The organism is Deminuibacter soli (assembly GCF_003412455.1).
GTDB classification, from domain to species: Bacteria; Bacteroidota; Bacteroidia; order Chitinophagales; family Chitinophagaceae; genus Deminuibacter; species Deminuibacter soli.
This window is the reverse complement of record NZ_QTJU01000008.1, coordinates 57672-115342: the sequence shown is the minus strand read 5'-3', so window position 1 is coordinate 115342 and position 57671 is coordinate 57672. Positions and strand designations below refer to the sequence as shown.

The following is a 57671-nucleotide window of genomic DNA, read 5'->3' as shown; positions in this document are numbered from 1 at the left end:
AAAAGTTACTATCGGGAAAAGAATATTAACCAGCGAAAGGATAAGATTATAAATATAATTCTTCTTGACAGGGTCAGCCATAATAGGTTTACTAGTTGTTCAAAACAGAAATCACCAAGTTATCAATCGACCAGCTTTTATCGCAGAGGCTGCCTTGCAGGGCATCGTTGCAACTAAGGGTGAAAGTAGCAGCAGAATGTGTAATGGTATACTGCATTTTATATAAGGTGGTGCCATTGGGTAATGTCTGGGAAGCGCAAACGCCCGGGAACAGCGTATCCTGCGAACCGCCACGTGCAGGGCTAACTCCACTGCCAAAATAGTACGGGAAAGCCTGGTTCAGGTGGTCAACATTGGAAAAAGTGGTGCTTATTATATAATTACCTTCTCCCTTGAGATTCCAGATATCAGAACCTGCACTATTGGGTACAGTATTGCCTTCCCACCGGTCGTGTATGTACAGGTCGAACATAATTCGCAGGTAAGTATGTTCCGGCAGCTGCTTTAGATTTAATGTTAATGCAGTATTATTCATCCGGCCAAGCACTTTCGATCCGTTAAACGTAAATACTTTGTCTTCTGTTCTGAACATGCTGCCATCATAATTCTGGAGCTCTATACCAATTCCTTTACCCTGTTCAAAGTCGTTTTGGTATACTATGGTGTTTTTAGTTAGTCCTCCGGTGCAGGAGAAGATTAACAGCAGGCAGCAATAGAAGGTAAAGATCCTCATATTCATAGTGACGGTTGTTACTAGCGAAAATACTTTAAATCCTTGCAATTAAATAGCTATAAAAAAATGAATGAAACTTATCATGCAAATATGAAACCTAGTTTTGCTTCAAACAATTTGTTTAACTAACTGTTGCTTAGGTATGAACGCTTTTACCATAAAGGATCTGGAAAACCTGTCTGGTATACGGGCCCACACCATCCGTATATGGGAGCAGCGTTATTCTTTTCTGAAACCTAAACGAACCGACACTAACATACGTTATTATAGTAATGACGAATTAAAAACCATTCTCAATATCGCGCTATTGAATAAATATGGGTATAAAATTTCCCATATTGACAAGATGGGGCCTGACGAAATAAGGGAAAAAATTCTCTCTCTTTCCCATGGCCAGGCCCAGCAGGAAAGAATTATCAATGAATTAATCCAGGGAATGGTAGACCTGGATATTGAAAAATTCGAATTTATCATCGACCATTATATCATGGCGCGCGGGATAGAAAAGGCCATCATTCACATCATTTTCCCCTTTCTCGAGCGTATTGGCATTCTGTGGCTCACCAACCATATTAACCCCGCACAGGAGCACCTGGTGACCAATTTAATACGGCAAAAGCTCATCGTTGGCATTGAAAGCACGGTAAGTCACATGCAAACCAACAAAACAGCCCTGCTGTTCCTGCCCGAAAACGAGCATCACGAATTGGGCATTTTATTCATGTATTATTTAATGAAAAGCAGGGGGATTAAGGTAATTTATATCGGTGCCAACGTCCCCATGCCCGATGTGGAATACGTAGTTAAACTGAAGCAGCCCGACTTTATATACAGCCATCTCACCTCTACCTCGCTCAGTTTTAATTTTGAGCGTTTTTTACATCAAATCAGCACCCGGCTGCCCGACACACAGATTTTTATATCCGGGCAAATTACCCACCTCTACAAAAAACAGATACCCGCCCATGTGCATTTCAAAAAAACATTGAGCGAGGTAATGGAGTACATAGCAACGCTTTAGACGGCATATGCGTACATACATAGGTCTGACATTTGCAGTGATTTTAAGCACCCCGCAGGCCGGTGCTGCCTGTTTTATTGTTCCTGATGTACAATTGAATACAGCACTTGACTTTGGCAATGATTTTGTTTAAATTTGGTATACGCACACTTAAACGCAAAAACATGTCCGCTACGCTTGAATTTAACCAGATGCTGATGAGCAATGCCGAATTCCTGAAACCATTCGCCATTACACTTACCAGAGATACGGAATCGGCTAAAGACCTGTTCCAGGAAACCCTCTTCAGAGCCCTTGCCAATAAAGACAAGTACAATGTGGGTACCAATATCAAAGCCTGGTTATACACCATCATGCGTAACATCTTTATCAATAATTACAGGCGCAAATCCAAGCAGAACGTGATTTTTGATAACTCTCCCAACGATTTTCTGCTTAATTACCGCCAGCCCACAACCACCAATGCAGCGGTAAGCAACCTGAACATGAAAGAAGTGCAGCAGGCTATTTTTCACCTGCCGGAAATTTTTAAGAATCCATTCCTTTTATACTTCGACGGTTATAAATACCACGAAATTGCCGACATGCTGCAGGAGCCGCTGGGCACTATCAAGAGCAGGATACACTTTGCGCGTAAACTGCTTAAAAGTTATATACAGCGCTATTAGTATTACCATTGCATAAAAAACTCATCGTAACCGGCAGCGGTTTTGCCGGTTTGTCTGCCGCCTGCTTTATGGCCAAAGCAGGGTGGGATGTGACTGTTCTGGAAAAGAATGCGATGCCCGGGGGCCGTGCCAGGCAACTGGTTGCTGATGGTTTTACATTTGATATGGGCCCCAGCTGGTACTGGATGCCCGATGTATTTGACCGCTTTTTTGCACAGTTTGGCAAAACAACTGCTGACTATTATACCCTTCAACGGCTCGATCCCTCTTACCGCGTTTACCGTTCTCATCATTACACCGATATTCCTGCTGATTATACCGCTTTGGAAACCCTTTTTGAAGAAACAGAGCCAGGCAGTGCCGCGAGGTTACAACAGTTTTTAAAAGAAGCTGCCTACAAATACCGGAAAGGCATGCAGCAGCTGGTGTACAAGCCCGGGCTTTCTGTAACTGAATTTGCTGACCCTGCGCTGCTCATCGATTTGTTTAAGCTCGATATACTGGGTTCCATGAAAAAACACGTAGCCCGTTTTTTTAAAACTGAGGCGCTGCAGCAACTCATGGAATTCCCGGTATTATTTCTAGGCGCCTTGCCCGAAAAAATTCCTGCATTGTACAGTCTCATGAACTATGCTGATATTAAAGGGGGCACCTGGTACCCGCAGGGTGGTATGTACCAGGTAGTGCAGGCCATGTACAGCCTGGCACTTGAACTGGGCGTACAATTCCGTTTTAATGAAGCGGTGCAGCAATTACAAACAACAGGCAACAAGGTTACCGGTGTGGTTACAGCACAAAACATATATACTGCAGATGCGGTAATAGGCGCAGCTGATTATCATCATATGGAAACAGCATTGTTGCCGCCACACCAGCGCAGTTACAGCGATGCATACTGGAATAGCCGTGTAATGGCGCCCGGTTGTTTATTGTATTACATTGGTTTGAATAAAAAATTAAACAATGTATTGCACCATTCACTTTTTTTTGATACTTCGTTTGAAATTCATGGAAAGGAGATTTATACCAACCCGCAATGGCCCAGTAACCCGTTGTTTTATGTAAGCACAACATCGGTTACAGATGCCGGTGTTGCACCCGGTGGATGTGAAAACCTGTTCTTCCTGGTGCCGGTAGCGGCAGGGCTGCAGGGCGATACAACAGCATTGCGCGACAGGTATTTTGATAAAATTGCAGCGCGTTTTGAACAGCATACCGGGCAAAGCATACGCGGCAACATTATTTACAAGCGTTCTTTTGCATACACCGATTTTGTGGAAGCGTATCATGCTTTTAAAGGAAACGCTTACGGTTTGGCCAATACCCTGCTGCAAACCGCGATATTGAAACCGCGTTGCCGCAGTAAAAAAATCTCCAACCTTTTTTATACAGGTCAGCTAACAGTGCCCGGTCCGGGAGTGCCGCCCAGCTTAATCAGCGGGGAAGTGGTAGCCAAAGAAGTGCTAAAAGTGTATGGGCGCTGATCAAACGAAAACGAATCATTGTTATCATCATACAGAACCTGCTAAAGCTTCATGATACAGCTGTTTCATACTGTTAGCCGTGCCTGCAGCCGCATTACCACCGAAAACTACAGCACATCTTTCGCATCGGCCATACGGCTGCTGCACAAAGACCTGCGTGGGGCTATTTATGACATTTACGGTTTGGTGCGGTTTGCCGATGAAATAGTTGACACCTTTCACCAGTACGATAAAGCCGCGCTGCTTGCAGAATTTAAACATGAAACCTTTACTGCCATTGAACGGGGCATTAGCTTAAACCCCATTTTGCACAGCTTCCAGTTAACGGTTCATAAATACCATATCAGCAGGCAACTGGTTACCGCTTTTTTTACCAGCATGGAGCAGGATCTCACCAATAACGTTTACAACCGGCAGGGATACGAAGAATATATTTACGGCAGTGCCGAAGTTGTAGGGTTAATGTGCCTGCAGGTGTTCTGCGAAGGCAATGCTGTGTTGTTTAACCAGCTTAAGCCATATGCACAAAGTCTGGGTGCCGCCTTTCAGAAAGTCAATTTCCTGCGCGATATAAAGGCAGATTACCAGCAGCTGAACAGAACCTATTTTCCCGGTTGTGATTTCAATGCATTTTCAGCAACAGACAAGCAGGCTATTGAAGCCGATATACAGCATAATTTTGATGAAGCATACAAAGGCATACTGAAATTGCCTATGAAAGCGCGTTTTGGCGTGTATGTTGCTTACAAGTACTACCTGTCGTTATTCAGGAAAATAAAAAGACTTCATCCGCAGCACATTATGGAACAGCGTGTACGTATTCCGGCCTATGGAAAAGCTTTTATTCTGGCCAAAGCAGGTGTTCGCAGCCAACTGAAATTGTTATAAAAATACGGCCCGAATACGTTATATTTATTATATGGAAGAAGTGATACTTGTAAACGAAAATGACGAGCCCGTTGGTGTGATGGAAAAAATGGCCGCACACCAGCAAGCCTTGCTGCACAGGGCCTTCAGCGTTTTTGTATTTAATGATAAAGGAGAAATGCTGTTACAGCAAAGAGCGCTGAACAAGTACCACAGCGGCGGGTTATGGACCAATGCCTGCTGCAGTCATCCCAGGCCGGGCGAAGATACCCTTGCAGGCGCACAACGCAGGCTGCGCGAAGAACTGGGATTTGAAACGCCGCTTGGCAAAATTTTCGAATTTACCTACAAGGCAGGTTTCGACAACGGGCTAACCGAATACGAATTTGATCATGTATTTGCAGGTTATCACAATGGCAGCATCTCCCCAGAGCGCACCGAGGTAAGTGATTACTGCTTCAAGAATATATACGATATACAGGCTTCACTTGAAAGCCATCCGCACAAATACACTGTGTGGTTTCATATCGCCTTTCCCAAAGTACTGGCCTGGTGCGAAGCCAGGCAAAATGCAGTAGCCTGACTGAAGTGATGACAGCACCTATGCAGCAGAATGCCATTGTTATAGGTGCAGGTGTTGCCGGTATGGCTTGTGCCATTCGCCTTGCCGTGGCCGGTTACGCAGTAACAGTTTTTGAGAAAAATGCGGCACCCGGTGGTAAACTGTCACAGCTGCAATTGGGTAACTACAGCTTCGATACAGGGCCAAGCCTGTTTACCGAACCCGGCAACATCGCTGCATTGTTTGCATTGGCCGGTGAACCGATGCAGGATTATTTTTCTTACGAACCGCTGGCTATCGCCTGCCGGTATTTTTATGAAGACGGCACAGTGCTGGATGGTTTTACCAATGCTCAATTATTGGCTGAAGAGATCGCACAAAAAACAGGTGAACCTGCAACAGCGGTTACACAATACCTGCATACTGCTGCCGGGTTATACAACAGCACCGGCAAAATATTTCTGCAGCATTCGCTGCATAGCCGTAAAACCTGGCTGCATGCGCCCATACGCGAAGCCTTACGGCATGCCAGGCCGGCTTATTTGTTGAAGAGTTTACACCGGTTAAACAGCCAATGCTTTAACGATGCACGCGTGGTGCAGTTGTTTAACCGTTTTGCCACCTACAATGGCAGTAATCCCTACAAAGCGCCGGCTATGCTGCGTATGATACCCCATCTGGAACACAATGAAGGCGTGTTTTATCCAAAGGGAGGAATGATCAGCATTGCCAATGCGCTGTACAGGCTGGCCTGCGTCAAAGGCGTTGTTTTTCATTTTAACACACCGGTGCAGCATATTCTACAGCAGCAAAACAGGGTGCAAGGTGTAACGGCGGGCAACAGGCATTATTACGCTCCTGTTGTCATCAGTAATATAGATGCCTATTTCACCTATAAATACCTGCTGGGCAATGAAGTTGCCGCGCAACGCCTGTTGAAACAGGAACGCAGCAGCAGTGCGCTTATTTTTTACTGGGGCATTGGTAAAAGTTTTCCTGCATTGCAACTGCACAACATTTTTTTCAGCAATAGCTACCGGGAAGAGTTTGAAGCGATTTTCAAGCACAGGCAATTACATAGCGACCCCACCGTGTATGTCAACATCACGGCCAAATGTGAGCCGGGCTTGCATGCACCGGCAGGTAAGGAAAACTGGTTTGTAATGGTGAATGCGCCGGCCGGTGATTACGCAGGCCATGAACAGGTGAAACAGCAATGCCGCGCAAACGTTATTCAGAAGCTGAACCGGTTGCTGCAAACCGATATTGAGCCATTGATAGAAGAAGAACAGGTAATGGATCCCACAGGCATCGAAGCACAAACAGCATCGTACATGGGATCGTTGTATGGTACCAGCTCCAATTCACCCATGGCAGCATTTCTGCGGCATCCGAATTTTTCGCGCAGCATAAAAGGGTTGTACTTTGCAGGCGGCAGCGTGCACCCGGGCGGCGGTATCCCACTTTGCCTGCGCAGCGCAGCCATTGTAGCAGGTAAAATACTGGATACATAATAACATGGCTAAACCCATATCCTTGAACCGCAATCACCAACGTAACAACAATATCGCTCTTGGCATTGCACTGCTGTTTCATATAAGCGGGCTTATTGGGCTGTTTACCAGCGCCAGGCCATGGTTTATACGGCACACACCGCTGAATTTGTGGCTGATGGCCATATTACTGCTGTTTACGCATCACAGGCGCCATGCAGGTTTCTGGTTGTTTGCAGCACTGGCTTTTGTAACAGGTATGGTAACCGAGATAGTGGGTATTAACACCGGGCTGCTTTTCGGGCAGTATGTTTATACACCCGTGCTGGGTTTGCAATACAAAGGCGTGCCGCTGCTGATAGGGGTAAACTGGCTGGTAATTGTATATTGCTGCGGCACAGCCATGGAAATATTGCAACACAGGCTGGCGCGGTATTATGCCGCAAGCGGGCTCGTTTTGCCGAAGCGTATTCAAACCCTGTCTGTGATTGCAGACGGCGCGTTGCTTGCTGTGTTGTTCGACTGGGTGATGGAGCCCGCAGCGGTAAAATTAGGCTTCTGGACTTGGGCAGCTGATGGGGAGATACCCATGTTAAATTACGGCAGCTGGCTGGTGGTAAGCCTGCTGTTACTGGTTTTGTTCAGGCGGCTGCGGGTCAATTGCAACAACTATTTCGCTATACATTTGTTGATAATTGAAGCCTTGTTTTTTCTCGTGATACGAACTTTTTTATGAATATGCTGCTATACATCGCAATTGCACTGGTCACCTTCTGTGTTATGGAAGGTATAACCTGGCTCACGCATAAATACGTGATGCATGGCTTTTTGTGGCACCTGCATGAAGATCATCATAAGAAAGGCCCCGGCTTTGTAGAAAAGAACGATGCCTTTTTTGTAATTTTTGCCATACCCAGCTGGCTCAGTATTATGCTGGGTTCTATTTACCAGGTGTGGTGGGTGGTAAGCATCGGGGCAGGGGTGGCCATGTATGGACTGGCTTATTTCATTGTGCACGAAGTAATCATTCACCAGCGCATCAAATGGTTCAGCAGAAGTAACAGTCGTTACATACGCGCCATCCGCTGGGCGCATAAAATGCACCACAAACACCTCGATAAAGAAGAAGGCGAAAGTTTCGGCATGCTCATCGTTGCACGCAAATACTGGAACAAAGTAAAACGTGACGAGCAGATTGCCGCACAAAAAACATAATACCCGTTTGTTTCATTGCAACAACACTACGATTATATTATTGCAGGTGCCGGTTGTGCAGGGTTAAGCCTGCTGCAGCGCATGATGCAAAATCCATTCTTCAGCAAGGCCAGCATCCTGCTGGTTGATCAGCAAAATAAAAACACAAACGACCGTACCTGGTGTTTCTGGGAGCAGGAAGCAGGTTTGTTTGATAGTATCGTGGCGCATTCCTGGCCTGCTATTGCTGTGCATACCGGCGCGTTTTCAAAACACTGCCAGCTGCATCCTTACCGCTACAAAATGATCCGGGGCATTGACTTTTACAACTATGTGCTGGGTAATGTGCGTGCACAAAACAACATCACACATATTCAGGGAACTGTTACCGCCATGGGAAACGGGCAGCAGTACGCATGGATAGAGGTAGAAGGGATAAGCTATACGGCCGGGTATATTTTCAGCAGTATACTGCCCGGCACTTCGTTGCAGCAACAGGCAAAAGAGGCGGGTGCACATTACCTGTTGCAGCATTTTAAAGGCTGGGTGGTGGAAACCGATAAGCCTGTGTTTGATGCGGCATCCGCCACTTTCATGGATTTCAGGGTAAGCCAGGCAACCGGAACAGCCTTTGTTTACGTACTTCCTTTCAGCGCCAACAAGGCATTGGTTGAATACACGCAATTCAGCAGCAGTTTACTTGCCGATGCAGATTACAACGCAGCATTGCAGCAATATTTCACCGCGTTTTTGCCGGGGTGTGGCTACCATGTGGTGGAAGAAGAAAAGGGTGTAATACCCATGACAGATTTTGTGCCGCAGCCGCCCGGTAAAAGAGTGGTTTTGATAGGCACAGCCGGTGGCGATACCAAGGCCAGCAGCGGTTATACTTTCCGGTTTATACAAAAACATACTGCGGCTATTGTTCAGCGTTTGCAGCAGGGGAAACAGCCGCAGGTGCCGCACAGCTTCTGGTACAGGCGTTTCAGGATGTACGATGCTACACTGCTGCACATACTGGTTAAACAGCAAATGCAGGGCAGCGCTATCTTTGGTACATTGTTTCAGCAGAATCCCGTGCAGGTGATCTTGCGGTTTTTAGACAATGAATCATCGCTGCGGGATGAATGGCAGGTAATGCGGAGTTTACCTGCATTTGTGTTTATGCGTGCTGCCTTGCAACAGTTATTGAGGCTGCCCGGTAAAAAGGCTGGCAAAAAAAGCCTCAGCGAACCTGCACTGAATAGCTAAATTTGATATTTATACAGTGAAAATATGAAGCAGTTTATAGGGACTTTACTATTGCTCCTGGCTTTAAATGGTGTTTATGCACAGGCTTTAAAGCCGGCTGATGAAAAGGAGGCAATTGACTTTACGATAAAAAACTTCGCCATCAATACCCATGGTTCGCTGGGTGGTTTAAAAGGCAGTATTGTATGGGCACCAGCCAGCCTCAGCACTGCTTCATTCAATATCACGGTAGATGTGAACACGATCAATACCGGTGTGGAAGCCCGCGACAACCACCTGCGCAAGGAAGAATACTTCGACGTGGCTAAATTCCCGGTAATCAGTTTTACCAGTGTGGAAATAACAGCAGCCGACAATGCTTACAAGGTGTCGGGGAACCTTACGGTTAAAGGTGTTACCAAGGTCATCAGCTTCCCGTTCACTGCCAAACAAGAGGGCGCAGGTTACTTGTTTGAAGGCAATTTTACTATCAACCGCCGCGACTTTGGCATTGGTGGCAGCAGTCTTGTACTGTCTGATGATGTGAAAATAGCGCTGAAAGTACATGCCAATCCCTAATCAATGTCGTTTAGTTAATGCCTCCTTTGTGAACTTGGTGGGTTTTTCCGCTGCGTTCTTTGGGGTAAAAAATATCAACCATGCTTAACTAAACGACATTGCATCCCTAATGGCGGTTTATAAAGGTTCTGTAGTACAATGGATAGTATAAGGGTCTCCGAAGCCTTTGATTCAGGTTCGATTCCTGACAGAACCACAAAAAAGGTTGTAGCTAAAGCAACCAGGCCTTCACAGCTATTCTGCCGGCATTGAGCGTGAGCAGCAGAAACAACAATTGTTCATCACTTACTTTGTGGCGAAGAATGGCAAATGCCTTGCTGATATGATTTTCCACCGTTTTTACAGAAATACCCAGTTCGCTGGAAATTTGTTTGTAGCTGAGGTTCTTGTAGTATTTCAGTTCAAATACCTTCCTGCATTTTTCAGGCAGATAGGCAATATTGTTTTCGAGCTGCTCCAGCTGCACATGTGCTGCAGGTATCGCCGGTTCCGGCTGCTCATCTCTTTCAGGTATTGCCTGTTGCAGCGCCTGCATCCGCGTTTTTTCACGCAGCTGGCTGCGCAGGGCGTTAAGTGACCGGTATTTAACCATGTTGTGCAGGTAACCGGCAATGTTAATATCTGCTGCAACTTTTTCTTTGCCCAGAAAAAGGTCTACAAATACATCCTGCAATATATCCCTTGCGGTTTCCCCGTCTTTCACAATCTTAAAGGCAACATTGTGCAGGGGTATCACCATATGGTCATACAGCTGCTCAAATGCAAATTCATCCCCGTTAAGGATGTTTGCCCATAATACAGTAAAATCAGTATTGTTCAATGCGGGGATTTTTCTAACCGGCCAAAGGTAGAAGCCCGGAAATATTTTGCAGTATTAAGGAATAGTTAAGTGATTGGTGGCAATATTACCTAAATGTTAAGCCTCGTAAAATTCAGGAAATGCAATAGGGGATTTTTTGTGCCGCGGTGATAATATAGCGGAAGCAACGCGATATATGAGCAATAAAGAGTTACTGCATTTACTGGATCAATTTCTGGCGGGTAAATTATCACCCGAAGAACAGGTGCTGTTTGATGATTGGTACGCCAAACACACCGCAGGGCCCGGTGCATTAAGTGAGGCTGGTAATGATGCCGGAACGGCTGCTTTCAAATCTTCTTTGTTACAGGCTATCCTCAAAAAAATACATGGCAGGCGCAAGGCGAAACTGTTTCGTTTATACGCAGTGCGTGTGGCTGCCTGTGTTTGCGTAGCTGCAGGCATTTATCTTTTTGTACGGAATAATGATAAACAGGCCGGGGCAGAAAATGCTGTTGCAGGTAATGCGGTTGGGCAGACTGCCGTTTTACAGCGCGTGTATAATAATGGGATAAAAGCAAAAGAATACATACTGGCAGACGGATCGGTAGTTCAGTTATCTGCAAAAAGTGAAATGGTGTACAGCAGTGACTTTAATAAAACCGGCAGAACCGTTTTGCTGAAAGGAAAAGCACATTTTAAAGTAGCGCAGAACAGCAGTCATTTATTTACTGTATTCAGCGGCAGTATTTCTACCACGGCACTGGGTACTGTGTTTTCAGTGAATGCATTCGATTCCGCCAAAAATATCCGGGTAGCATTATATGCCGGTAAGGTGGTAATTAAACATACTACGCCGGGTAAAGGCTTTGCCGATGTTTATCTTAAACCGGGGCAGTCGTTTAATTTAAACAATACAGCCGGTGTGGTGCGTGTAACACAAACAGCCGATGAGGAAACTGCGCTGCCCGGTATTGAAGAGAATAAAGCTTATTTCGCTACCGGCTATGAGCATGTATTTGAGCAAACGCCATTGGATAGTGTGCTGCATGCACTGGAATCCGGTTATCATACTGTAATACGATTCAGAAAAAAAGATATACAGGACATTCATTTTTCGGGTGTAATTGTAAAATCAGATTCGCTGAGCCAGGTGATGAAGCGGATTGCTGTATTGCACAACGTACATTTTATCAATACTGCAGGCAATGAATTTATGATGCAGAAAAATCCTTAAACAAGCACAATACAATATATGAAAACTCGCGTAAACCGGGAGCCGGGCGGAGCTTTGCCCGGGAAGATCCCTTATTGCAATTCTTTTACTGTTTTCAGCAAAAGAAAACTGCAGCAATCTCTTTTACTGTTGCTGTGTATACTTACGGGCACAGGCAGTTTGTTTGCACAGAATCATGTTTTTACCGTACGCGGATTAATTGAAAATGCCCGTCACCAGGCAGTAGAAGGGGCCGATGTGATGCTTAAATATGGCAGCCTGCGCAAAACCATGCATGCGGTAACAGATGCATCAGGCGTATTTACGTTTAGCAATGTGACTGGTGCTGCACCCTGTACGTTTGATATTTCACATGTAGGGTACGCACCGCAAAGCATCACAAAAGATTATAGTCATGCCGCGAAAGAAGAATCTTTATATATAGCGCTGAAAGACCGTGATCAAAACCTTGAAGAAGTGATTGTATCATATGGTCGCCAGCAAAAGCGCAATATCACCGGTTCGGTGGTGCAGCTGGATGCTGCTTCCATGCAGGATATGCCTGTAGGCCAGTTTGCACAGCAGCTGCAGGGCAAGGCTGCGGGTGTTGAAATTATGCAGAACAGCGGACAGCCGGGCAGGGGCATGGATTTCCGCATTCGCGGTGCGGCTTCTTTGCATCAGGCCACTCACCCCTGTTTGTAATAGACGGTATGCCCATTACCGGTAGTATCAATAATATTAACCCGGCTGAAATTGAATCATTCACCATACTCAAAGATGCATCTGCCAGTTCTCTGTATGGTTCACGTGCGGCCAATGGTGTAATATTGATCACTACCAAACATGCCAGGAAAGGCGACCCTACGTTAACCGTAAATGCCTATTATGGCACACAGTCCATTCCCCGGAAAGGCCGCCCGAAAATGATGACTGCACGTGAGTTTGCTACTTTTCAGAATGAATATTATGAAGACAGGGTAAAGTATGAAAACTATACCGGTAAACTCGATACCACCTATGCCAATCCTGAAAGATATGGCAATGGCACCAACTGGTTTAACACGCTTACCCGTTCTGCCCCTATCCAGAACTATGACCTTACTTACTCCGCTGCAACAGAAAATGCTTCTACCACAGTTGTTGGCAGTTACCTGAACCAGCAGGGAGTAGTTATTAACTCAGGTACGCAGCTGTTTGCACTGCGTTTTAACCAGGAGTTTTCTTTTATCGATAAAAAACTGAAAACCGGTTTAAACTTCGCACCCAGCTACAGGCTCGATCACAACAACAGGCTGGGTACCGAAGGTGTGGGCGGCTTAATTGAAAAAGCATCAGAAGCCAGTCCGCTGGTGGCGCCGGTTGATGCAAAAGGCAACACGCCTTTATATGTGCAGTCACCCGGTATGGTAAACAACATTAACCCGTATGCACAGTACATGAAAACGAAAGATGACTATGCAACCACACGCTTGCTGGGTAATACCTATGCGAACTATGAAATTATCAATGGCCTTCGGTTGAATACCAGCATAGGATTAGACATGGGTATGGAAACGCGCGATAACTTTTCTCCTACTTCCATCAGTTCCAATAACCTGGCCACCGGTGTAAGCAGTTATGTAAGCAATTATTCATGGACAGCAGAAGCCAACCTGAATTACAAAAAAACAATTGCATCGGTACATCATATTGAATTACTGGCCGGCTACTCCGCCCAGCAGTTTAAACAGAAAAGCAATTCCGTTTCCGGAACCTCTTTTACCAGTGATGATATTCCCTGGTTAAATGCTGCCACTTCCATTACTGCAGGTTCAAGCAATACCACGCAGTATTCTTTGCTGTCAATGATTGGTCGCGCCAACTACGATTACAAAGGCAAATACCTGTTTTCAGGTGCAATCAGGCGCGATGGTTCATCAAGGTTTGGTTCTGCCAAAAAGTATGGCGCCTTCCCTTCAGTATCTGCAGGCTGGGTAATCAGCAATGAAAACTTTATGCGTGATATTAAACCGGTGAGCTTCCTGAAAGTGCGCGCCAGCTATGGATTAACAGGCAATAACAATATCGGTAACTTTACGTTTATCCCTGCCATCAGCAATTCCAACTACGTACTCAATGGCCAGCTGGTATCAGGTGCAACAGTAACTTCACTGGGTAATAACGACCTGGCATGGGAGCGCAACAAACAAACCGATATTGGTGTGGATGTGTCTTTCTTCAACAGCCGTCTTTCTTTTACCTATGATTATTACCACAGGATTACCGATGGTTTAATACAGGACAGGCCTGTGCCACAGGCTTCCGGTTTTGCAAGCATTACATCCAATGTAGGGGTGCTCGAATTTTGGGGTCATGAATTTGCAGTGAACAGTGTAAACCTGAATGGTGCACTGAAATGGACAACTTCTTTCAATATGTCGTTCGACAGAAACAGGATCAAAGCACTGGTTAGCCCGGGCTTCCTGAGAAGAAACAACACGGTTACTTCAGATTATTTCCGCAACCAGGTTGGTCACCCGTTGGGAACCTTTTATGGTTTCGTATTCCAGGGATTGTATAAAGATGATGCAGACCTTGCCAATTCACCCAAGTATGGCGCCAACGGCAGCGCTTCTGCTGTAGGCACCATCAAAATGAAAGATGTGAATGGTGATAAAGTAATCGATGATAACGACCGTACATTCATCGGTGATCCCAACCCCAACTTTGTATTTGGCATGACCAACACGCTGCAGTACAAACAATTTGATTTCAGCGTAAGCATGGCGGGTTCACAGGGCGGACAAATTCTTGCAGCTTCCAAATGGGCATATCTCACCAACCTCGATGGTGCAAGGGCCTTGCTGTCTGCCGTGAAAGACCGCTGGCGTTCACCGGAGCAACCAGGTTCAGGTATTTACCCGCGTACATTATCGGGCACAACCGCACTGGGCAGGTCGGTAAACAGCCAGTGGCTCGAAGATGGTTCTTACCTCACCGTAAAGAATATTGCACTGGGTTATACCATTCCCTTCCGCAGCAACAAATCTGGTTTTCAGCGCCTGCGCGTGTATGGCTCGGTACAGCAGGCATTTATATTAACAAAATACTCAGGCATCAATCCTGAAATCAGTCTGAACGGCCTGGATGGTACCAGCCTGGGCATCGACGAAAACGCATACCCGGTACCCAGAACATTTGCTTTTGGTATTACAGCAACATTGAAATAGCATCAACAAACTTAAATACACATAAAGTGGTAAAACATATTTTTATAACAGCAGCTGTTGCCTGTGCGTTTGCTTCCTGTAAAAAGGATTTTATCAGCCTTACGCCGCAGGATCAGCCTTCCAGTGCTACATTTTTTCAAACAGAAGCCCAGTTCAGGCAGGGCATTATTGCTGCCTATACACCGCTGCGCGATTTAATGAACAACGATTTCTTTACGGCTGAAATGCGTTCAGACAATACGCATTACGAATACTACAGCATTAACCGCGGTACCGCTTACCAATACAAAGAGAACATTGCCGATTTTGTAGACGAAGCGATTGATGATGTAAGCAATGCTGTGTACTTCGCGCCTTACAAAGGCATTGTAAAAACCAATATCGTAATTGGCCGTATCGGTGCTGCAAATATTTCAGATACCGCAAGAAAAAGCATTGAAGGCCAGGCCCGGTTTTTACGCGCCTTCTACTATTTTAAACTGGTACGTTATTTCGGCGGTGTTCCGTTGTACCTGAAAGAATCTACCAATGCAGATGATGCCTTCATTGGCCGCTCTACTGCCGACCAGGTGTACGATCAGATTATCACGGATGCCAAAACAGCGATTGACCTGCTGCAGCCGCCCGCGAAATTTCCACAATCAGGAGAGGCTACCAAAGGCGCTGCTACCATGCTGCTGGCCGATGTGTACATGACACTGAAAAAATATCCTGAAGCAGAAGCATTGCTGAAAACCCTGCCTGGCATGGGGTATACCTTGCTGCCTGATTATGCATCGGTGTTTTCTACCAGCAATAAAAACAGCAGGGAATCTATTTTTGAAGTGCAATACCTGCAGGGCTTACAGGGCGGACAGCAGAGTAACTTCATTTACCTGTTTTTACCTCGCTGCAAAAGCACTGCCTTGATTACTTATGGTGTTGCTACCAATAACACAGGCACCGGCGGCTGGAACACGCCTACAACAGACATGATTAATGCCTATGAGCCCAATGACAAACGCAAAGATGTTTCTATCGGTGTTGCGGAAGGCGTGTATGATGCAAGCTGTGTATTCACCTTGTCTGCTTACAAAAGCATCCTGAATTACAAACCTGCTACCGGCAAAACAGGTGTTCCCTTCATAAAAAAATACCTGAACCCGCACACCAATGTGAACAATACAGATGATAACTGGCCTGTTTACCGCTATGCAGATGCATTGTTGCTGCTGGCCGAAGCACAGAATGCACAGGGCCGCCCTGCCGATGCATTGGCAAACCTGAATATGGTAAGAACGAGGGCCGGCTTGCCTGCAGCAACAGAAATGGATCAAACCAACCTGGCTGATATCATTGCACATGAAAGAAGAGTTGAACTGGCATTTGAAAACAAGCGCTGGCACGACCTGGTGCGTACAGGCAAAGCTATTGAAGTAATGAATGCAGATGGCGTTCGCTTAAAACAGCAATACAGTTACCTGTCACCGGCTTCTTATAATGTTACCACCAGCAAGTTGCTGTATCCTATTCCAAAGTCGGAAATACTCACCAATCCCAAACTTACACAGAACCCTGATTATAACTAAGCAGTATGGCATTGTTTAAAAAATACGCATTTATTGGTTTATACATGGCCGGTGCACTGGGCTGCACCAGCAAACTGCATACGGCAGAGAGTGCCGCTGCAACAGCAGACAGCAGCGGGGAGTTCTCGATCGCTATTTTACCCGACACACAATATTATACGGAAGAAAGCCAGGGCGGCAACATCGGTTATTTCAAGGCGCAGACCGATTGGATTATGAAGAACAAAGAGAAAGAGCACATCGCTTATGTAATACAGGTGGGCGATATTGTTGACAAAGGCGATTTGTATCCCAGGCAATGGGAGAACGCATGGGCAGCCATGTCAACGCTCGAAACACCGTATGCCGGTCATCCCTATGACATGCCTTATGGTATGGCAGTAGGCAATCATGACCAATCGCCCAGCCAGTTTGCGGTAAGCGGCAAAACCATGAACTACAACAAATATTATGGCGTGTCGCATTTTGCAGGCAGGCCATACTATGGTGGGCATTACGGCAATGATAACGACAGTCACTACGACCTGTTTTCTGCCGGCGGTGTTGATATGCTGGTTATCTATATGGAGTTTGACGCGTTTGATGAAATGCAGGACAAACTGAACGATTGGGCCTGCAGCATACTGGATAAATATGCCGACCGCAAGGCCATTATTGTAAGCCACTATATCATCGGTTTTAACAAAGTGCCTGGTGTAAACAATGGTGGTCCTGCTTCATTCGGCAAACAGGGTGAGCGCATGTACGACCGCCTGAAAACCAGGCGCAACCTGTGTTTGATGATTTGCGGGCATGTAGGCGACAATGGCGAAGGTTACCGCAAAGATGCTTATGCAGGCAATACCGTTAAAACCTTCCTGTCAGATTATCAAAGCCGCCCGCATGGCGGTAACGGCCTGATGCGCCTGATGACTTTCTCTAAAAAGAACGACCAGATACGTGTGCGCACCTTATCGCCTTACCTGGGCATAGAGGAAGAAGATGCAGACAGCAAATTTGTAAAACCATGGTTTAAAGAATCCGGCGCTTCGCGTGTATTTGATTTTAACAACGACAGTAAATCGGAACCGGCTGTTTTCAGCGAAGCCGTATGGACAGTGAATGGTAAAGCTGCAGGTAATTTCGGCAAAAAAGGAGACATCGCAGTGCCTGCAGATTTTAGCGGAACAGGCCAGGCAACACTGGCTGTGTATGATACCGTGCAGGCTGTTTTTCACATACAGGGGCAACCGGATATTGCTTTGGGGCAACCCGGCGATGTGCCATTACCGGCCGATTATGATGGTGACGGCGTGGCCGATGCTGCTGTATGGCGCCCGGCAAATGCCACCTGGTATATCAAGGGCCGCGAGCCATTGAAACACGGCTGGAAAGATGCGATCCCGGTGCCGGCAGATTATGATGGCGATGGCAGAACAGAGCCGGCAGTATGGCGCAGGCAAAACAATACCTGGTATATAGCCGAAGTAGGCAATGTTCCTTTTGGCATTACCGGTGATATACCCGTGCCGGGTGATTACAATGGCGATGGTAAAGCAGAGATGGCAGTATTCCGCCCGTCGAACGGCGCATGGTACGTGTACGGCAGCAAAGACAGTGTGCTGTTGGGACAGCCCGGTGATATTCCTGTACCCGGCGATTACCTGGGCGAGGGAAAAATCCACCCGGCAGTATACCGGCCGCAAACCGGTGCACTGTACCTGCACAATGGCCAAACCTTACCGGTAGCGGCAACCAGGGAAACAATTGTGAACCTGCCCTACCATATTAAACGTAGTGTTTTCTAAGCAAAAGGATAACAAATACAGTTTTCAGCAAGCCCTGGCATGTTTTTGCCGGGGCTTTTTTGTTAAGTAAAGGGAAACCGGTACGGTAACAAAACAGGAATGTTTGTGCCGCATTGGTGAATCCGTTATTTTTGCGGCCATTGGTCCTGTAGTACAATGGATAGTATAAGGGTCTCCGAAGCCTTTGATTCAGGTTCGATTCCTGACAGGACCACATAGCCAGCCTGGTATAACATCGTGCTGGCTTTTCTTTTTGCAGTAATTGGTTCCGCTTTCACCGGCTAAATAAATATCCTCGTGCCCGCAAAATTCTCCCTGAATTCTTTGGGTGTACAGTTCTTTTTCTTCTTAAAAATGCGGTTGAAATTGGAGATATTGTTAAAGCCGCAATGATAGGCCACTTCTGCAATGCCATGCGTGGTATCTATCAACATGCGTGTGGCATGGCCCAGGCGTATTTCATTCAGCGTATCGATAAATGTATTGCCTGTACGTTTTTTCATAAAACGGCTGAACGATGCTTCGGGCATGTTTACCATTTTTGATACTTCACCCAGCGATATCTGCCTGCTGTAATGTTTGTTCATATAATCAAACACCTTCTCTATACGGCGACTGTAAAAATTGGGGTTACTGTTGTTGAACGAAATATCGGCCAGTACCTTGTTGTTGCGGGAAATAGACAAATCATGCAGGATGGAAAACAGCTCCAGCACTGAATCAAACCCTGTTTTCTGCGCCAGGCTCAATATGCGCGGCTTTAAACGTTCAATGGTTTCGGCAGAAAAGGCAATGCCTTTTTGCGAATGCTCAAACATATTGCGGATAAAACTCAGCTGGTTTTTCTGCAGAAATTTATCTTCCAGCAAATCTTTATGAAACTGGATGGTCACTTCCATAATCTCTTCACTGGTACATTGGTGCGTAAACCAGGCATGGTATAAATTAGGGCCAACCAACACCAGTTCCTGGTTGCCAATTACTTCAATATGATCGCCCACAATACGTTTGGCACCGGGTGCATTCAGTATCAGGTTCAGTTCAAACTCATCGTGGTAATGCAGCGGGAAATCAAATTTGTTCTTCACTCTGGAGAACAACGTAAAACAGTCATTGGGCGTAAGCGGGGTTATTTCCCGCATAATATTGGCATTCATAAGGCAAAGTGTACAATTGATTTTGCAAGGCGAATGTACGAATCTATACAGGTTTTAGTTAAAAAAGTATCTGTTTTTGAATACTGGCCCTATTTGCAGATCCTTATAATCAATGGATTTAGCAACAACGGAATTTGAAAATATTTATTGTGCATGTTTTTTGATATAAAATTTGTTAAAAAAGTATTAGTTCTGAGTGGTTACTGGTCGTTAGCTTTGGCCGACTAAAAAAATCTGACTTATGCAACGATTGTGTGTTCTTGCCCGTTTGCTTGTATGCGTACTGTTTTTTCTACCGCTCTCGCTGATGGCCCAGGACAGAACTGTTAAAGGAACTGTACTGGATGAAAAGGGGCAGCCGCTTTCCGGGGCTGCGATTCTCGTAAAAGGTTCTTCCCGCGGCGCAACAACAGACAGCGCCGGTAATTTTACCATATCGGTTCATGGTTCGCCTGTGCTGGTTATTTCTTATGTAGGTATGGCCAACAAAGAAGTAACCGTTGGCGGCGACAACCGCATCAATGTAACCATGGGTGCTGAAAAAGCCAGTCTTGATGAAGTGGTGGTGGTAGGTTATGGCACCTCACGCAAAAAAGATTTAACCGGTGCGGTTGCATCTGTTAAGTCTCAGCAATTAACACAGGTGGCAACACCAGACGCTGTGCAGGCTATACAAGGCCGTGTGTCAGGTGTGCAGGTAGTTGCCAACAGTGGCGAACCTGGTTCCGGCTCACGTATACGCATCCGCGGTATCGGTTCTGTAAACGGCAGCAATCCCATTTATGTGGTAGATGGCTATCAAACCAATGATATCAGCTACCTCGCTCCCGGTGATATTGAAAACATGGACATCCTGAAAGATGCCTCTGCTTCTGCTATCTATGGTGCAAGGGGTGCCAATGGTGTAGTGGTAGTAACTACAAAAAAAGGACGCTCCGGCCCGGTAAAATTCTCTTTTGATGGTTATACCGGTTTGCAAACACCCAGGCGTAAACTTAAAATGACGAATGCTTCGCAATACGCTACACTGGTAGAGGAAGCCTACAGCAATGATGGTGTGCCTGTGCCAACTTCTTTCAAACAGGAACTGGATGACGCGCTTGCCGGCAAATATGGTAATGGTACCAACTGGCAGGATGAAGTATTCCAGAATGGGCTGATGCAGAACTATTCACTGGGTTTAGCCGGTGGTAATGATATCAACCGTTTCCGTTTAAGCGGTACGTATTTTTCACAGGATGGCATTATCAAAAATACCGGTCTTAAAAAATACTTCTTCAACTTCAATGATGATATTACGGTAAACAAATGGCTGCGCGGTGGTTTTAACGTAGCATTCAGTCATGCAGATAAAACTTATTACAATGGTGATCTGTACGCAGGTATTCTGCCCAACGCATTAAGTGCAGAGCCGCTGGCTCCTGTGCGTGACCCGCTTACCGGCAACTGGGGAAGGGCTACTTTATCGTATGCCAATAACCCTGCACGTGTGGTGGATGAAATTAAGGGCAACAGGGGATACAATTCTGCGCTGGTAGCCAATGTATGGGCTGAAGCAAAGATCCTGAAAGGCTTATCGTTCCGTACACAGTTTGGTGCAACCTACAACAATACCCACAACACCACTTATTTACCGCAATTTAAAATCGACAACGTAGAACAGCGCTCACAAAGCTCGCTGTACGATTACCGCGGTGAAGAAACCAGCTGGCTGTGGAGCAACTATTTTACCTACAACCAAACATTTGGTGCGCACAACCTGTCTGTGCTGGCTGGTGCCGAGTTGCAGAACCTGAATCACGAAGAGCTGGCTATTATCGCTTACAATGTACCGGCAGATACCAAGCTGCAGTACATTACCAATGCCCAGTCTAATACATATACCATTAACCCCAATGGTGTTACCTTCCCGTATTTCTCCAACGGTTTACAGTCATTCTTCGGCAGGTTAAACTACAGCTATGCCAGCAAATACCTGTTTACTGCAACAGTGAGAAGGGATGCTTCTTCCAAATTCCTGGGTAACAACCGGTCGGGTGTATTTCCCTCTTTTGCAGGTTCATGGGTAGTAAGCGAAGAAGGTTTTATGAAACACAACCGCGTTATCAGCTTATTGAAGCTGCGCGCAGGCTGGGGTGAAGTAGGTAACGAACAATCATCCAACGCCTATCCGTACATTACCGGTATTGGCGGTAATAACAATTACACGTTCAACAACACTTCGGTTCCCGGTTTTGCTCCCATTACCTATGGCAACAGCAACCTGAAATGGGAAACAAGCGAACAGTCAAATGCCGGTGTTGATATCGGTTTCCTGAACAACAAACTCACTGTGTCTGCCGATTATTTCAACCGCACCACCAACGATATGATTCTGCCTGTGCCTACACCGGTTTACTCAGGTGCACCTGCTGCCCCGTTAATGAATACCGGCACCATGCAGAACAAAGGTGTTGAGTTTGCCATCAGCTATTCAGGTGGTAAAGCATTCAAATATACGGTGGGCGCCAACTTTACGTACGTGAGCAACAAAATCACGAGCCTGGGTAAAGGCAGCGTGATCAATGGTGCCAGCACTGGCAAACTGGGTAACCTGAGCGAACAGCAGGATGGGCTGCCCTTCCCTTCTTACCTGGGTTTAAAAACAGATGGCATTTTCCATACACAGGCTGAGCTGGATGCGTATAAAAACAAAGAAGGCAACGCTATTCAGCCCAACGCGCAGGTGGGTGATGTGAAATTTGTAGATGCCAATGGCGACGGTACCATCAGTGCAGATGACCGCGTAGTGCTGGGCAATCCCAATCCCAAATACCAGTTTGGTTTCAACGCAGATTTCTCTTACAAGAATTTCGATCTGCACATGTTCTTCCAGGGTGTGCAGGGCAATAAGTTAGTCAATGCATTAATCTATAATACCCGTGCTGTTAGCAATGGCTCCAGCAGCTGGAACAATTTTGAAACAGTTCGCCTCGACCGCTGGACACCCACTAACACCAATACCAACGAACCACGCATGACGGTGAAAGATCCGAACGCCAGCCTGCAGCAGTTCTCTGACAGGTACGTGGAAAACGGCAGCTACCTGCGTATGAAAAATATACAGCTGGGGTATACGCTTCCTAAAAAAGTAATCAGCAACTGGGGCCTCAACAGCCTGCGTTTCTACCTGTCTGTTGATAACCTGTTTACCATTACCAAATACCAGGGCTTTGATCCGGAAGTTACCGGTTACTACAGCGATCCGATGTTTACCGGTATTGATGTAGGCGGTTATCCCCAGGCCCGTACTTATCGCGTAGGTGTTAATCTTGGTTTCTAATTCTAATTCTTTACAATAACTTATTCAGCTATATGAAATCTATCAGTTATTTATCCGGAGCAATAGGAGCGGCGCTGGCCCTGGCTGCCTGTAACAAACAGGTGCTGGACAAAAATCCACTGGGCACGCAAACGCCCGACGTTTATTATAGTGATTCGGCACAGGCTATTTTAGGTATTAATGGGATATACGATGCTACTTCATGGGAAGAAGGTCCCAATGCAGGCAGCAATGTGGAGTGGATGTTTGGTGATATCCTCAGTAACGATGCAGAGAAAGGCAGCACACAGGGCGATTTTAACCAGATACAGCTGATGAAGGAATGGCGCGCCAACCCGGCCGATAACCCGGGCAGGGATGCTTACAACAATATGTACCAGGCTATTTTCAGGGCCAATACAGCAATCGCCAACCTGCAGGGTGCAACCTGGAATTCACCTTTAAAAACACGACTGATTGGTGAATCAAGATTCCTGCGCGGATATGCTTACTTCTACCTGTTGCGCATGTTTGGTGGCGTAACGGTGGTAACAACGCCATTGGCTACCGACCAGTTTGGTCAGCTGCAGCGCAGCAGCTTTGCGGCAACCTGCCAGCAGATTGAGCAGGACTTGAAATATGCTGATAGCGTGCTGCCCGTTAAAAGTGCCTATGCTGCAGAAGATATGGGCCGTGCTACCAAAGGTGCAGCCGAATCTTTCCTGGCAAGGGTTTATATGTACCAGCTGGGTACCGACAATACCAACGCTCACACCTGGCAGCAGGTGTACGATATTACCAATACCGTTATGCAATCTGGCCAGTACAACCTGTTGCAGAACTATGCACAGATACAGGAACTGGAAGGAGAGAACGGTGTGGAATCTATTTACGAACTGCAGTATTCAGAATCACAGAACGAATGGGGACCCGGTAAAGTGGGCACTACCAGCAACGTATTCCAGAATACGCGTTCTACCTGGGGCTGGGGCTTCAATAACCCTACACAAAGCCTGGTGGATGAATTTGAACCAAATGATCCGCGTAAAGCCTGTACCGTGTATGGCAATGGTGATATCGCCTGCGGCATCAAACAAATCATCAACAAAGGTGATGACAACTTTACCGGTTATATGAACCGCAAAGCTGCCATCGTAAAACCGGCTGCTACCAAGGCTTCTGGCCAGAACATCCGTAAAATGCGCTATGCAGATATTCTGCTGATGCATGCAGAAGCTGCTGCGCATATCGGCAGGGAACAGGAAGCGCGTGATTATGTAAACCAGGTTCGCGCAAGAGCCCGCTTGTCAACTTTGCCAAAAGGTTCTTTGCTGAACGATGCAAGTACCTATGCAAATGCCAATACACCCGCAGGCACATTGCCCGATATTGACGGGTCTGTTGCCGGCACCGATTTGCTGAAAGCCATCTGGCACGAGCGCCGTGTAGAACTGGGTATGGAAGCATTACATTTCTGGGATATGATACGCACGGGTACGTACATCAGCTCTTTGCCTGACGACATTAAAGCTGCCTGTAACAAACACCTGCTGCCAGGTAATACAGTGAACCCTATCCCGGTACTGCCTATCCCGCTTACGGAAGTGCAGGCCTGGAAGCTCGCTCAAAATCCCGGCTATTAATATATTATTACTGGCACCTGCCCTTTTCTTCGCCGGAAAGGGCAGGTGTCTTATTTTTCGTATATTATCACACCATGTCGTTTAGTTAAGCAGCTTCTTTGCGCTCTTTGCGGGTTTTCTCTTTGCGAACTTTGCGTTAAAAAATGATCAACGCTTAACTGAACGACATTGTATTATCACACACTAATTATTTGCCAGATGCGCCACGTGAAAAAAGCTGTTCTGTGTGCCCTGTTGCTCGGCACTACCTGTGTAGGTATAGCGCAGCAGGATAAAAAGGCCACGAAAGAAACTGTTCATTTATACCATAATCTTTTTAAGCTCGAAAAGAAGGGCGTTATGTTCGGCCACCAGGATGCACTGGCTTATGGTGCTACCTGGAAATACCAGCCGGGCCGTAGTGACGTGAAAGATATAACGGGCGATTATCCCGCCGTGTATGGTTGGGAACTGGGTCACCTCGAACAAGGCGCCAACGTAAACCTCGATACGGTTCCGTTTGATAAAATGCGCGGCTTCATCCACGATGGCTACGAACGCGGCGGTGTAATTACCATTAGCTGGCATGGCAACAATCCCATCAACAACAAATCTGCATGGGATGTTACGCCCGGCGGCGTGAAGGCTGTATTACCTGGCGGTGCAAAACACGATATGTTCATCGGCTGGCTCAATCATATTGCTGATTTCCTGCTGAGCCTGAAGGGCGATAAGGGAGAAGCGATTCCTGTATTGTTTCGCCCGTACCACGAACTAACCGGCAACTGGTTCTGGTGGGGTAAAAATATTTGCACACCGGAAGAATACAAAGCCCTGTTCCGTTTTACCGTGCATTACCTGCGCGATGTAAGAAATGTGCACAACCTGTTGTATGTATACAATACCAGCCAGTTTAAAACAGCATCCGATTTTCTCGAAAGATATCCCGGTGATGATGTGGTAGATGTGCTGAGCTTTGATGCCTACCAGTCTAAAAATCCTGCTGTAGACAGCAGCTTCACCAAAGACGTGCATGATAACCTCGTTATACTTACCAGCCTGGCGGCACAGAAACACAAACTCACAGCATTGGCAGAAGTGGGTTACGAAAACATTCCTTATGCCGGCTGGTGGACGGGCGTATTACTGAAAGCCATTGACAAGCTGCCTGTTTCTTACCTGCTGGCATGGCGAAATGCCGGTTATATCGGCAACTCCACCACACTGTCTCATTTTGTTCCATACGATAAGACACAGGTGTCCGGGGCAGACTTCATCCGTTTTTACGAAGCCCCGAATACACTGTTTGAAAAAGAGGTAGCAAAGGAAAAACTGTACGCTAAATAGCCTTACTGATGAAATTACAATTGATTGATGTTGCCATTATTGTGCTGTACCTGGTATCCATGCTGGTAATTGGGTGGACGTTGCGCAAGAAGGCCCGTGCAAACAAGGAGAATTACCTGCTTGGCGGCAAATCCCTGCCCTGGTATATGCTCGGTTTAAGTGATGCCTCTGATATGTTTGATATTTCAGGCACCATGTGGATGGTAAGCCTGTGTTTTGTATACGGCATGAAAAGCATCTGGATTCCCTGGCTATGGCCGGTGTTTAACCAGGTGTTTATGATGATGTACCTCTCCCGCTGGCTCAGGCGATCCAATGCCACTACCGGCGCTGAATGGCTGGCCACGCGTTTTGGCACTTCAGGCAAAGGAGTTAAGGCTTCACACAATGTAGTGGTGGCTTTTGCCTTACTAAGTTGCCTTGGTTTTATGGCCTATGGTTTTGTGGGCCTCGGTAAGTTTGTGGAGATATTTATTCCATGGGATGTAGTGCAGCCGTATATCCCCTTTCATGTAAAACCGGAATATGTGCCGCATTTTTACGGCATCATCTTTACGCTGTTCGCTACATTCTACTCTGTACTTGGCGGTATGCACAGTATTGTACTGGGCGATGTGATCAAGTATGTGATTATGTCTGTAGCCTGTATCAGCATCGGTGTTATTGCCATGATCCATTTAAAAGGCCGCCCGCTGGATGTGCCTGCAGGCTGGACCAATCCATTCTTCGGCTGGAAACTGGATCTGCACTGGAATGGTATAGCCGAAGCGGCAAATAAAAAGATCAAAGACGATGGGTTCTCCCTGTTCGGCATCTTTTTTATGATGATGCTGTTCAAAGGCATCTTCGCAAGCCTTGCAGGTCCTGCACCCAACTACGATATGCAGAAAGTGCTGAGTACACGCTCACCGCAGGAAGCCAGTAAAATGAGTGGTTTTGTATCCATTATCCTGCTGCCTATCCGTTATGCCATGGTAATTGGTTTAACCGTGCTGGCCTTGCTGTATTTCCGCGATATACAGGGCGATCTCTCAACAACCGGGGGTACCGATTTTGAAAAAATACTCCCTGCCACTATTAACCGTTTTCTGCCGGTAGGGTTGGTAGGGCTTGTACTCACCGGTTTGCTCGGTGCCTTCATGGGTACATTCTCCGGAACGCTGAATGCAGCACAGGCTTACCTCGTAAATGATATTTACCTCAAGTATGTAAACCCCGCCGCTTCTACCAAAAAAATTATCTCCATGAACTACCTCGCCGGGTTGGTGGTGGTAGTGGTAGGCATTGTGCTGGGTTTGTTTGTGAAAGATGTAAACACCGTGCTGCAGTGGATTGTATCTGGCCTGTACGGCGGCTATGTTGCCAGCAACATGCTTAAATGGCATTGGTGGCGCTTTAATGCAAATGGTTTTTTCTGGGGCATGCTGGCAGGCATTATCCCGGCTATTGCACTTGCTGTGCTGAAATCGTTTGGCATATTGCAGGGGCTTGATCTGTATTACTGGCCTGTGTTGTTTGTGCTTTCATTGGGTGCTTCAATTATCGGCAGTTACGCCACACCGCCTACCGAAGAGTACACACTGAAGCAGTTCTATAAAACCGTACGCCCCTGGGGCTTCTGGAAACCGGTACATGCTATGGTAGTTGCTGAAGATCCTTCCTTTGTGGGTAACAAGAACTTCAGGGTAAACATGCTCAACATTGCACTGGGCATTATCGGTCAGCTGTGCTTAACCATTCTGCCCATGTACCTGGTGCTGTGGCTGCAAACCCCTTTAATTATTACCGTTATTATTCTCGTTATTATCATCGCTATTCTCAAACGTACCTGGTGGAACAGGTTAAACGAATATTAATCATCACAACACTAAAAAATACCAGCCATGTCTCACATATTTGATGCACGTTTACAATTGCTGAAGAAGGAGCACGAAACATTGCTCAGCCGCGCTAACCTGCCAGAAACCAACGGCAATGGCATTTTCAGCAGGTATCAATATCCTGTACTCACTGCCGCCCATACGCCGCTGTTCTGGCGGTACGACCTGAACCGCCAAACCAATCCTTTTCTCATGGAGCGTTTTGGCATCAATGCAACGTTTAATGCCGGCGCTATTAAATGGCAGGGCAAATACCTGCTGGCAGTGCGTGTAGAGGGTATGGACAGAAAATCATTCTTTGCCATTGCGGAAAGTCCCAACGGGGTTGATAATTTCCGTTTCTGGGATTATCCCATCGATATGCCCGGCACTGCCGAAAATGATGTAAACATCTATGATATGCGCTTAACCGCACATGAAGACGGATGGGTGTATGGCGTGTTCTGCACAGAACGCAAAGATCCTGCGGCCCCTGCAGGCGACCAGTCTGCTGCGATTGCACAATGCGGTATTGCCCGCACCAAAGACCTGGTGAAATGGGAACGCCTGGCTGATTTAACAACCAACTCTCCCCAGCAACGCAACGTAGTACTGCACCCCGAATTTGTAGAAGGTAAATACGCATTTTATACACGCCCGCAGGATAGCTTCATTGAAGCAGGCAAAGGCGGTGGCATTGGTTTTGGCTTAAGCGAATCTATTACCCATGCCGTGGTAAATGAAGAAATAGTGATTGATCCCAAACGTTACCATACCGTGTATGAAGCCAAAAATGGCCAGGGCCCCGCACCCATTAAAACCCCCAAAGGCTGGCTGCACCTGGCACATGGCGTACGCAATACCGCAGCAGGATTGCGTTATACGTTGTATATGTTTATGACGGATTTAAATGATTTGACCAAAGTAACACACAAGCCCGCCGGTTATTTTATTGCCCCTGAGGGCGAAGAAAGAGTGGGCGATGTGTCGAATGTGGCTTTTGCCAATGGCTGGATTGCTGATGAAGATGGCAAGGTATTTATTTATTATGCCTCTTCAGATACACGCATGCATGTGGCAGTAAGCACCATTGAACAGCTGACAGATTATGTTACCAATACAGCGCCGGATGCCTTTTATTCAGGTGGATCTGTGAAAACACTGAACGCAATTATCAGCAAAAACAAATCATTGCAATAGCAGCATGAAAGTAGCAGATTATAGCCTGGAAACGGCAAAGGAACTGGAAGCCATACTGGGTTACTGGATGCAGTATACGGTAGATGAAACCAATGGTGGTTTCTATGGTAAAGTGAACAACGACAATGTGCCCGCCCCCCGGGCCCCCAAGGGTTCGGTGTTGAACAGCCGCATACTGTGGTCGTTCAGCGCAGGGTACAACAAAACCCGCGACAGCCGTTACCTCGATATGGCACACCGTGCTTTCCGTTATATTGTTGAGCATTTTATTGACAGGGAATACGGCGGCGTTTACTGGAGTGTGGATTATACCGGCGCGCCGCTGAGCGACAGGAAGCAGGTGTATGGCCTCGCATTTTGCATTTACGGCTTAACTGAATATTACAAAGCCTGTAACAGTGACGAAGCGCTGCAACTGGCCATTGCGCTGTATCGCACCATTGAGGCGCATAGCTACGATCCGGAGCGCAGGGGTTATTACGAAGCATTTGCACGCAACTGGCAGCCGCTTGATGACTTGCGTTTGAGCGATAAAGATGCCAACGAGCAAAAAACCATGAATACCCACCTGCATGTGATTGAAGCCTATGCCAATTTGTTCCTGGTATGGCCTGATAGCCTGCTGCAGCAGCAGCTCATTAAACTGCTGGAGGTGTTTGATGAATATATGATCGATGCAAAGAATGGCCACCTGGTGTTGTTCTTTGATGAGCACTGGCAACGCCGTTCCGGTATGTTCTCTTATGGTCATGATATTGAAGCCGCCTGGCTGCTGCAATGGGTAGCTGAAGTGCTGGCCGATAAAAATTGGATAGCCCGGATGAAAGAAAATGCACTGCGCATCACCAATGCAGCGATGGAAGGGCTGGATAAAGACGGTGGTTTATGGTATGAATATGAAAACGGCCATCTTATCCAGCAGAAACATTCCTGGCCGCAGGCAGAAGCCATGATCGGCTTTCTGAATGCCTGGCAGGTAAGCGGTGAGCAGCGGTACTTTGATTTGTCGGTACAAAGCTGGCGCTTTATTCAGCAGCATATTAAAGACAATGCAAAAGGAGAATGGTTCTGGGGCGTAAACGCAGATTATACGGTAATGCAAGGTCAGGATAAAGCCGGCTTCTGGAAATGTCCTTACCACAGCAGCCGTGCCATGCTGGAAGTGATGCACCGGCTGGATAATGTTGCAACTGGCTAACTGTTGATCCAGGCTGCCTGGGCGTTGTAAACACATTGCAGGTTGCTGCAAAATAAAAGGGCGTAAGTACCCGGTTACTTACGCCCTTCTTTATAATGATGATATTTATTTTCCGAATGCAGCGATATTACTTCCGAAGATTTTTACAGCTATGGCCAGCAGTATTACACCGAAAAACTTACGCACTGCAGTAAGTCCGCCCGCACCCAGCGCACGTTCTATCGTGGTGAGCGATTTAAGCGTAATGTATACAATCACGAGGTTAATCAGTATGCCCAGTATAATGTTCAGTTCATCATAGTTTGCCTTGAGCGACATAATGGTGGTTAAACTGCCGCTGCCTGCAATAATGGGAAATGCAATGGGTACCAGGGTTCCGGCTTTATTGTCTGCCTCGCCCTTGAATATTTCGTGCCCCAGCACCATCTCCAACCCCAGTAAAAAGATAACGATAGAACCACCTACCGCGAAAGAGCGTACATCCAGCCCCAGTATATTCAGGAACTGCTGTCCTAAAAACAGGAAACCGATCATCAGTGCGCCGGAAATTAAAGTCGCGTTCAATGCGCTGATATCGCCCATTTTCTTTTTGAGAGAAAGCAGTAACGGCACAGAGCCTACGATGTCAATAATCGCAAATAGGGTAAAGGTAACAGTCAGGAAATGGCTGAAATTAAAATGCATGGGTGTGCCTGTTTACACAAAGATACCGAACGTATGCAGATTTTCATACTTGGTAACAATGCCGTTTAGTTAAGCAACCTCTTTGCGTGTTTTCTCTTTGTGACCTTCGGTTAAAAATGGATGAATGCTACTAAACGGCATTGACCTGGTAATCACGAACCATACACCGCTAAAAGCCCGATGGTTTATGTGTTTCCCGGTGTTCAGGCGCAATATTGTGCAGTATTTCCCAATTGAATTGGCCATCATTTTCTGTGATACGTACAACACAACCATAGTGGATGGAAAAAGCGCCGAACGAATCTTTCAACGGCGTTTGGGTAATATGTGCAAGTATGCTGCGCAAAACACCGCCATGGGTAACCAGTGCAGCTGGTTTGCCAGCAGCCGCTACAGCACTGAAAAGTCGCACCACCCGGTTATACAACTGCACATAGTTTTCGCCACCGGGTATGCAGTGGTTTACAAAATCATCCATCCAGGGTTGCAGTACAGCACGCGGAATGGCATCCCATTGCTGCAGTTCCCATTCGCCGCAGTTGATTTCCTTAAGCTCGTCGGTATAAGCAATTGCTTTTTCCGGGAACAAGGCACCGGCCAGTTTGCTGCAGCGTTGCAGCGGGCTGCTGTACACAGTTTCAATGACTGCAGGAATATGAGGCTGCATGGCAGCAGCTTCTTCAGCAAACGATGCAGTCACGTCAATATCCGCCTGCCCGTAACAAATGCCGCGGGCTACATCAGGGGTAGTGTGTCTTATCAAATATATTTCCATACCAGAATGCAACTTAAGTAAAATACCACTTCAGCTACCTGTTGCGTGGCGCCGAGGCAGTCGCCGGTATAACCGCCTATCCATTTATTAAAATACCTGCCCAGCCACATGCGCGCAATAATCACAGGTACTACTGCCACAAGCATTTTCAGTGGCAGCAATGCCAGCGGCAATAAGCCGGTCACCAGGGCAATCACCAGCTCATGTGCATGCAAACGCCTGTCCGCAAGGGGCTTTGATTTGCTTTGGTCTGCATCCGTAACATAAGTGTATTGCTGCATAATGCTTACCGCACTCAGCCTGCTGCCTGCATGGGCTGCAATCAGCAGCAACGGGAAGCTGAACTTGGGCAGCATGCCGGCCAGTGTGATCAATGCGGCAAACTTAACGGCGAGTATGGAGAGTAGCCCGGTAACACCATAAGTGCCCAGGCGACTGTCTTTCATAATCAGCAGTATCTTTTCTTTTGTCCATCCCCCGCCAAATGCATCGCATACATCGGCAAAACCATCTTCATGAAAAGCACCGGTGGTAAGTATGCCGGCCACCATCATTAATAATAAACTGATGGTAGGCGGAAATACATAACTCGCACCCAGCCATACAATAGCATTAATACTGCCTACTACCCAACCAACCAGCGGGAAATAGCGGGCAGACTTCTGCAGCATATCACTGCCGTGGCCAATATTGCGCGGCACAGGAATACGCGTAAAAAACATCAGTGCCGTAAAAAAAATATCGAGTTGCTTTTTCATGATGTGGCGGTAGATACCCGGGCTGATTCAAAACTGGCCATTTCGTTTACAAAAGCTACAGCTGCCCGCAGCAAAGGTACGGCCAATGCGGCACCTGTGCCCTCGCCCAGCCGTAATCCCAGCTGCAGCAGCGGCGTGGCTTTTAGCCATTGCAGCAATTGTGCATGGCCCTTTTCGCCGCTGGTATGGGCAAATACACAGTATTGTTGTACTTCGGGTTGCATTTGCAGGGCGGCAAGCAGGGCCGTGGTGGCAATAAAGCCATCTACCACAATCACCATTTTTTGTGCAGCAGCTTCCAGGTAGGCACCTGTCATCATGGCTATTTCAAAACCGCCGAATGCCTGCAATACCTGCTGCGGTGTTTGCAGGTTGTTTTGGTGTATCGTATAAGCCTGTTGCAGGGTGGCCAGTTTTTGCTGCAGTTGGGCATCGCTGGCGCCTGTTCCGCGGCCTGTGCAGGCTTCAAGCGGCAGTTGGGTAAATGCATGCATCAGCAATGCTGCCGACGAAGTGTTGCTGATACCCATTTCACCAAAGCCAATACAGTTACAGCCTGTGGCTGCAATGCCGGCAACAATCGCTTTGCCTTTTTCCAGTGCCTGTTGCAGTTCAGCTGCAGTCATGGCCGGTTGCTGCAGGTAATTGGCAGTGCCCTTGTTTATTTTGGCCTGTATAAAATCAGGATGTTGTATGTTATCGAAATCAGCGTTTACACCGGCATCCACCACTTTTAATGCTACCTGGTTAAGTTTGCAGAACACATTAATCGCCGCCCCGCCATTTAGATAGTTCAGCACCATCTGCGCCGTAACAGCTTGTGGGTAGGGATTTACAAGTCCTGTCAGGGCAATGCCATGGTCACCGGCAAACACTACAATATGCGGCTGCGTAATGGCCGGCTGCAGCGTTTGCTGTATGGTGCCTATTTGCAGGGCAATGGACTCCAGCTGGCCCAATGAGCCAAGCGGTTTGGTGGTATGGTCAATTTTGTGTTGCAGCTGTTGTTGCAGTGTTTGCATAAAATGTTGTGTTAAGCGGGTAACAGATCGGTAAAGTAAAAGCCATAAGCTGAAGCCTGGTTCATTTGGCTATTGCCGGTATCAGTTGTTTTCGGTGCTTCATAAGTGCGGTGAATGGTTTCACCTAACGTAAAAGCAATGGGATTTTTATACATAGGCGCTTCGTATACGAATGAGTGAAATTCACCGTTTTCGCCGCAGGGGTCTACGTTTGCAGGCAAGTCGTTTAAAAAGGCTTCGTCTATCACACGGCCGCAGAAACTGCGGTCAAGGTATTGTTCATTTACACAAACAATCACCGATTTAAAGCCGAGTGCAATAAACTCCTTAGCCAGTTCCGCCGTAGATTGTTTCCATAGGGGGAATACACATTGAATGCCTGCCTGCTTTAATTTGTTTTCGCGGTATACACGCAGGTCTTCCAGAAAAATGTCGCCAAACAATGCATGTGTGCAGCCTGCATTTTTTAGCATGGTCACTTTTTCCAGCATGGCGGTTTCGTATTCAGCCATACCCGGTTGCTCCGGCAGTTCAATGGTGTGCAACGGCAAGCCCAATGCTGCTGCCTGTTGCAGCAGCAGGCTTCTGCGTACGCCATGCATTGAAATGCGGTCGTGCACACTGTTTACGCTGGTAAGCAGGTGGCTAACGTTATACTGCCCGCTTTGCAGGGCCTTGTACAGGCAAAGCGCAGAATCTTTGCCACCACTCCAGTTCATATAGGTTTGTAACTGCATAGAATGCCTGCAAGATAAGTTGCCCGCGTGAATCGTCAGTCGGGAGTTGAAACATTGGGACTATTTCAGCGGGCCTGGTGAACGGCCCAAACAACTCCTTCGAAGCATATGATAAAGCTTGCCAAACGCAATTTGTTTAGCCATTAGGCAATCAAACCAATCGTGCCATCCCGGCCATCTGCCTTTACTTCTTTTTCTTTTTGCGCTTGGCCTTGTCTGCTTCGGCTTTTTCCTGTTCAAGGAGGAGACGCCAGTTATCGTTGGGAACATCTTCTGAAAAGCTGATGGTTTCGCGGTATTCGCTTTTGTCAATCTTCATTTCCTCGATGGGTTTGCCGAGGTATTTTTGTATCTCTTCCAGTATGGGTTTCTCTTCCGTGGCGCAAAACGATACGGCCTGTCCCTTCTGTACCCCGCGGCCCGTACGGCCTACACGGTGCACATAGTTTTCCGGCTCTTCGGGTAAATCGTAGTTAATTACATAATCCACGTTGGGAATATCAATACCGCGGGCATTAACATCGGTAGTAATCAGCACTTTGGCGGCCCCGTTCCTGAACTCGTCCATTACCTGTAAACGGTCGCCCTGCTCTTTGCCGCCGTGCATGGTTAACGTAGCAATACCCACGCGTTGCATGGCTGCCATCACACGTTCTGCACGCACTTTGGTGCGTACAAACACCAGCATTTTGCTGTCAGGGAATTCTTTGATCATGCGCTCCAGGAAGAACCGTTTATCATCCATCTCAATATAGGCAACGGCATGACTGATATTTTTCGATACCGGGTCTTGCGGGGATATCTGTATGCGAATGGCATTGCGCACCAGGGAATAAGCCAGTTCCTTGATCTCGGCATTAATGGTGGCAGAAAAGAACAGGGTCTGGTGTTCACGCGGCAGGTGTTTCATTACATCGCGGATGTCGCGGATAAAACCCAGATCCAGCATATGGTCGGCCTCGTCAAGCACCAGTGTTTTCAGCTCGCTGAGATCAAGCTTTTGCTGGGCAATCAGGTCGAACATACGGCCGGGTGTGGCAATCAGCACATCAACACCCTGTGCCAGCCGCTTAATCTGTAATTCCTGTTCTACGCCGCCAAACAGGCCCAGTATATTTAAATCGAGGTTGGCGCCTATTTCACTGAATACGCCGGCTATCTGCACCGCTAATTCGCGCGTAGGCACCATTACGAGGCAGCGTACCTGGTATTTGCGCGGACTATACCTGCTCTGGCTCAGCAAATGCAGCAACGGTATGGCAAAAGCAGCTGTTTTACCCGTGCCGGTTTGGGCAATAGCCAGCACATCATCCCCCTTCAAAATGGGCGGAATGGCTTTAAACTGTATGTCGGTAGGACGTTTAAAACCCATTTCAGCCAAACGTTCTTTTATATCGGGAGAGATATGGTATTGCTCAAATTTCATGCAGCAAAGGTAGAGAAAAGCTGCAAGCGAATAGCTGTAAGCTGTTAGCTGCCTGCGGGGCTGGCAAATACGGGGCAGTGGCGGTGGGTATCATGTACACAAAAAAGCCGGCTTCCTCGGAAACCGGCTTTATATTAAATGGGCCTTTTATCGCACAAGGCCATACATCCGCAGCCCGGTTAGTATTTGTGTTTATGCACTGCACGCTTCACAGCTGCCGTCAATGGGGCAGGCTGGTCCCGCAATGATCTCTTCTTCCACCGCTGTTTCTGCTGTAGAGCCGCCCTGGGGCTGAATCTGTACATTACCCTGTTTTTCAACAGTGAACTGTACGGCCTGTGCAGCTGCCTGTGTACGCAGGTAGTACATACCTGTTTTCAAACCTTTCTTCCAGGCATAAAAATGCATGCTGGTTAATTTGGCCTTTGTAGGCTGCTGAACAAACAGGTTCAGTGACTGGCTCTGGCAAATGTATGCACCCCTGTCAGCCGCCATATCAATCAGCGTACGCTGTTTAATTTCCCACACAGTTTTGTAGATGTCTTTGATCTCCTGCGGAATTTCGGGGATAGACTGTACCGAGCCATTGGCTGCGATGATCTTGGTTTTCATTTCATCGTTCCAGAGGCCCAGTTCTACCAGGTCTTTCAGCAGGTATTTGTTGATCACTACAAACTCTCCGCTCAATACACGGCGAACGTAAATGTTTGAAGTAAACGGTTCAAAACATTCGTTGTTGCCAAGGATCTGCGAGGTAGATGCAGTTGGCATAGGAGCTACCAGCAATGAGTTACGCACGCCATGATCTTTGATCTCGGCCTGCAGCGTAGCCCAATCCCAGCGCTTGCTGGGTACCACGCCCCAGAAATCGAACTGGAACATGCCGCGTGACAGTGGTGAACCTTCGAATGAGCTGTAGGCACCTTCTTTTTTGGCAATGTCGGCAGACGCTTTCATTGATGCATAGTAGATGGTTTCTGCGATGTCTTTATTCAGCTGTGCTGCACCATCGCTGTCGAAAGGCAAACGCATCAGGATAAAGGTATCGGCCAGGCCCTGCACACCCAGTCCGATGGGACGGTGACGCATATTGCTGTTGCGGGCTTCTTCAATAGGATAATAGTTGCGGTCGATAATCCTGTTGAGGTTATAAGTTGCCTGGTAAGTTACTTCATATAATTTCTGGTGATCAAACTCGCCGTTTGTTACAAAACGGGGCAGCGCCAGCGACGCCAGGTTGCAAACGGCCACTTCATCAGGTGCACAGTATTCGATAATTTCTGTACACAGGTTCGAATTACGGATGGTACCCAGGTGCTGCTGGTTGCTTTTGCGGTTGGCAGCATCTTTATACAGCATGTACGGTGTACCTGTCTCAATCTGCGCATCCATAATTGCAAACCAAAGATCCTGTGCTTTTACTTTTCTGCGGGCTTTACCATCACGTTCGTATTTCAGGTATAGCTCTTCAAAACGCTCGCCCCAGCAATCTGCCAGTCCGGGTGCTTCGTGCGGACAAAACAGGCTCCAGTCTTCATTGGCTTCAACGCGCTGCATAAACAGGTCGCATATCCACAAGGCATAGAAGAGGTCGCGTGCACGCATCTCTTCCTTACCATGGTTTTTACGCAGGTCAAGAAATTCAAAAATATCAGCATGCCATGGCTCCAGGTAAACAGCAAAAGCACCTTTGCGTTTGCCACCGCCCTGGTCTACATAACGGGCAGTATCGTTAAACACACGCAGCATGGGGATAATGCCATTGCTGGTGCCGTTGGTACCGCTGATGTACGAGCCTGTAGCGCGGATGTTGTGGATGCTTAAACCGATACCGCCGGCAGACTGTGAAATTTTCGCTGTCTGTTTCAGTGTATCATAAATACCATCAATGCTGTCGTCTTTCATCGTCAACAGGAAGCATGATGACATCTGTGGTTTGGGTGTACCTGAGTTAAACAGGGTAGGTGTGCCATGTGTAAACCACCTTTCGCTCATGAGGTGGTAGGTTTTTACCACTTCTTCAATATTGTCGAGGTGAATACCTACAGCCACACGCATATACATGTGCTGGGGACGTTCTACTACCTTACCTTCCAGTTTCAGCAGGTAAGAGCGTTCCAGTGTTTTAAAACCGAAATAGTCGAAAGCGAAATCGCGGTCGTATATAATGGTAGAATCCAGCAGGGCTGCATTCTGTTTAATTACGTTGTACACCTCGTCTTCGATCAATGGTGCGCGCAGGCCTGTTTTAGGCTCAATATAATTGTACAACGCATCAACCGTAGCAGAGAACGACTTGGTGGTGTTTTTATGTAAGTTGCTTACGGCAATACGCGATGCCAGCAAGCTGTAATCAGGGTGAATCGTACTCATGGAAGCTGCTGTTTCAGCTGCCAGGTTATCCAGTTCGGTGGTGGTAACACCATCATATAAACCCTCAATCACTTTCATTGCCACCTTTACGGGGTCAATGAACTGGCTGTTTAAGCTGTAGCACAGCTTTTCAACGCGGGCGGTGATTTTGTCGAACTTCACCGGCTCCCTGCTGCCATTTCTTTTTATTACGAACATAGGTGCTAGATTTATATTGGGTAAAAGATTTGCTTCACAAATGCGCTGCGGTTAAACCGCGTATATTAAAAGTCCTCTTCGGTAGAAAACACCTGGTCTTCTTTCTTCGAAATCACACCCGCTTTCTGGTAGTCGCCTACTCTTTTTTCAAAGAAGTTGGTTTTACCCTGCAGGGAAATCATTTCCATAAAGTCGAAGGGATTGGTTGCATTGAATATTTTGGTATAACCAAGGGCAGTTACCCAGCGGTCGGCCACAAATTCAATGTATTGTTTCATCAGGTCGGCGTTCATGCCAATGAGTTTCACAGGCAGTGCTTCTGTAATGAATTCTTTTTCTATGGATACGGCGTCTTTAATTATGCCGTGTACCTGTTCTTCAGACAGTTTGTTCTGCAGCATGCTGTACAGCAGGCAGGCAAACTCGCAATGCAGTCCTTCATCTCTTGAAATCAGTTCATTGCTGAAGCTGAGACCCGGCATCAGGCCTCTTTTCTTTAACCAGAAAATAGAGCAGAAACTGCCGCTGAAGAAAATGCCTTCCACTGCTGCAAATGCTACCAGGCGTTCGGCAAAACTGCCATTGCTGATCCAGCGAAGCGCCCATTCGGCTTTTTTGGTAACGCAGGGAACGGTTTCAATGGCATTGAACAGTTTGCTTTTTTCAGCTGTGTCTTTAATATACGTATCGATCAGCAGGGCATAGGTTTCAGAATGGATATTCTCCATCATAATCTGGAAACCATAAAAACACCTGGCTTCCGGAATCTGCACCTCGCTCATGAAGTTAACCGCCAGGTTTTCGTTCACAATGCCATCGCTTGCCGCAAAAAAGGCCAGAATGTGTTTAATAAAATGTTGTTCGCCTTCATTCATATTGTCCCAGTCTTTTAAATCCTGCGACAAATCAATTTCTTCGGCCGTCCAGAAACTGGCTTCATGCTTTTTGTACATTTCCCACACCGCGTTGTACTTAATAGGCAGCAGTACAAACCTTTCTTTGTTCTCCTGTAATAAAATTTCTGTAGATGGCATACCAGGGCATTTTGACTTTTATTGATAACCAAAACCGGCAGGCATAGAGACGACTTTACGCTGCCTGTTTGGCATCGTATTACTCAAAACCTGATAGCTTATGGTGCTTTAGCTGGAATTTTCAGACGCTCCTTTTTTGGAATTTCCCCCCGTTTGGGAATCGCAGACGGATCGCCTTGTTTGCTGATGCAATTTTAGCACAGAATGAAAAAAGGGGGGAATTTACTTGTCAACACGATGTGTCAAACTTTTGGTGAACTTTCTCTTGAATTTTTCAAATTCCTTATCCGGCTTGCGTTTCAGCGAATGGCAAATGTGAATTAACCGTTACCGGATATTCACAGCCCCTAAAAGACGGTAAAAATTAATACACAAAAAAAATCCCACCAAACCGGTAGGATTCTGCTAAAAAAGTCGTATAATCTTAGGCAACCAGTTCCCGCTCAAAAGCGATAAAATGCACCAGTGCACCTGTGTTATTAAATAAAGGGTGAATATCAAATTCGCACAAATAGCTTTCCCCGTTTTTCCGGTAATTCACTACCTGTATATTTTTCAGGATAGCGGGTTGCCGCAGCTGCTCACTGATATGCTGCTTTATCTCGCTGCTGGTTTCAGGTCCCTGCAGCAGGCTGGGCCTTTTACCCAGCACTTCCTTTAATTTATAGCCGGTAAGGCTTTCAAAATTATGGCTGGTCCATACAATCTGCTGCTGGGCATCGGTTACAATAATGGCGTTTAACCTGCCAAGCAGGTAGGGCTGGTACTCAAACTCCTGGTTCCATTTGTGCTGCCCTGCCAACCGTTCCAGGGCATCCAGGTCTTTCCGCACCTGTTTGCTGCTGTTTATCAGCTGCTGGTACGATTCCATAAAGATATCCCAGCTGAGCAGCGGCATACCGGCCGCGGTGTGTTTCGCGTTCATAATGACTAGTGTTTAATAACAACAGGAATTCCGCTGATCATTAAAACAACTTTTTCCGCCTTTTGTGCGATGTACTGGTTGGCCCAGCCCTGTAAATCGGTAAACTTGCGGCCAATCTCCGAATCTGCATGTACCCCCATGCCTATTTCATTGGTTACAATAAAAAAATGGCCTTCCATGGCTGCCAGCCGGTCTGTTTCTGCTTTTATAAAATCCAGGCATTGATCAATATCCTGTTTGCAAAGCGAAAAAATATTGGTGAGCCATAGTGTTACGCAGTCAATCACCGCAGTAGTGCCGTTAATATCCAGCCGGCTAACATGCAGCGGCTCTTCTATATTTACCCAGTTCTGTGTTCTGTCGCGCTGGTGGCGGGTTACACGTTGCTGAAACTCCTCGTCCCACACCCTGGCCGTTGCGATGTACCGCGGCTGTGCTGCAATAGCCAGCGCCTGCTGTTGTGCATAATTGCTTTTGCCGCTCCTGGCGCCGCCGGTAATTAAATAAAGCATGCTACAAATGGTATTTTTCCCTGAATAAAGTGTGTTTGTTCTTCAATGCTTCCAGGCAATTGCGGCATAAGCAATCATTGTAGCGTTGTTCAATAAAACTGCGTTCCTCATCGGTTAACCGCAGTCCGTTGCACTGGCACTGGCTGATATCGCCCACCTTGCACTCAAACGGCTGGTGACAGCGCGGACAGGTTTTTGCTTCATGCGTGGGCATAGGCATTTTGATTAACGTGGGTGCATTTGTGTTGCAAATGCAAAGGTATGGTAAACAGCTGTGGGTGAAACAAGGCGGCCAGCAGCTCAATGCCATCTGTTAAAGTGCTCGCGCTCGGCTGTGTAAACAAATCATAATCTGCCAGGAATACCTGGTTATTCCGCACGGCTTTCAGTTCATTCCAGCCGGGCTTGCTGCTCAGCAAATGCAGTTCCTGCATGGAGCGTTCTATCGTAAATCCACAGGGTGCAATCACCAATACTTCAGGGTTATACTTGCAGATTTTCTCCCAGCTGGTTACAACGCTGTCGCCGCCTGGGTTGGCCATCATGTCAATGCCACCTGCCTGCGCAACCTGGAAAGGTATCCAGTGCCCGCAGTTATAAATGGGCGCTATCCACTCCAGCAGCATTACCCTTTTCAAAGGCATGCGGTGCCGGCGCAGGGTATCTAAAATATGGGCAATGCGTTGCTGCAGCCCGCCGAGATAAGTGTATGCTTTTTCTTCTTCCCCCAGTGCCCGGGCAATGGTTACTGCACACTGGAACACATCATCCAGCGTTTCGGGTGTAAGTGTTACCAGTTGCGGCTGCTTCGGCAAATTGGCTACTGCCGCTGCGGTGCAATGGGTGTCTATCTGGCACACTTCGCATACATCCTGTGTAAAAATAATATCGGGAGCTATCTGTTGCAGGGCAGCTTCATCTACATAATAAAGACTTTTGCCCTGTGCTTTGGAGGCAGAAAAAATACGGTCAATTTCTTCGCTGGAATAACTGTGGCCTTCCAGCACACAGCGCACCACTTTCTGTTTTTCTGCAAGTGCCTGGTGCGGGCATTCAAAGGTAATGCCATGTAAATAATGCTGCAGGTTCATATCATACAGCATTTGCGTAGCCGCGGGAAGGAATGAGCAGGTTTTCATACGGGATTGATGTTTTAGGTTTAATGTTTGACGTTTGACGTTTGAGGTTTAACGTTTAAAGGTTCAAGTGTTTAAGAGTTCAAAAGTTCAAGTCAATGTAATTTAGTTAAGTCGTCATTGTTGCACCTGGGCTTTTTTCTCTGTAAAGTGACCTGGGCAAAAAATGGGAACATTGAAACAATTGAACTATTTGAACGGCTTTCCTCCTTCTCCAACTTTAAACCTCAAACGTTAAACCTTTAAACCTCCCTACGCCATCTTCAGCTTCGGATAACGCTGCTGCAGCAAAGCCATGGTGCCGAACATTACCGCACCATATATCGCTGTGCCTGCCAGGAAACGCATTTCGTAGGGAATAGCTGCAATAAGGCACTGGATATAACCGCCGAATGTTTTCGGGTACAAGGTGCCCATCTGCCAGGCGCTGATATCACTTACAATCCAGTGAATGAGGGTGCATACCAGTATACCGCCAATGATGCGCGCACCATTCAGCTTGGTTACCATCAGTTTGCCGGTAAGCGTCATCAGGGCAAAAGCCAGGTAAGTCCAGTACCAGCCGGTGTACAACAGGCTGTCGCCGCGGTAAGGTGCGTAAATGGTGTACGACAGGATAAAGTCACTGATAAACAACGTGAGCAACGGGAAAGCAAATGGCTTTACATTGCCGGTAAAACAGGCGCCGCCAAACAGGGCCATGGCGCCCACGGGTGTAAAGTTGATCAGCGGACTGATTTCTTTACTGAAACAGCCTGCAAGGCGCAAACCTGCTACAATAACGGTGATCAGCAATACCACTGCGCTGCGTGGGTTGAGTTTGATGATTTTAGACATATAGGATAAATTATGATTCAGTTTACAAAATCGCACATTACAGGTTAATGGCCAAGCCCCCGGTAAAATTAAAACCCATGGTGCTGTAACCATACACTTCATAGTATTTGGTGCCGGTAACATTTTTGGCATCGGCAAACAGGCGCAGTTTATTATGCAGCAACTTGTATTCTGCATACAGGTTTAGCGTGGCAAACGATTTTAACGTAACCGGGCTGCTGCTGTAATCGGTAAGGTTGAAAAACGCATCGGTTCTTTTACCCAGTGATTGCAGGCCGGCGCTTACATACAGCTGCCTGGTAGCCTGGTAGCCAACATTGAAGTTAAAGGTGCTTTTAGGAACACGCAGCAGGTTATAATAGCTGGTATCCTTACCTGCATTGGTTTCGGTAATGCGGCCGGTAACATAAGCATACGCAGCCTTAATGTTGAGGCCCTGAACAGGCTGCCATTTTACTTCCACCTGGGCGCCTTTGTCGTGCTGCGCATCCAGGTTGGTATTTACACCGTTTAAGAATGCAATCACATCTTTCATTTCCCTGTTAAAACCGGTTAAGGTTACAAACAGGTTGCTCTTTAACAGCTCAGCCTGCGCACCGCCTTCTATATTGGTTGATTTTTCCGGCTTCAGGTTGGGATTGGCGCCAAAGCTGCCAAACAGCTCGCTGGGCAAAGGTGCGCGAAAACCGGTGCTGGTACCTGCAAACAGTTTCAGGTAGCTGGTAACACGGTAGGCTGCAGTAAAATTATAGGTGAAATAACTGCCGAAATGATTGCTGCTGTTGTAGCGGCTGCCTATTTCAAGGCTCAGGCCATCTTTGCTGTTCAGCAAAAACGAGAGGTAGGGGCTGGTAATATTGTGCGCGGGGTTTTTCTCCGTAAGTGAGGTATCGAGCAACTGGTAATGCTGGTAGTTTACACCTGCCACCATTTGCACCAGCTGGCCCAATGATTGTTTCCAGTACAGGTCGCCATTGTGAAAGCGCCCGCGGAAATTGTAGCCCGCATCGTATTCCCTTTTGGAAAAATTATAGGTATAGTTTGCAGTAATGGTGCCCTTGGGTAACTGGTAGGTGGCAATAGCACCGGTGCTGTTGAGCAGGCTGGTAAAGTTATTAATGCCATCGGTAAAAGCACCATCGTCATAAGCGCCCTTGTAATAGGCATAACGGTAAAAGGGCGCAATCTTCAGGTTTTTGGAAGCATTGATGCTCAGGTTGGCCTGTACAGACTGCCGGTTAAAGCCATCTTTGTCAAAATTGCCTTTGCCGGTAGTATCGGCTGCTTCAGAAATACCGTGTGTTGAGTAGTAGTTGTAGTTTACATTATAATCTACAATACCGGTAGTGCCGTGTACATTGGCATTGCCATTGTAGGTATGGTAGCTGCCGTAAGAAGAAGTACCGGTAAAGCCGATTTTTTTACTGCCGCCTTTTTTGGTGATGATGTTGATTACACCGGCTACGGCATTAGAGCCATACAGGGTAGATTCACTGCCCTGCACAATTTCAATACGTTCTACCTGCTCCAGCGGAATCATACGCAAATCGTAGGCGCCAACGGTAAGGCCCGATGCATCGAGCAATGGCGCGCCATCAATCAAAATCAGCGTGTAATCATTTTTAGCGCCCAGCATGTACAGCGATTTGTTTAAACCAGGATTGCTGTTGGCGCCGTTTACAATAATGCCGGTTTGCTCGTTCAGCAGCTGCGAGAGGTCTTTACCCGCGCTCTGCTCAATTTGTTCTTTGGTAATAACGGTAACCACCTTGCCAATCTGGCTCAGTTTGGCAGGCGTTTTAGTGGCGGTGACCACCACTTCATCCAGTTTGTTGGCGGCGCTGTCTTTTTGCGCCCAGGCACCCTGCGAAACAGCGAGTGCAGCGAAAGTGTACATCAATTTTTTCATGCTCATCTTAACAGATAAAAGTTAACAGATGAGCTCCCGGTAATAACAGCGTGGAAGAAATGACGAGTAAACCTGAATAGGTACGGCAGTTACTTGTACATATCTCCGGCTTTTCACCCGAAAGCCCAGTGATTGGTTGATTGTTCTGGCAGGTCTTCTGGCTCGTTTGCGCGGTAGCCACCTTCCCGTTGTGAAACAGTGGTTGTACTGGTACCGGCCGTGTGTTGCCACACGTATCAACTTACAGCTACGGGGATAGCGCCGGATTTTCACCGGCTTCCCTTTTAATGTTTTCCACCCTGCGGCAGAAAACAACCAGAGCAGCCGCAAAATTACTGCAATGCGCAGAATGAAAAGAAACTTCTTTTCGGTAGCCTGAACGACATACCTTCTGCACGTATAGGTATTTACAGATAATCTGCATCATATTGCACCCGCACGTTACTTTATGCTGCTTGCGGGCTGCTGTATTTTACCTATTTTTAAAAGCAGTAACAGGTTATATATGAAGCAAAAACAGCAACTCAGTCTGTTCGATTTGACGATGATCGTGGTGGGCCTGGTGATAGGGATGGGCATTTTCAGAACAGCCGCTACATCCGCAAAGGAGGCTTTAAACCCCACCATCTTTTTCTCGGCCTGGGTAGCTGGCGGATTGATTGCTTTATGCGGCGCCCTTACTTATGCGGAAATAGGTTCGCGTTACCCGATAACCGGCGGGTACTACCGTATTTTCTCCTATGCTTACCATCCCTCTATTGCTTTTTCTATCAACTGTATCATTCTTATATCAAATGCAGCTTCACTATCGGGTGTGGCTTTAATTGGGTCGGGTTATATCAGCCAGGTGGTGTTCAGCGAGCCGGTGACTGATGTTACCAAAGCGGCTATTGCAATTGCGGCTATCATTGTATTCTACGGCGTAAACCTGCTGGGCTTAAAAATGAGTGCGCGTACGCAGAATGTGCTGATGCTGATAAAAATCGGCATGATACTGCTGCTCATTGTGCCCCTGTTTATCCCGTCTATGCACCATGCAGCGGCAACACCTGCCGTTACCCAACACGCCGGGTTTCAGCAATGGATACGATCGTTTGGGGCAGCACTGGTAGCTGTTTCGTTTACCTACGGGGGCTACCAGCAAACCATCAACTTCGGTAACGATGTGGAAAATGCCTCCAGGAATGTGCCGCGGGGTATATTCATGGGCATAGCCATTATTATCGGGCTGTACCTGCTTATCAATATCTCGTACTACACAGTGCTGGGGTTTGAAGAACTGAAACAGCAAAATGAGATTGCCCGGGTAATGGCTTCCAGGATGTTTGGCGTAACAGGCGGCAATATATTTTCGGGCATGCTGTTTTTATCGGTGCTGGCTTATGTAAACGTGCTGCTGCTGAGCAACCCGCGCGTCATGTTCGCCATGAGTGAAGATGGCGTATTGCCGGAGATGTTTGCACGGAAGTCGTCCAAAAGGGATGTGCTTGTGGTATCGCTTACCGCGTTCTCGGCCATCTGTATTGTGATACTCATTTTCGCCAAAACATTCGACGAGATATTAAGCTTCACTATTTTCTTAGATTGCTTTGGGATGGCCACTTCCGCAGGCGCCATATTTATGTTGCGCAAACGCACAAAGCACCTCAACCAAACCGGTATTTATACCATGCGGCTGTACCCGCTGCTGCCTATTATATTTATACTGGCCTATGCCTTCCTGGCCGTGAGTATCGTGCGCGATAAGCCGCAAACAGCCGGTATCGGCCTGCTGGTGCTTATGTGTTTCATGCTTATTTATTTTATCACGCGCCGGTTTACGCAGAAGAAAGCAGAACAATAAACCCGGTTTTGCCGGAAAAACTGCCGTTTAACGTTTCGGTAAATAATTTTGCGCTATGTTGCCGCCCTAAATTACCGGTATGGAAGCGTTGCAGTGGCTGCAGAACGCAGATAAAGCACTTTTTACAACAATTAACCACGATTGGGCCATTACCTGGCTCGACCCGCTGATGCTGTTGCTGCGTGAGGCTACCACCTGGATACCGCTGTATCTTTTCATCGCGTTTTACACCTGGCGCAAAAATCCACGCCTGTTCTGGTGGTTTTTGCTGATGAGCGTGGTTACCTTCGGCATCACCGATTTTACCACCGGCACTTTGCTGAAACCCCATATCGGCCGTTTGCGCCCCTGTGCCGACCCACAAATGCAGGGCATCATCCGCAGTCTTATTCCCTGCGGCGGTTTATATTCCATGCCATCCTCACACGCCGCCAACCATTTTGGTCTGGCCATGTTCTGGTATTCCGTATTGCGCCGCGCCTACGGCATACGCTGGCGCTGGCTCTGGTTCTGGGCTTTCGCTATTGTGTATGCACAGGTGTATGTAGGCAAACATTTCCCGCTCGATATACTGGCAGGCGCTGTTACAGGCATGCTTGCCGGCTGGCTTACCACCTTTATTTTTATGCGCGGTATACGCAAATGGCCCAGGCTGCAAACACCGGCAACCGGTACGCAGCAGGGTGTATAGCCAACTTTATTTAGGCAGTTGCAGGTAAAAGCTGTTAGTTTGCAACCTGTACAATGTGCAAGTTTATGAACAGCTCAACCGGCAAACTTTTCTCCTGGCTTATCGCAATTGGTGTTGTATTGAATATTACCTGCCTGTTCAACGAAATACTTGAACCGGACGGCACTTTATATGCCGCACTCTCCAAACAAATAGCACTCAGCAACGATTGGATGAACCTGTTCGACAATGGGCACGACTGGCTGGACAAGCCGCACCTGCCTTTCTGGCTCGCTGCCCTCAGTATGAAATGTTTTGGCATCAATGCCTTTGCCTATAAGCTGCCTGCCCTGCTTTGCAGTTTTATCGGTGCCTGGTACACCTATAAACTCGCCGTACTGCTGTACAACAGGCTTACGGCACAACTATCGGTAATTATTTACCTTACCGCGCTGCATACCATACTCGCCAATTTTGACGTGCGTGCAGAAGCCTGTTTAACCGGTTTTGTGATTGCTGCCATTTATCATATGTACCGCGCGGGCGACAACAAATGGCTGCTGCATGTAGTGGCTGCTGCCTTTTTCAGCGCGCTGGCCATGATGACCAAGGGCATTTTTGTATTGGTTACCATTGCCGCAGGTTTCGTGATATACTGGATCGTTACCAAACAATGGAAACAGTTTATCTCCATCCGCTGGTGGCTGCTGCTGGTGCTTTCGTTTGTGTTTATCTTCCCCGAATTATACTCCCTGTACGTACAGTTCGATGCACATCCCGAGAAGGTGATGTACGGGCACGATCATGTATCGGGTATCCGCTTCTTTTTCTGGGACAGCCAGTTTGGCCGCTTCTTCAACAACGGTCCCATCAAGGGCAAGGGCGATTTGTCGTTCTTCCTGCATACCCTGCTATGGGCCTTCCTGCCATGGTCGGTATTGTTGTATGTTGCCGTGGTGGTGCTGTTTAACAAGAAAAGAAAGCAGGCCATTGAAGCACGCCACTGGATTATCTGGGGCAGTGCCGGTATCAGCTTCCTGATGTTTTCCTTATCTAAATTTCAGCTTCCGCACTATATCGTGATCCTGTTTCCGCAGATGGCTATGATCACCGCTGCTTACCTGCTTTCGGTAGCATCACCCAAAGCCATCAAAGCCATCAATATCCTGCAATGGGTACTGCTGGGCATACTGGTGGCATTGATAATGGTGCTGTGCTGGTTTAGTCATTTCGGTAACCCGCTGGCCGTAACCATCTGGGTGGTATGTATGCTGCTGGTGCTGCTGATCAATACCTTCCGCGGTACCCTGAACGATATTGTGATGCGCAATGCAGGCTTTAGTGTAATGCTGTTTATTTTCCTGAACTTCCAGTTTTATCCTTCACTGATGCACTACCAGGCAGGCATGGAAGCAGGCAAATGGATACAGCAAAATGGCAATGGCGCGCAGCCTGTGTTGTACCGCAATGGCACGTATTCATACGAGTTTTATGCACCCGGACAGGTAGAGCATGCAGACAGTACCGATGCGCTGCTGGCCCTGGGTAAAAAATATAAGAAACTGGTATTGTTCCTGCCTCAGTCTGAAATGATCGCCCTGGCAGATAGCCGGTTTGATGTACAGGTATTGCACACCTTTGATTACTTTCATATCAGCCAGTTAACCGGTAAATTCCTGAACCCCCAAACAAGGCAATCGCAACTCGATACGTTTGTGCTGGCGGCTGTATCGGAAAAATAAACCAATAGCTATGGAACAGTATGTTTACAAGTTTCTGAAGTTTGGCGTAGTGGGTGTAATGGGGGTGGTGATCGATTTCGGACTAACCTGGTTCTTTAAAGAAAAACTCCGCTGGAATAAATACCTGGCCAATGTTACCGGGTTTTCGGTGGCTGTTATCAATAACTTTTTCTTTAACCGGTTCTGGACCTTTAAAAGCACCAATCCCAACTGGGGACTGGAGTTCGGCAAGTTTGCACTGGTTAGTACCATCGGGTTGCTGCTGAACAATCTCTGCATTTACATTTTCCACCAGCGCTTGAAATTTAATTTCTATACGGCCAAAGTGTTTGCCACAGGTATTGTGTTTGTCTGGAACTTTACGTCCAATATGTTTTTCACCTTCCGCTAAATAAATAATGCCGGAACAGGGATTATCCTTGTTCCGGCATTTCAGTTCTGCTTTTACTTCCTTATATTAGCGTATTCAGTAATACGCGCATGATGGATCTTTCCTTTATACTTAATGAGTTTGCGGAAGACAGGGATTCCTATTTCAGATCGGTAGCACCGCCTATTGTTCAAACCAGCAATTTTGCTTTTAAAACCATTGATGAATTACGGCATTCGCTGGAAGATGAATACAGCAACTGGTTATACAGCCGCGGATTAAACCCTACCGTTGAAATCCTGCGCAAAAAACTGGCTGCACTCGACGGGGCAGAAGACTGTCTTGTATTCAACAGCGGCGCCGCGGCTATCTTTGCCGCGGTACTGGCCAATGTAAAAAGCGGCGATCATATTGTAAGCGTGCGTGAACCTTATTCCTGGGCGCTGCGCATGTTTAACGGCATACTTCCCAGATTTAATGTTTCGGTAACCTATATCGACGGCCGCGACATCGCCAACTTTGAAAAGGCCACGCAAGCCAATACCACGCTGTATTACCTTGAATCGCCCAATAGCTGGACGTACGAGCTGCAGGACTTAACGGCCGTAACCAAGCTGGCCAAACAACGCAACATTATCACCATTTGCGATAACAGTTACTGTACTCCCTTGTTTCAGCGACCTATTGAGCTGGGGGTTGACCTGGTACTGCAATCTGCCACCAAGTACATCGGCGGGCACAGCGATGCGGTAGCAGGCGTGCTGTGCGGCAGCAGCGACATCATCCGCCGCATTTTTGCCAGCGAATACCTCAATATCGGCAGCGGTATTCAGCCGTTTAATGCCTGGCTGCTGATACGTGGATTGCGTACACTGCCCGCAAGGCTCGAACGTATTACACGCACCACGCAAGCCGTGCTGCAATACCTGCAGCAACACCCGCTGGTAGAATCGGTGCTGTACCCGCTTGATCCCTCGTTTCCGCAATACCAGCTGGCCAAACAGCAAATGAAAAATGCGGGCGGGTTGCTTACGTTTGTGCTGCGTGCCGGTAACATGGAAACCATCGAACACTTTTGTGAATCACTGAAACATATTTTAATTGCTGTGAGCTGGGGCGGGTACGAATCGCTCATTATGCCGCGCTGCGCATCGCTGCAGCCCGGTGCTTTTGATGCGGCCAATACCAGTCACCGTATGCTGCGCCTGTATGTGGGATTGGAGGAGGCTGATTATATTACCGGAGACCTGGACCAGGCATTTGAGCAAATACGTTTAAAAAGCTAAATATTCACCAAAACCCCGTTTGTTTCCGCTCATCAAATTTTGAAGAAAAAGTGAGACATTCGGTTATTTTTGTTATATGAGGAAAAGCCTTCTGGTGTTGCTTACTGCTGCAATGCCATACTTAGTACATGCACAGGATAAATGGGATCTCCGCCGTTGTGTGGATTATGCCATACAAAACAATATTTCCGTAAAACAGGCCGATGTGCAGGCCCGCATGGCTGCCCTTACTGCCTACCAGGCAAAAGGCCAGATTATTCCCACCCTCGATTTCAATACCCAGGGCGGGGTAAACAATGGCCGTTCCGTTGACCCTACCAGTAACCTGTTTACTACCCAGCAGGTAACGTTTCAGAGTTATAACGTACAGGCAGGCGTAACGCTGTTTAACTGGTTCAGCGTGCGCAATAATGTAATGGCCACCAAAACAGATGAAGAAGCCTACAAGCTCGATGTAACGCGCGCACGCAGCGATGTGTCGCTGAACGTAGCGGCTGCCTACCTGCAGTTATTGATGGCAGTAGAGCAGGTAAACATCGCTTCTGCACAAATTGAACTGAGCAAGTCGCAGCTCGATCTTACCCGTAAACAGGTAGATGCAGGCAGTATGCCCGAGCTTAACGCCGCACAGCTCGAATCGCAGCTGGCCAGCGATAGCAGCAACTATATTACCGCTACTGCCACCGCGCAGCAAGACAAGCTGCAGCTGCTGGCACTGCTGAACCTCGATGCAGGCGTGCCTTTTGAAGTATCCCTGCCCGATGTAGATAAAATACCGCTCGAAAACCTCGCCGACCTGGAACCATCGGTTTTATACCAGACTGCACTGGTAAACCAGCCGCTGCAAAAAGTAAATGCACTGCATATTAAGGCAGGTGAATACAATGTGAAGTCAACCAGGGGCGCTATGTACCCTACCATATCTGCGTTTGCTTCTGTGGGCAGTAACTACGCCAGCACTTACAGGGATTTAACCAGTGTAGTGCCAACAGGTAAGTTTGATACAGTAGCCGTAGTGCCCGTAAATGGTGCGAATTATTATGCGCTTACACCCGGTTTCGCGTATAATTACCACAAAACACCTTATTTCAAACAAATTGGTGATATCAACTTAACCGAGGCCATCGGTTTGTCCATCAGTATTCCTATTCTGCGCAACCGCCAGTTGCGCACCAACTACCAGAAAGCAAAGCTGAATGTAGAAAACCTGAAACTTACGCAGGAACAGGCGAACCAGAAACTGCAACAGGATATTTATACCGCCTACAGCAATGCGGTAACAGGTATCCAGAAATACAACGCCAACAAAAAGGCCAATGAATATTCAGAATATGCATACGAACTGTCTAAAAAAAGATACGATATCGGTATGTCATCAACGCTGGATTATCTTACTGCGCTCAATAACCTGAGCAAGGCGCGTATTAATATGGCATCTGCACATTACGAATATATTTTCCGGCTAAAAGTGCTGGAGTTTTATAAACTCGGCACCATCAGGCTCTGATACAATCCAAATCCAGAACCGACAAAAAAAGCAACATGAGTAAGAAATTAAAATGGGTGATCATTATACTGGTAGTGCTGGTGATACTGCTGATTGTTTTAAGCAAGGCAGGTGCATTCGGTAAAGATGAAGGCACCAGGGTATCGGCCGAAAAAGTAGCCAAACGCACCATTATCGAAACGGTAACCGCCAGCGGTAAAGTGTATCCCGAAGTAGAAGTAAAAGTAAGCTCCGATATCTCCGGTGAAGTGGTTGAGCTCAAAGTAAACGAAGGCGATACGGTGAAAAAAGGCCAGGTGCTTGCCAAAATTTATGCAGATATCTATGCCTCGCAACGCGATCAGGCAGCCGCACAGGTAAGCCAGTCGCAGGCGCAGGCTGCCAATGCCAATGCACAGCTCGGCGCGCTTAAAGCTTCGCTCGACCAAACTGAAGCAGCCTACAACCGTCAGAAAACCCTGCTCGATCAGAAAGTAATCTCCCGCTCGGAGTTTGAAACTGCACAACAGGCTTATTTCTCTGCCAAAGCAAACTATGTTGCTTCGCAGCAAACCATCAGGGCCAATATGGCCGGCGTGGCAAGTGCGCAGGCCAGTCTTAACAGGGCTGATAAAGACGTTAGCCGTACCACTATTATGGCACCAATGGATGGCGTGGTAAGTTTAATGGAAGTAAAACGTGGTGAAAGGGTAGTGGGTACCGCACAAATGACCGGTACCGAAATGATGCGCATTGCGGATCTCAACAGCATCGAGGTGCAGGTAGATGTGGCAGAAGGTGATATCCCGAAAGTAAAACTGGGCGATAGTGCCATTGTTGAAATTGATGCCTTCAATAACCGCAAATTCAAAGGAGTGGTATATAAAATAGCCAACCCGCTTACGCTGGCCAATTCTGCTACCGCTACTACATCGTCTACCACCACGGTAACCAATTACCAGGTACACATCAGGCTGCTGCCAGATAGCTACCGCGACCTGATTGTGAAAAACCAGCCTTTCCCTTTCCGTCCCAACATGACGGCAAGTGCCGATATTCAAACCAGCACACACAGGGATGTACTGTCTGTTCCGCTTAATGCAGTAACCATCCGCGACCCGGGCGCTGATAAAAAAGATCCTACCAAAAAAGATGACAACACAGTAAATAAACCTGCGAGTGCATCTGCCGATGATGATATGCAGGAGGTGGTGTTCGTTTACCAGGCAGATGGCAAAGTGAAGAAGGTACAGGTAAAAACTGATATCCAGGATATCAACAACATCGAAATAAAATCAGGTATCAAAGAGGGCGACCAGGTAATCACCGGCCCGTACGATGTAGTGTCCAAACAACTGCAGGACGGCGCCAAAGTAAAAATCGTTCCCAAAGAACAATTGGTGCAGTCGCTGAAAAAATAACAAAGCTTTCCTGATCATACATCCCGCTCCCGGTTCCGAATCGCCCAGGTTCGCAACCGGGAGCGTTTTTTTACCAACCCTGCCAAGTTCATCCCGGCTTAATCCTGCGGCGGTATACTTGTACCTGTCCATTCGCTTCAATCCCGCACTCACCCAGGTAGTCCCGGCTGTAACCCAGTGTTATTTAGTTAACCATCCCTTTGTGAACTTTGTGGGTTTTCCCTTGCGTTCTTTGCGGTAAAGGTGCCTTGGGCAAAAATTGAACCTTGAACAATTGAACCACCTCCCCTCCGTCCAACTTTAAACTTCAAACGTTAAACCTTAAACCATCGTAACTAAACGACATCGCCCCACGACTGACGATTCACGACTGTTTTTTGTATGTTTGTGAATTGGTCACCTATTTGAAACAAGCGTTCAATGCAGTTTGGAATTATCGGAGGCGGAAGCTGGGCTACCGCATTGGCAAAGATTTTAACGGACAGCCATCATCATATACATTGGTGGATCAGGAATGCAGATGCTATCCGCTACATACAACAGCGCAGGCATAACCCGCATTACCTGAGCGCTGCCAATTTTGATACCCAGCTATTAAGTCTCAGCACCAATGCCGCTGAAGTAATAGCAGCCTGCGATGTAGTGATTATCGCAGTTCCGTCTGCCTATGTGAATGATATACTCAGTACATTGCCCGCCGATACTTTCAAAGGAAAAAAAATTGTTTCCGCCGTAAAAGGCATTCTTCCCGAATCGAACCAGCTGCTCAACGAATACCTGGCAGAGAAATTCCGGTTTCCCCTGCAGGATTATTTTGCCGTGCTCGGTCCCTGCCATGCAGAAGAAGTGGCAGCAGAAAAATTATCTTACCTCACTTTCTCCGGGAAAGATGAAGCAACAGCCGCAGCCATTGCTGCCTGTTTCAAGGGCGATTACCTGAACATAGTAGTTAACCACGACATCATCGGTGTGCAGTATGCAGCCGTGCTCAAAAATATTTACGCGCTGGGTGCAGGTATTGCGCACGGATTGGAATATGGCGATAACTTCCTGAGCGTATACATTGCCAATGCGGCCAACGAAATGGCCGGCTTTCTGCAAAAAGCCATGCAAAGCCATGCAGGCGAAACCGATTGTGAAAAAGACATCAACTACAACTCATCCGTATACCTTGGCGATTTGCTGGTAACCTGTTATTCTCTCTACAGCCGCAACAGGATGTTTGGTAACATGATTGGCAAAGGTTACTCCGTAAAAGCCGCTACACTTGAACTAAACATGGTGGCCGAAGGGTACAATGCGAGCCGTTGTATGTATCAAACCAATGCGCCCATACAGGCCAATATGCCTGTGGCAACTGCCATTTACCGCATTTTATGGGAGCAAGTACCTGCTGCTGAGGGCTTTGCAGGGATAGAGGGAATATTGGTATAAATATCGTATCTTTCAGGTATGCCATTCTCCTTTACATTGCTTTCGCCGGTTGCGCTGGTAGCCATACTGGCGGTAATTGCAGCAGTTCATGCAGCAAAACACTTCCTGCATCACAGGGAGCACAAAAACTAAATAACGGTTTACTGGAAAAAGTCTGCGGCAATACCATCTGCCAGCAGTTTGCCTTGCGGCGTTAAGCGCAGGTTACGGTCGTGCTGAACCATCAGTCCATTGTGTATGTATTTAACGGCCAGCTGTTCTACTGCAAGCAGGGCAGGGGCGCCCCATTCCAGCGCTACTTTATCGAGCGATAAACCTTCCATGGTGCGCAGGCTCGTCATAATATATTCATTCAGCTGCTGTGTGGCTGTAAGCGTTTCCAGTTCAAACGGCACTTCATTGCTTGCGATGGCTTTTAAGTACAGTGCATTGTTTGCAATATTCCATTGCCTGCTGGTTCCGTTAAACGAATGTGCCGAAGGGCCGAGACCCAGGTAATGGCTGCCCTGCCAGTAACTGCTGTTGTGCCTGCTGCGGAAACCGGGCTTGGCAAAATTCGAAATTTCATAATGTTCATAGCCTGCTTCGCCAAGCCAGTCCATCAGCAACTCAAAATGACGGCCCTGTTTGTCGGTGTCTACTGCTTCTTTTTTGTGCTGTTCTATCATTTTGTGCAAAGCCGTCTGGGGCTCTACGGTTAACGCGTAACACGATAAATGCGGAACGCCCAGTGCCAAAGCCTTCTGTACATTGTTTTTCCAGCCTTCATCACTCAGGGTAGGCGTACCGTAAATCAGGTCAATTGTAATATTATGAATACCCGCAGCCCTTGCCCAGGCAATACATTGTTTGGCCTGCTGTGCATTGTGCGCCCGGTTCATCCATTGCAGGTCGGCATCGTAAAACGACTGTATGCCAATGCTTAAGCGGTTTACACCCGCCGCAGCCCACTGTGCGGGCTTGTCTTCAGTAAAATCGTCCGGGTTGGTTTCCAGCGTTATTTCAACACCGGGCTGTACATTAAAATGGCTGCGCAGGGTATCTAAAATGCCTGCTATCGCTGCTGTTGAAAGCAGGGAAGGTGTGCCACCGCCAAAGTAAATGGTTTCAACAGGCTGGCTGCCAAGGTATTGCTGTTGCAGCTGTATTTCCTGCTGAATAGCGGTAACCATATCGGGCAAACTGCTGTGATTGGTGGAGAAATGAAAATTACAGTAATGGCAGGCCTGTTTGCAAAAGGGAATATGAAGATAAATACCTGCCATAACTGTTTGTTTCAAGGCGCGAAAGTAGCAACAATTTGTCAAGGTGCAGGCAGGAGGGTGTTTCAGTAGCTGTTCAAACGCTGAAAGTAGCATCGCTATTCACATGCAGTAAACACAAATGTGTACAATGTATATACATATTTTTTTATTATGCTGCCTGCTTTAAATACTTTTGCGAACCGACTATATGCACAGATACCTTTGCCTTTTATTTCTTTTACTGGTTTCGCTGCAACTAACTGCCCAACGCGATAGCACGGCAGTTAAACCTGCCACAACCCAACCTGCTATACGCGCTGTTAAGCGTGCGGCTGCAGATACGGTTGCGCGTGAAATTGCAGCGCAGAAAGACAGTATCCAGCGCAAAGATTCTGCAGCACTGGCCATTGTAAAGCCCGTGCACACGCTCACCTGGCAGGAAGATACCCTGTTCCGCCGCATCTTCCAGGTAAAATACTTACCCATGCAGGCACCTGCAGTAATGATGTTTTCATCAGAAAAACTGCCTGATAACAAAGACCTGCTGTTTTATGTGCTGGTTGGTGTTGTACTGTTCCTCGCCTTTATTAAAACCGCCTTCCCCAAGTTCTTCGGAAATATATTCAAACTGTTTACACAACCATCGTTCAGGCAAAAGCAAACGAGGGAGCAGCTTTCACAGGATAGCCTGCCTTCGTTGCTGATGAACCTGTACTTTATTGTAGTAGCCGGTTTATTTATCAGTGTAGTGGCCAGCCAGAAAAGCTGGGTAAGCATCCCGTTCTGGTGGGTATTACTGTACAGTACGGTAATACTTGCAGTGATCTATTCAGGTAAATTCCTGTTCCTGCGTTTTACCGGCTGGGTGTTTAATGCGGGTGATGCTGCAGAAACCTACACGTTTATTGTTTTCCTGATCAACAAAATGCTGGGCGTAATACTTGTTCCGGCACTGTTGCTCATCGCTTTTTCACATGGTGCGGTAAACAGTGTTGTGCTCACTATCACCGTGTGTACCATTGGTTTATTGCTGGCTTACCGTTACGCCATATCGCTGGGAGCTGTTCGCAAAACCTTACAGGTGAACGCTTTTCACTTTTTTATTTACCTTTGCGCCGTCGAAGTGGTACCGCTTTTGTTAATATATAAGGTACTGTTTAATAAAATTGGCTTTAGTTTTTAATTTTGTACTTACGAACGAACAACCTGTAGCATGGTAAAAAATGGGGCAACAAAAAGCTCAAGCAATTCAAAAGGAGCTAAAAAAATATTGATCACCCAACCCAGGCCTGAAAGCGACAAATCTCCGTACTTTGAGCTTGCCCGCAAGCATAGTGCAGAGTTGGTCTTTCATCCGTTCATCCGCCTGGAGGGTATCCCTGCGCGCGAATTTCGCAAACAGAAGATTGATATTGCGTCATTTTCTGCAGTAATCTTCACCAGCCGCAATGCCATCGATCACTTCTTCCGCACCTGCGAAGAAATGAAAGTGGCCATCAGCCAGGATACAAAATACTTCTGTATCACCGAAGCTGTTGCATTGTACCTCCAGAAGTTTATCCTTTACCGTAAAAGAAAAGTTTTCTACGGTGCAGACGGTACCAACAAAAGCCTGTTCGATGTAATCAATAAACACAAGGAAAACGAGCGTTTCCTGTATGTGTGCAGCGAAAACCAGCAGGATAACGAGATCGTAAACTATCTCAAAACAAATAAATGCGAACACCAGCTCGCGTTTATGTACCGCACCAT

Annotated in this window: 50 protein-coding genes, 2 tRNA genes and 1 riboswitch (2 of these 53 cut by a window edge); of the genes, 33 read left to right on the top strand and 19 right to left on the bottom strand. The window is 47.2% G+C overall.

Annotation, left to right across the window (positions count from 1 at the left end; translation table 11 throughout):
* Positions 1-81: the 5' end (the start) of a flippase gene (locus tag DXN05_RS18895; RefSeq protein ID WP_116848845.1), read on the bottom strand. 1356 nt of this gene lie to the left of the window's left edge; only the first 81 of its 1437 coding nucleotides appear in the window; its start codon is at positions 79-81; its stop codon lies beyond the left edge, outside the window.
* A 10-nt stretch (positions 82-91) separates the two neighbouring features.
* Positions 92-739 carry a hypothetical protein gene (locus DXN05_RS18890; protein ID WP_116848844.1) on the bottom strand — a complete coding sequence of 216 codons (648 nt, stop codon included), beginning with the start codon at positions 737-739 and terminating at the stop codon, positions 92-94.
* 136 nt (positions 740-875) lie between these two features.
* On the opposite strand from DXN05_RS18890, the gene DXN05_RS18885 reads away from it, so the two are divergent.
* The 11 genes from DXN05_RS18885 (at position 876) to DXN05_RS18835 (ending at position 10027) form a co-directional block, all read left to right on the top strand.
* Positions 876-1754: a MerR family transcriptional regulator gene (locus tag DXN05_RS18885; RefSeq protein ID WP_116848843.1), complete on the top strand. Its 879-nt coding sequence runs from the start codon at positions 876-878 to the stop codon at positions 1752-1754.
* 164 nt (positions 1755-1918) lie between these two features.
* Positions 1919-2422 carry an RNA polymerase sigma factor gene (locus tag DXN05_RS18880; RefSeq protein ID WP_116848947.1) on the top strand — a complete coding sequence of 168 codons (504 nt, stop codon included), beginning with the start codon at positions 1919-1921 and terminating at the stop codon, positions 2420-2422.
* An 8-nt stretch (positions 2423-2430) separates the two neighbouring features.
* Positions 2431-3906, top strand: coding sequence for a phytoene desaturase family protein (locus DXN05_RS18875; RefSeq protein ID WP_116848842.1), 1476 nt, complete (start codon positions 2431-2433; stop codon positions 3904-3906).
* A 51-nt stretch (positions 3907-3957) separates the two neighbouring features.
* Positions 3958-4794 carry a phytoene/squalene synthase family protein gene (locus tag DXN05_RS18870; RefSeq protein WP_116848841.1) on the top strand — a complete coding sequence of 279 codons (837 nt, stop codon included), beginning with the start codon at positions 3958-3960 and terminating at the stop codon, positions 4792-4794.
* A 31-nt stretch (positions 4795-4825) separates the two neighbouring features.
* Entirely contained in the window at positions 4826-5356 is a 531-nt protein-coding gene (gene idi, locus DXN05_RS18865; RefSeq protein WP_116848840.1) for an isopentenyl-diphosphate Delta-isomerase, read from the top strand.
* An 8-nt stretch (positions 5357-5364) separates the two neighbouring features.
* Positions 5365-6849 carry a 1-hydroxycarotenoid 3,4-desaturase CrtD gene (gene crtD, locus DXN05_RS18860; RefSeq protein ID WP_211330100.1) on the top strand — a complete coding sequence of 495 codons (1485 nt, stop codon included), beginning with the start codon at positions 5365-5367 and terminating at the stop codon, positions 6847-6849.
* Between the two features lie 22 nt (positions 6850-6871).
* The gene (locus DXN05_RS18855) at positions 6872-7564 is read left to right on the top strand and encodes a carotenoid biosynthesis protein (RefSeq protein WP_158559327.1); all 693 of its coding nucleotides are present in this window, start codon (positions 6872-6874) and stop codon (positions 7562-7564) included.
* Positions 7565-7608: 44 nt separating this feature from the next.
* Entirely contained in the window at positions 7609-8043 is a 435-nt protein-coding gene (locus DXN05_RS18850) for a sterol desaturase family protein (protein WP_245975247.1), read from the top strand.
* 15 nt (positions 8044-8058) lie between these two features.
* The gene (locus DXN05_RS18845) at positions 8059-9273 is read left to right on the top strand and encodes a lycopene cyclase family protein (protein ID WP_116848837.1); all 1215 of its coding nucleotides are present in this window, start codon (positions 8059-8061) and stop codon (positions 9271-9273) included.
* 24 nt (positions 9274-9297) lie between these two features.
* A complete protein-coding gene (locus DXN05_RS18840; RefSeq protein ID WP_116848836.1) occupies positions 9298-9831 on the top strand; it encodes a YceI family protein in 534 nt (177 codons plus the stop codon).
* 124 nt (positions 9832-9955) lie between these two features.
* Positions 9956-10027 (top strand) — tRNA-Arg (locus DXN05_RS18835).
* Positions 10028-10042: 15 nt separating this feature from the next.
* On the opposite strand, the gene DXN05_RS18830 is transcribed toward DXN05_RS18835, so the two are convergent.
* Entirely contained in the window at positions 10043-10651 is a 609-nt protein-coding gene (locus DXN05_RS18830) for an RNA polymerase sigma-70 factor (protein WP_158559325.1), read from the bottom strand.
* 175 nt (positions 10652-10826) lie between these two features.
* On the opposite strand from DXN05_RS18830, the gene DXN05_RS18825 reads away from it, so the two are divergent.
* The 6 genes from DXN05_RS18825 (at position 10827) to DXN05_RS18800 (ending at position 18627) form a co-directional block, all read left to right on the top strand.
* Positions 10827-11867 (top strand): FecR family protein, encoded by a 1041-nt coding sequence (locus DXN05_RS18825; RefSeq protein WP_116848834.1) that lies wholly within the window; start codon positions 10827-10829, stop codon positions 11865-11867.
* Positions 11868-11885: 18 nt separating this feature from the next.
* The gene (locus DXN05_RS18820; RefSeq protein ID WP_116848833.1) at positions 11886-12551 is read left to right on the top strand and encodes a carboxypeptidase-like regulatory domain-containing protein; all 666 of its coding nucleotides are present in this window, start codon (positions 11886-11888) and stop codon (positions 12549-12551) included.
* A gap of 8 nt (positions 12552-12559) precedes the next feature.
* Positions 12560-15058 carry a SusC/RagA family TonB-linked outer membrane protein gene (locus DXN05_RS18815; RefSeq protein WP_116848832.1) on the top strand — a complete coding sequence of 833 codons (2499 nt, stop codon included), beginning with the start codon at positions 12560-12562 and terminating at the stop codon, positions 15056-15058.
* Between the two features lie 26 nt (positions 15059-15084).
* Positions 15085-16626 (top strand): RagB/SusD family nutrient uptake outer membrane protein, encoded by a 1542-nt coding sequence (locus DXN05_RS18810; RefSeq protein WP_116848831.1) that lies wholly within the window; start codon positions 15085-15087, stop codon positions 16624-16626.
* 5 nt (positions 16627-16631) lie between these two features.
* On the top strand, positions 16632-18413 hold the full coding sequence (locus DXN05_RS18805; RefSeq protein ID WP_116848830.1) for a metallophosphoesterase: 1782 nt from the start codon (positions 16632-16634) through the stop codon (positions 18411-18413).
* Between the two features lie 142 nt (positions 18414-18555).
* Positions 18556-18627: transfer RNA gene (locus DXN05_RS18800), tRNA-Arg, on the top strand.
* Positions 18628-18694: 67 nt separating this feature from the next.
* On the opposite strand, the gene DXN05_RS18795 is transcribed toward DXN05_RS18800, so the two are convergent.
* Positions 18695-19570, bottom strand: a complete 876-nt coding sequence (locus DXN05_RS18795) for a helix-turn-helix domain-containing protein (RefSeq protein ID WP_116848829.1) — start codon at positions 19568-19570, stop codon at positions 18695-18697.
* A gap of 241 nt (positions 19571-19811) precedes the next feature.
* Here DXN05_RS18795 and DXN05_RS18790 point away from each other — a divergent pair, with 241 nt between their 5' ends.
* The 6 genes from DXN05_RS18790 to DXN05_RS18765 all read left to right on the top strand — a co-directional run bounded on the left by DXN05_RS18790 (position 19812) and on the right by DXN05_RS18765 (position 30097).
* Positions 19812-22892: a SusC/RagA family TonB-linked outer membrane protein gene (locus DXN05_RS18790; RefSeq protein ID WP_116848828.1), complete on the top strand. Its 3081-nt coding sequence runs from the start codon at positions 19812-19814 to the stop codon at positions 22890-22892.
* Positions 22893-22924: 32 nt separating this feature from the next.
* Positions 22925-24514 carry a RagB/SusD family nutrient uptake outer membrane protein gene (locus DXN05_RS18785; protein ID WP_116848827.1) on the top strand — a complete coding sequence of 530 codons (1590 nt, stop codon included), beginning with the start codon at positions 22925-22927 and terminating at the stop codon, positions 24512-24514.
* Between the two features lie 207 nt (positions 24515-24721).
* Positions 24722-25840: a glycoside hydrolase family 26 protein gene (locus DXN05_RS18780; RefSeq protein ID WP_245975246.1), complete on the top strand. Its 1119-nt coding sequence runs from the start codon at positions 24722-24724 to the stop codon at positions 25838-25840.
* Between the two features lie 8 nt (positions 25841-25848).
* A complete protein-coding gene (locus DXN05_RS18775; RefSeq protein ID WP_116848825.1) occupies positions 25849-27696 on the top strand; it encodes a sodium:solute symporter family protein in 1848 nt (615 codons plus the stop codon).
* Between the two features lie 27 nt (positions 27697-27723).
* The gene (locus tag DXN05_RS18770) at positions 27724-28899 is read left to right on the top strand and encodes a glycoside hydrolase family 130 protein (RefSeq protein ID WP_116848824.1); all 1176 of its coding nucleotides are present in this window, start codon (positions 27724-27726) and stop codon (positions 28897-28899) included.
* 4 nt (positions 28900-28903) lie between these two features.
* On the top strand, positions 28904-30097 hold the full coding sequence (locus tag DXN05_RS18765) for an AGE family epimerase/isomerase (protein ID WP_116848823.1): 1194 nt from the start codon (positions 28904-28906) through the stop codon (positions 30095-30097).
* Positions 30098-30202: 105 nt separating this feature from the next.
* Here the strand turns inward: DXN05_RS18765 and DXN05_RS18760 are convergent, their stop codons facing one another.
* The 14 genes from DXN05_RS18760 to DXN05_RS18695 all read right to left on the bottom strand — a co-directional run bounded on the left by DXN05_RS18760 (position 30203) and on the right by DXN05_RS18695 (position 44423).
* Positions 30203-30781, bottom strand: a complete 579-nt coding sequence (locus DXN05_RS18760) for a MarC family protein (protein ID WP_116848822.1) — start codon at positions 30779-30781, stop codon at positions 30203-30205.
* A 169-nt stretch (positions 30782-30950) separates the two neighbouring features.
* Positions 30951-31556 carry an alpha-ribazole phosphatase gene (gene cobC, locus DXN05_RS18755; protein ID WP_116848821.1) on the bottom strand — a complete coding sequence of 202 codons (606 nt, stop codon included), beginning with the start codon at positions 31554-31556 and terminating at the stop codon, positions 30951-30953.
* Positions 31541-32314 (bottom strand): adenosylcobinamide-GDP ribazoletransferase, encoded by a 774-nt coding sequence (locus DXN05_RS18750; protein WP_116848820.1) that lies wholly within the window; start codon positions 32312-32314, stop codon positions 31541-31543. Before DXN05_RS18750 ends, cobC begins: the two co-directional genes overlap by 16 nt.
* A complete protein-coding gene (gene cobT, locus DXN05_RS18745) occupies positions 32311-33336 on the bottom strand; it encodes a nicotinate-nucleotide--dimethylbenzimidazole phosphoribosyltransferase (RefSeq protein ID WP_116848819.1) in 1026 nt (341 codons plus the stop codon). Before cobT ends, DXN05_RS18750 begins: the two co-directional genes overlap by 4 nt.
* Before the next feature lie 11 nt (positions 33337-33347).
* Positions 33348-34073 carry a Dph6-related ATP pyrophosphatase gene (locus DXN05_RS18740; RefSeq protein ID WP_170148881.1) on the bottom strand — a complete coding sequence of 242 codons (726 nt, stop codon included), beginning with the start codon at positions 34071-34073 and terminating at the stop codon, positions 33348-33350.
* A 184-nt stretch (positions 34074-34257) separates the two neighbouring features.
* Complete coding sequence (locus tag DXN05_RS18735) at positions 34258-35499, bottom strand: DEAD/DEAH box helicase (protein WP_116848818.1); 1242 nt, start codon at positions 35497-35499, stop codon at positions 34258-34260.
* Positions 35500-35691: 192 nt separating this feature from the next.
* Positions 35692-38070, bottom strand: a complete 2379-nt coding sequence (locus DXN05_RS18730; protein ID WP_116848817.1) for a ribonucleoside-diphosphate reductase subunit alpha — start codon at positions 38068-38070, stop codon at positions 35692-35694.
* 65 nt (positions 38071-38135) lie between these two features.
* Positions 38136-39104, bottom strand: a complete 969-nt coding sequence (locus DXN05_RS18725; protein ID WP_116848816.1) for a ribonucleoside-diphosphate reductase small subunit — start codon at positions 39102-39104, stop codon at positions 38136-38138.
* A 424-nt stretch (positions 39105-39528) separates the two neighbouring features.
* Complete coding sequence (locus DXN05_RS18720; RefSeq protein WP_116848815.1) at positions 39529-40029, bottom strand: PAS domain-containing protein; 501 nt, start codon at positions 40027-40029, stop codon at positions 39529-39531.
* Between the two features lie 5 nt (positions 40030-40034).
* Positions 40035-40541: a bifunctional adenosylcobinamide kinase/adenosylcobinamide-phosphate guanylyltransferase gene (locus DXN05_RS18715; RefSeq protein WP_116848814.1), complete on the bottom strand. Its 507-nt coding sequence runs from the start codon at positions 40539-40541 to the stop codon at positions 40035-40037.
* 1 nt (position 40542) lies between these two features.
* Complete coding sequence (locus DXN05_RS18710; RefSeq protein ID WP_116848813.1) at positions 40543-40755, bottom strand: cysteine-rich CWC family protein; 213 nt, start codon at positions 40753-40755, stop codon at positions 40543-40545.
* Positions 40742-41680, bottom strand: coding sequence for an ABC transporter substrate-binding protein (locus tag DXN05_RS18705; RefSeq protein WP_116848812.1), 939 nt, complete (start codon positions 41678-41680; stop codon positions 40742-40744). Before DXN05_RS18705 ends, DXN05_RS18710 begins: the two co-directional genes overlap by 14 nt.
* A gap of 249 nt (positions 41681-41929) precedes the next feature.
* Positions 41930-42514, bottom strand: a complete 585-nt coding sequence (locus tag DXN05_RS18700; protein ID WP_116848811.1) for a DUF6580 family putative transport protein — start codon at positions 42512-42514, stop codon at positions 41930-41932.
* Between the two features lie 37 nt (positions 42515-42551).
* Entirely contained in the window at positions 42552-44423 is a 1872-nt protein-coding gene (locus DXN05_RS18695; protein ID WP_158559323.1) for a TonB-dependent receptor plug domain-containing protein, read from the bottom strand.
* A 130-nt stretch (positions 44424-44553) separates the two neighbouring features.
* A riboswitch (cobalamin riboswitch) is annotated at positions 44554-44758 on the bottom strand.
* 170 nt (positions 44759-44928) lie between these two features.
* On the opposite strand from DXN05_RS18695, the gene DXN05_RS18690 reads away from it, so the two are divergent.
* The 8 genes from DXN05_RS18690 to DXN05_RS18655 all read left to right on the top strand — a co-directional run bounded on the left by DXN05_RS18690 (position 44929) and on the right by DXN05_RS18655 (position 54675).
* Complete coding sequence (locus tag DXN05_RS18690) at positions 44929-46266, top strand: APC family permease (protein ID WP_116848944.1); 1338 nt, start codon at positions 44929-44931, stop codon at positions 46264-46266.
* 79 nt (positions 46267-46345) lie between these two features.
* A complete protein-coding gene (locus tag DXN05_RS18685; protein WP_116848809.1) occupies positions 46346-46957 on the top strand; it encodes a phosphatase PAP2 family protein in 612 nt (203 codons plus the stop codon).
* A 65-nt stretch (positions 46958-47022) separates the two neighbouring features.
* Positions 47023-48678 carry an ArnT family glycosyltransferase gene (locus DXN05_RS18680; RefSeq protein ID WP_116848943.1) on the top strand — a complete coding sequence of 552 codons (1656 nt, stop codon included), beginning with the start codon at positions 47023-47025 and terminating at the stop codon, positions 48676-48678.
* 10 nt (positions 48679-48688) lie between these two features.
* Positions 48689-49069, top strand: a complete 381-nt coding sequence (locus DXN05_RS18675) for a GtrA family protein (RefSeq protein WP_116848808.1) — start codon at positions 48689-48691, stop codon at positions 49067-49069.
* An 89-nt stretch (positions 49070-49158) separates the two neighbouring features.
* Entirely contained in the window at positions 49159-50334 is a 1176-nt protein-coding gene (locus tag DXN05_RS18670) for a trans-sulfuration enzyme family protein (protein WP_211330099.1), read from the top strand.
* Positions 50335-50410: 76 nt separating this feature from the next.
* Positions 50411-51841, top strand: a complete 1431-nt coding sequence (locus DXN05_RS18665) for a TolC family protein (protein WP_116848807.1) — start codon at positions 50411-50413, stop codon at positions 51839-51841.
* A 35-nt stretch (positions 51842-51876) separates the two neighbouring features.
* Complete coding sequence (locus tag DXN05_RS18660; RefSeq protein WP_116848806.1) at positions 51877-53241, top strand: efflux RND transporter periplasmic adaptor subunit; 1365 nt, start codon at positions 51877-51879, stop codon at positions 53239-53241.
* Positions 53242-53661: 420 nt separating this feature from the next.
* Positions 53662-54675, top strand: coding sequence for an NAD(P)H-dependent glycerol-3-phosphate dehydrogenase (locus DXN05_RS18655; RefSeq protein WP_116848805.1), 1014 nt, complete (start codon positions 53662-53664; stop codon positions 54673-54675).
* Positions 54676-54815: 140 nt separating this feature from the next.
* On the opposite strand, the gene hemW is transcribed toward DXN05_RS18655, so the two are convergent.
* Positions 54816-55940, bottom strand: coding sequence for a radical SAM family heme chaperone HemW (gene hemW / locus DXN05_RS18650; RefSeq protein ID WP_116848804.1), 1125 nt, complete (start codon positions 55938-55940; stop codon positions 54816-54818).
* Between the two features lie 187 nt (positions 55941-56127).
* Between hemW and DXN05_RS18645 the strand changes: the two genes are divergently transcribed.
* Together DXN05_RS18645 and DXN05_RS18640 are read left to right on the top strand one after the other, a co-directional pair.
* A complete protein-coding gene (locus DXN05_RS18645) occupies positions 56128-57102 on the top strand; it encodes a DUF4271 domain-containing protein (RefSeq protein ID WP_116848803.1) in 975 nt (324 codons plus the stop codon).
* A gap of 30 nt (positions 57103-57132) precedes the next feature.
* Positions 57133-57671 carry the 5' portion of a uroporphyrinogen-III synthase gene (locus tag DXN05_RS18640; RefSeq protein ID WP_116848802.1) on the top strand. 259 nt of this gene lie beyond the right edge of the window, so only the first 539 of its 798 coding nucleotides appear in the window; it begins with the start codon at positions 57133-57135; the stop codon falls past the right edge of the window.

What these genes read in the sequence shown, in the direction of transcription:
- DXN05_RS18890 (WP_116848844.1), bottom strand. Translation starts at nt 739, where the DNA reads ATGAATATGAGGATCTTTACCTTCTATTGCTGCCTGCTGTTAATCTTC.
- DXN05_RS18885 (WP_116848843.1), top strand. Translation starts at nt 876, where the DNA reads ATGAACGCTTTTACCATAAAGGATCTGGAAAACCTGTCTGGTATACGG.
- DXN05_RS18880 (WP_116848947.1), top strand. Translation starts at nt 1,919, where the DNA reads ATGTCCGCTACGCTTGAATTTAACCAGATGCTGATGAGCAATGCCGAA.
- DXN05_RS18870 (WP_116848841.1), top strand. Translation starts at nt 3,958, where the DNA reads ATGATACAGCTGTTTCATACTGTTAGCCGTGCCTGCAGCCGCATTACC.
- idi (WP_116848840.1), top strand. Translation starts at nt 4,826, where the DNA reads ATGGAAGAAGTGATACTTGTAAACGAAAATGACGAGCCCGTTGGTGTG.
- crtD (WP_211330100.1), top strand. Translation starts at nt 5,365, where the DNA reads ATGACAGCACCTATGCAGCAGAATGCCATTGTTATAGGTGCAGGTGTT.
- DXN05_RS18850 (WP_245975247.1), top strand. Translation starts at nt 7,609, where the DNA reads ATGGAAGGTATAACCTGGCTCACGCATAAATACGTGATGCATGGCTTT.
- DXN05_RS18840 (WP_116848836.1), top strand. Translation starts at nt 9,298, where the DNA reads ATGAAGCAGTTTATAGGGACTTTACTATTGCTCCTGGCTTTAAATGGT.
- DXN05_RS18825 (WP_116848834.1), top strand. Translation starts at nt 10,827, where the DNA reads ATGAGCAATAAAGAGTTACTGCATTTACTGGATCAATTTCTGGCGGGT.
- DXN05_RS18820 (WP_116848833.1), top strand. Translation starts at nt 11,886, where the DNA reads ATGAAAACTCGCGTAAACCGGGAGCCGGGCGGAGCTTTGCCCGGGAAG.
- DXN05_RS18815 (WP_116848832.1), top strand. Translation starts at nt 12,560, where the DNA reads ATGCCCATTACCGGTAGTATCAATAATATTAACCCGGCTGAAATTGAA.
- DXN05_RS18805 (WP_116848830.1), top strand. Translation starts at nt 16,632, where the DNA reads ATGGCATTGTTTAAAAAATACGCATTTATTGGTTTATACATGGCCGGT.
- DXN05_RS18795 (WP_116848829.1), bottom strand. Translation starts at nt 19,570, where the DNA reads ATGAATGCCAATATTATGCGGGAAATAACCCCGCTTACGCCCAATGAC.
- DXN05_RS18790 (WP_116848828.1), top strand. Translation starts at nt 19,812, where the DNA reads ATGCAACGATTGTGTGTTCTTGCCCGTTTGCTTGTATGCGTACTGTTT.
- DXN05_RS18785 (WP_116848827.1), top strand. Translation starts at nt 22,925, where the DNA reads ATGAAATCTATCAGTTATTTATCCGGAGCAATAGGAGCGGCGCTGGCC.
- DXN05_RS18775 (WP_116848825.1), top strand. Translation starts at nt 25,849, where the DNA reads ATGAAATTACAATTGATTGATGTTGCCATTATTGTGCTGTACCTGGTA.
- DXN05_RS18770 (WP_116848824.1), top strand. Translation starts at nt 27,724, where the DNA reads ATGTCTCACATATTTGATGCACGTTTACAATTGCTGAAGAAGGAGCAC.
- DXN05_RS18765 (WP_116848823.1), top strand. Translation starts at nt 28,904, where the DNA reads ATGAAAGTAGCAGATTATAGCCTGGAAACGGCAAAGGAACTGGAAGCC.
- DXN05_RS18760 (WP_116848822.1), bottom strand. Translation starts at nt 30,781, where the DNA reads ATGCATTTTAATTTCAGCCATTTCCTGACTGTTACCTTTACCCTATTT.
- cobC (WP_116848821.1), bottom strand. Translation starts at nt 31,556, where the DNA reads ATGGAAATATATTTGATAAGACACACTACCCCTGATGTAGCCCGCGGC.
- DXN05_RS18750 (WP_116848820.1), bottom strand. Translation starts at nt 32,314, where the DNA reads ATGAAAAAGCAACTCGATATTTTTTTTACGGCACTGATGTTTTTTACG.
- cobT (WP_116848819.1), bottom strand. Translation starts at nt 33,336, where the DNA reads ATGCAAACACTGCAACAACAGCTGCAACACAAAATTGACCATACCACC.
- DXN05_RS18740 (WP_170148881.1), bottom strand. Translation starts at nt 34,073, where the DNA reads ATGCAGTTACAAACCTATATGAACTGGAGTGGTGGCAAAGATTCTGCG.
- DXN05_RS18735 (WP_116848818.1), bottom strand. Translation starts at nt 35,499, where the DNA reads ATGAAATTTGAGCAATACCATATCTCTCCCGATATAAAAGAACGTTTG.
- DXN05_RS18730 (WP_116848817.1), bottom strand. Translation starts at nt 38,070, where the DNA reads ATGTTCGTAATAAAAAGAAATGGCAGCAGGGAGCCGGTGAAGTTCGAC.
- DXN05_RS18725 (WP_116848816.1), bottom strand. Translation starts at nt 39,104, where the DNA reads ATGCCATCTACAGAAATTTTATTACAGGAGAACAAAGAAAGGTTTGTA.
- DXN05_RS18720 (WP_116848815.1), bottom strand. Translation starts at nt 40,029, where the DNA reads ATGAACGCGAAACACACCGCGGCCGGTATGCCGCTGCTCAGCTGGGAT.
- DXN05_RS18715 (WP_116848814.1), bottom strand. Translation starts at nt 40,541, where the DNA reads ATGCTTTATTTAATTACCGGCGGCGCCAGGAGCGGCAAAAGCAATTAT.
- DXN05_RS18710 (WP_116848813.1), bottom strand. Translation starts at nt 40,755, where the DNA reads ATGCCCACGCATGAAGCAAAAACCTGTCCGCGCTGTCACCAGCCGTTT.
- DXN05_RS18705 (WP_116848812.1), bottom strand. Translation starts at nt 41,680, where the DNA reads ATGAAAACCTGCTCATTCCTTCCCGCGGCTACGCAAATGCTGTATGAT.
- DXN05_RS18700 (WP_116848811.1), bottom strand. Translation starts at nt 42,514, where the DNA reads ATGTCTAAAATCATCAAACTCAACCCACGCAGCGCAGTGGTATTGCTG.
- DXN05_RS18695 (WP_158559323.1), bottom strand. Translation starts at nt 44,423, where the DNA reads ATGAAAAAATTGATGTACACTTTCGCTGCACTCGCTGTTTCGCAGGGT.
- DXN05_RS18690 (WP_116848944.1), top strand. Translation starts at nt 44,929, where the DNA reads ATGAAGCAAAAACAGCAACTCAGTCTGTTCGATTTGACGATGATCGTG.
- DXN05_RS18685 (WP_116848809.1), top strand. Translation starts at nt 46,346, where the DNA reads ATGGAAGCGTTGCAGTGGCTGCAGAACGCAGATAAAGCACTTTTTACA.
- DXN05_RS18680 (WP_116848943.1), top strand. Translation starts at nt 47,023, where the DNA reads ATGAACAGCTCAACCGGCAAACTTTTCTCCTGGCTTATCGCAATTGGT.
- DXN05_RS18675 (WP_116848808.1), top strand. Translation starts at nt 48,689, where the DNA reads ATGGAACAGTATGTTTACAAGTTTCTGAAGTTTGGCGTAGTGGGTGTA.
- DXN05_RS18670 (WP_211330099.1), top strand. Translation starts at nt 49,159, where the DNA reads ATGATGGATCTTTCCTTTATACTTAATGAGTTTGCGGAAGACAGGGAT.
- DXN05_RS18665 (WP_116848807.1), top strand. Translation starts at nt 50,411, where the DNA reads ATGAGGAAAAGCCTTCTGGTGTTGCTTACTGCTGCAATGCCATACTTA.
- DXN05_RS18660 (WP_116848806.1), top strand. Translation starts at nt 51,877, where the DNA reads ATGAGTAAGAAATTAAAATGGGTGATCATTATACTGGTAGTGCTGGTG.
- DXN05_RS18655 (WP_116848805.1), top strand. Translation starts at nt 53,662, where the DNA reads ATGCAGTTTGGAATTATCGGAGGCGGAAGCTGGGCTACCGCATTGGCA.
- hemW (WP_116848804.1), bottom strand. Translation starts at nt 55,940, where the DNA reads ATGGCAGGTATTTATCTTCATATTCCCTTTTGCAAACAGGCCTGCCAT.
- DXN05_RS18645 (WP_116848803.1), top strand. Translation starts at nt 56,128, where the DNA reads ATGCACAGATACCTTTGCCTTTTATTTCTTTTACTGGTTTCGCTGCAA.